This window comes from Paenibacillus sp. tmac-D7, from assembly GCF_006519665.1.
In the GTDB taxonomy this organism is placed as follows: domain Bacteria; phylum Bacillota; class Bacilli; order Paenibacillales; family NBRC-103111; genus Paenibacillus_G; species Paenibacillus_G validus.
On record NZ_VIDW01000007.1, the window covers coordinates 115344 to 170385 of the forward strand.

52 protein-coding genes are annotated in these 55042 nt (G+C 54.8%); 39 read left to right on the forward strand and 13 right to left on the reverse strand.

Translation table 11 applies throughout. The features are described from left to right. Positions 1-107 precede the first annotated feature (107 nt). From FKP33_RS07485 to FKP33_RS07515, 7 genes are all read left to right on the forward strand, one after another. Positions 108-1118, forward strand: a complete 1011-nt coding sequence (locus FKP33_RS07485; RefSeq protein WP_181410070.1) for a LacI family DNA-binding transcriptional regulator — start codon at positions 108-110, stop codon at positions 1116-1118. A 5-nt stretch (positions 1119-1123) separates the two neighbouring features. Next, positions 1124-1918, forward strand: coding sequence for an HAD family hydrolase (locus FKP33_RS07490; RefSeq protein WP_258313406.1), 795 nt, complete (start codon positions 1124-1126; stop codon positions 1916-1918). A 40-nt stretch (positions 1919-1958) separates the two neighbouring features. Beyond that, positions 1959-3062 (forward strand): ABC transporter substrate-binding protein, encoded by a 1104-nt coding sequence (locus FKP33_RS07495; protein ID WP_127608627.1) that lies wholly within the window; start codon positions 1959-1961, stop codon positions 3060-3062. A 45-nt stretch (positions 3063-3107) separates the two neighbouring features. Beyond that, positions 3108-4817: an ABC transporter permease gene (locus FKP33_RS07500; RefSeq protein ID WP_219996638.1), complete on the forward strand. Its 1710-nt coding sequence runs from the start codon at positions 3108-3110 to the stop codon at positions 4815-4817. 1 nt (position 4818) lies between these two features. Further along, a complete protein-coding gene (locus FKP33_RS07505; protein ID WP_054796533.1) occupies positions 4819-5931 on the forward strand; it encodes an ABC transporter ATP-binding protein in 1113 nt (370 codons plus the stop codon). 40 nt (positions 5932-5971) lie between these two features. After that, a complete protein-coding gene (locus FKP33_RS07510) occupies positions 5972-6784 on the forward strand; it encodes an inositol monophosphatase family protein (RefSeq protein ID WP_127608625.1) in 813 nt (270 codons plus the stop codon). A gap of 340 nt (positions 6785-7124) precedes the next feature. Continuing rightward, the gene (locus FKP33_RS07515) at positions 7125-8024 is read left to right on the forward strand and encodes an aldo/keto reductase (protein WP_373423842.1); all 900 of its coding nucleotides are present in this window, start codon (positions 7125-7127) and stop codon (positions 8022-8024) included. Positions 8025-8124: 100 nt separating this feature from the next. On the opposite strand, the gene FKP33_RS07520 is transcribed toward FKP33_RS07515, so the two are convergent. Continuing rightward, positions 8125-8835 carry a DUF2306 domain-containing protein gene (locus FKP33_RS07520; protein WP_127608623.1) on the reverse strand — a complete coding sequence of 237 codons (711 nt, stop codon included), beginning with the start codon at positions 8833-8835 and terminating at the stop codon, positions 8125-8127. Between the two features lie 62 nt (positions 8836-8897). On the opposite strand from FKP33_RS07520, the gene FKP33_RS07525 reads away from it, so the two are divergent. The 3 genes from FKP33_RS07525 to FKP33_RS07535 all read left to right on the forward strand — a co-directional run bounded on the left by FKP33_RS07525 (position 8898) and on the right by FKP33_RS07535 (position 11624). Then, positions 8898-9242: an aldehyde dehydrogenase family protein gene (locus tag FKP33_RS07525; protein ID WP_141334399.1), complete on the forward strand. Its 345-nt coding sequence runs from the start codon at positions 8898-8900 to the stop codon at positions 9240-9242. A gap of 384 nt (positions 9243-9626) precedes the next feature. Next, entirely contained in the window at positions 9627-10244 is a 618-nt protein-coding gene (locus FKP33_RS07530) for a TVP38/TMEM64 family protein (protein ID WP_127608621.1), read from the forward strand. Between the two features lie 72 nt (positions 10245-10316). Beyond that, entirely contained in the window at positions 10317-11624 is a 1308-nt protein-coding gene (locus FKP33_RS07535) for an MEDS domain-containing protein (RefSeq protein WP_141334400.1), read from the forward strand. Positions 11625-11875: 251 nt separating this feature from the next. Here FKP33_RS07535 and FKP33_RS07540 read toward each other — a convergent pair whose 3' ends face one another. Beyond that, positions 11876-13936, reverse strand: a complete 2061-nt coding sequence (locus FKP33_RS07540) for a methyl-accepting chemotaxis protein (RefSeq protein ID WP_181410071.1) — start codon at positions 13934-13936, stop codon at positions 11876-11878. 262 nt (positions 13937-14198) lie between these two features. Here FKP33_RS07540 and hprK point away from each other — a divergent pair, with 262 nt between their 5' ends. Next, complete coding sequence (gene hprK, locus FKP33_RS07545; protein WP_054796542.1) at positions 14199-15110, forward strand: HPr(Ser) kinase/phosphatase; 912 nt, start codon at positions 14199-14201, stop codon at positions 15108-15110. A 139-nt stretch (positions 15111-15249) separates the two neighbouring features. Here hprK and FKP33_RS07550 read toward each other — a convergent pair whose 3' ends face one another. Next, complete coding sequence (locus tag FKP33_RS07550; protein ID WP_141334402.1) at positions 15250-16548, reverse strand: glycoside hydrolase family 18 protein; 1299 nt, start codon at positions 16546-16548, stop codon at positions 15250-15252. Positions 16549-16791: 243 nt separating this feature from the next. Here FKP33_RS07550 and FKP33_RS07555 point away from each other — a divergent pair, with 243 nt between their 5' ends. After that, on the forward strand, positions 16792-19392 hold the full coding sequence (locus tag FKP33_RS07555; RefSeq protein ID WP_236595752.1) for an Ig-like domain-containing protein: 2601 nt from the start codon (positions 16792-16794) through the stop codon (positions 19390-19392). 22 nt (positions 19393-19414) lie between these two features. On the opposite strand, the gene FKP33_RS07560 is transcribed toward FKP33_RS07555, so the two are convergent. Then, a complete protein-coding gene (locus FKP33_RS07560; protein WP_054797654.1) occupies positions 19415-19885 on the reverse strand; it encodes a hypothetical protein in 471 nt (156 codons plus the stop codon). A 17-nt stretch (positions 19886-19902) separates the two neighbouring features. Next, on the reverse strand, positions 19903-20088 hold the full coding sequence (locus tag FKP33_RS07565) for a DUF3231 family protein (protein ID WP_054800043.1): 186 nt from the start codon (positions 20086-20088) through the stop codon (positions 19903-19905). A gap of 293 nt (positions 20089-20381) precedes the next feature. Between FKP33_RS07565 and FKP33_RS07570 the strand changes: the two genes are divergently transcribed. The 4 genes from FKP33_RS07570 (at position 20382) to FKP33_RS07585 (ending at position 25472) form a co-directional block, all read left to right on the forward strand. Continuing rightward, on the forward strand, positions 20382-20897 hold the full coding sequence (locus FKP33_RS07570) for a ferritin (protein ID WP_127608616.1): 516 nt from the start codon (positions 20382-20384) through the stop codon (positions 20895-20897). 208 nt (positions 20898-21105) lie between these two features. After that, entirely contained in the window at positions 21106-23586 is a 2481-nt protein-coding gene (locus FKP33_RS07575) for a S1C family serine protease (protein WP_141334403.1), read from the forward strand. 313 nt (positions 23587-23899) lie between these two features. Continuing rightward, positions 23900-24820 carry a CPBP family intramembrane glutamic endopeptidase gene (locus FKP33_RS07580; protein WP_181410073.1) on the forward strand — a complete coding sequence of 307 codons (921 nt, stop codon included), beginning with the start codon at positions 23900-23902 and terminating at the stop codon, positions 24818-24820. A 61-nt stretch (positions 24821-24881) separates the two neighbouring features. Continuing rightward, positions 24882-25472 (forward strand): TetR/AcrR family transcriptional regulator, encoded by a 591-nt coding sequence (locus FKP33_RS07585; protein WP_054797656.1) that lies wholly within the window; start codon positions 24882-24884, stop codon positions 25470-25472. 73 nt (positions 25473-25545) lie between these two features. Here FKP33_RS07585 and FKP33_RS07590 read toward each other — a convergent pair whose 3' ends face one another. Further along, a complete protein-coding gene (locus FKP33_RS07590) occupies positions 25546-26229 on the reverse strand; it encodes an ATP-binding protein (protein WP_141334405.1) in 684 nt (227 codons plus the stop codon). A gap of 276 nt (positions 26230-26505) precedes the next feature. On the opposite strand from FKP33_RS07590, the gene FKP33_RS07595 reads away from it, so the two are divergent. Further along, on the forward strand, positions 26506-27816 hold the full coding sequence (locus FKP33_RS07595; RefSeq protein WP_141334406.1) for an MEDS domain-containing protein: 1311 nt from the start codon (positions 26506-26508) through the stop codon (positions 27814-27816). 105 nt (positions 27817-27921) lie between these two features. Here the strand turns inward: FKP33_RS07595 and FKP33_RS07600 are convergent, their stop codons facing one another. After that, positions 27922-28809 (reverse strand): phosphatase PAP2 family protein, encoded by an 888-nt coding sequence (locus FKP33_RS07600; RefSeq protein WP_141334407.1) that lies wholly within the window; start codon positions 28807-28809, stop codon positions 27922-27924. Positions 28810-28989: 180 nt separating this feature from the next. On the opposite strand from FKP33_RS07600, the gene FKP33_RS27030 reads away from it, so the two are divergent. From FKP33_RS27030 to FKP33_RS07655, 12 genes are all read left to right on the forward strand, one after another. After that, entirely contained in the window at positions 28990-29163 is a 174-nt protein-coding gene (locus tag FKP33_RS27030) for a hypothetical protein (RefSeq protein ID WP_164751869.1), read from the forward strand. Positions 29164-29258: 95 nt separating this feature from the next. Then, positions 29259-30239, forward strand: a complete 981-nt coding sequence (locus FKP33_RS07605) for a TRM11 family SAM-dependent methyltransferase (RefSeq protein WP_258313404.1) — start codon at positions 29259-29261, stop codon at positions 30237-30239. A gap of 114 nt (positions 30240-30353) precedes the next feature. After that, the gene (locus FKP33_RS07610) at positions 30354-30539 is read left to right on the forward strand and encodes a hypothetical protein (protein WP_054797660.1); all 186 of its coding nucleotides are present in this window, start codon (positions 30354-30356) and stop codon (positions 30537-30539) included. 449 nt (positions 30540-30988) lie between these two features. Next, positions 30989-32317 carry an ABC transporter substrate-binding protein gene (locus FKP33_RS07615; protein ID WP_127608608.1) on the forward strand — a complete coding sequence of 443 codons (1329 nt, stop codon included), beginning with the start codon at positions 30989-30991 and terminating at the stop codon, positions 32315-32317. Positions 32318-32411: 94 nt separating this feature from the next. Beyond that, positions 32412-33293: a carbohydrate ABC transporter permease gene (locus FKP33_RS07620; protein WP_054797680.1), complete on the forward strand. Its 882-nt coding sequence runs from the start codon at positions 32412-32414 to the stop codon at positions 33291-33293. Next, a complete protein-coding gene (locus FKP33_RS07625) occupies positions 33290-34111 on the forward strand; it encodes a carbohydrate ABC transporter permease (protein ID WP_127608607.1) in 822 nt (273 codons plus the stop codon). The genes FKP33_RS07620 and FKP33_RS07625 overlap by 4 nt, the downstream gene beginning before the upstream one ends. A gap of 31 nt (positions 34112-34142) precedes the next feature. Beyond that, positions 34143-35672, forward strand: coding sequence for a gluconokinase (locus FKP33_RS07630; RefSeq protein WP_141334408.1), 1530 nt, complete (start codon positions 34143-34145; stop codon positions 35670-35672). Positions 35673-35689: 17 nt separating this feature from the next. Beyond that, positions 35690-36586 carry a phosphogluconate dehydrogenase (NAD(+)-dependent, decarboxylating) gene (gnd, locus tag FKP33_RS07635; RefSeq protein ID WP_127608605.1) on the forward strand — a complete coding sequence of 299 codons (897 nt, stop codon included), beginning with the start codon at positions 35690-35692 and terminating at the stop codon, positions 36584-36586. Between the two features lie 39 nt (positions 36587-36625). Beyond that, entirely contained in the window at positions 36626-38383 is a 1758-nt protein-coding gene (locus FKP33_RS07640) for a sensor histidine kinase (protein ID WP_141334409.1), read from the forward strand. Between the two features lie 3 nt (positions 38384-38386). After that, the gene (locus FKP33_RS07645; RefSeq protein WP_054800038.1) at positions 38387-40003 is read left to right on the forward strand and encodes a response regulator; all 1617 of its coding nucleotides are present in this window, start codon (positions 38387-38389) and stop codon (positions 40001-40003) included. Between the two features lie 57 nt (positions 40004-40060). Next, positions 40061-41209 (forward strand): galactonate dehydratase, encoded by a 1149-nt coding sequence (gene dgoD, locus FKP33_RS07650; protein WP_127608602.1) that lies wholly within the window; start codon positions 40061-40063, stop codon positions 41207-41209. A 185-nt stretch (positions 41210-41394) separates the two neighbouring features. After that, complete coding sequence (locus FKP33_RS07655) at positions 41395-42198, forward strand: serine/threonine protein kinase (protein WP_127608601.1); 804 nt, start codon at positions 41395-41397, stop codon at positions 42196-42198. A 282-nt stretch (positions 42199-42480) separates the two neighbouring features. On the opposite strand, the gene FKP33_RS07660 is transcribed toward FKP33_RS07655, so the two are convergent. Further along, positions 42481-42699, reverse strand: coding sequence for a hypothetical protein (locus tag FKP33_RS07660; RefSeq protein WP_127608600.1), 219 nt, complete (start codon positions 42697-42699; stop codon positions 42481-42483). Between the two features lie 253 nt (positions 42700-42952). On the opposite strand from FKP33_RS07660, the gene FKP33_RS07665 reads away from it, so the two are divergent. The 3 genes from FKP33_RS07665 (at position 42953) to FKP33_RS07675 (ending at position 47402) form a co-directional block, all read left to right on the forward strand. After that, positions 42953-44869: an LTA synthase family protein gene (locus FKP33_RS07665; protein WP_236595755.1), complete on the forward strand. Its 1917-nt coding sequence runs from the start codon at positions 42953-42955 to the stop codon at positions 44867-44869. Between the two features lie 156 nt (positions 44870-45025). Next, complete coding sequence (locus FKP33_RS07670; protein ID WP_054797669.1) at positions 45026-46345, forward strand: deoxyguanosinetriphosphate triphosphohydrolase family protein; 1320 nt, start codon at positions 45026-45028, stop codon at positions 46343-46345. A gap of 85 nt (positions 46346-46430) precedes the next feature. Next, complete coding sequence (locus tag FKP33_RS07675; RefSeq protein WP_181410074.1) at positions 46431-47402, forward strand: protein-glutamine gamma-glutamyltransferase; 972 nt, start codon at positions 46431-46433, stop codon at positions 47400-47402. A gap of 89 nt (positions 47403-47491) precedes the next feature. Here the strand turns inward: FKP33_RS07675 and FKP33_RS07680 are convergent, their stop codons facing one another. Continuing rightward, the gene (locus FKP33_RS07680) at positions 47492-48193 is read right to left on the reverse strand and encodes a DUF1361 domain-containing protein (RefSeq protein ID WP_181410075.1); all 702 of its coding nucleotides are present in this window, start codon (positions 48191-48193) and stop codon (positions 47492-47494) included. Positions 48194-48372: 179 nt separating this feature from the next. On the opposite strand from FKP33_RS07680, the gene FKP33_RS07685 reads away from it, so the two are divergent. Beyond that, entirely contained in the window at positions 48373-49590 is a 1218-nt protein-coding gene (locus FKP33_RS07685) for an MGDG synthase family glycosyltransferase (RefSeq protein ID WP_141334412.1), read from the forward strand. 106 nt (positions 49591-49696) lie between these two features. On the opposite strand, the gene FKP33_RS07690 is transcribed toward FKP33_RS07685, so the two are convergent. Next, positions 49697-49972, reverse strand: a complete 276-nt coding sequence (locus FKP33_RS07690; RefSeq protein ID WP_141334413.1) for a hypothetical protein — start codon at positions 49970-49972, stop codon at positions 49697-49699. A gap of 94 nt (positions 49973-50066) precedes the next feature. Here FKP33_RS07690 and FKP33_RS07695 point away from each other — a divergent pair, with 94 nt between their 5' ends. Next, positions 50067-50321, forward strand: coding sequence for an ATP-binding protein (locus FKP33_RS07695; protein WP_306439341.1), 255 nt, complete (start codon positions 50067-50069; stop codon positions 50319-50321). Between the two features lie 179 nt (positions 50322-50500). Beyond that, positions 50501-51115, forward strand: a complete 615-nt coding sequence (locus tag FKP33_RS07700) for a nitroreductase family protein (protein WP_141334423.1) — start codon at positions 50501-50503, stop codon at positions 51113-51115. A 79-nt stretch (positions 51116-51194) separates the two neighbouring features. Here FKP33_RS07700 and FKP33_RS07705 read toward each other — a convergent pair whose 3' ends face one another. After that, positions 51195-51644, reverse strand: a complete 450-nt coding sequence (locus FKP33_RS07705) for a DnaJ family domain-containing protein (RefSeq protein ID WP_164751867.1) — start codon at positions 51642-51644, stop codon at positions 51195-51197. Positions 51645-51862: 218 nt separating this feature from the next. On the opposite strand from FKP33_RS07705, the gene FKP33_RS07710 reads away from it, so the two are divergent. The 4 genes from FKP33_RS07710 (at position 51863) to FKP33_RS07725 (ending at position 54336) form a co-directional block, all read left to right on the forward strand. Continuing rightward, positions 51863-52333, forward strand: a complete 471-nt coding sequence (locus FKP33_RS07710; RefSeq protein WP_127608594.1) for a cytochrome c biogenesis protein CcdC — start codon at positions 51863-51865, stop codon at positions 52331-52333. Between the two features lie 99 nt (positions 52334-52432). Then, the gene (locus FKP33_RS07715; RefSeq protein WP_141334415.1) at positions 52433-52690 is read left to right on the forward strand and encodes a hypothetical protein; all 258 of its coding nucleotides are present in this window, start codon (positions 52433-52435) and stop codon (positions 52688-52690) included. An 86-nt stretch (positions 52691-52776) separates the two neighbouring features. Further along, positions 52777-53463, forward strand: a complete 687-nt coding sequence (locus tag FKP33_RS07720) for a YidC/Oxa1 family membrane protein insertase (protein WP_141334416.1) — start codon at positions 52777-52779, stop codon at positions 53461-53463. 198 nt (positions 53464-53661) lie between these two features. Continuing rightward, the gene (locus tag FKP33_RS07725) at positions 53662-54336 is read left to right on the forward strand and encodes a hypothetical protein (RefSeq protein WP_054797679.1); all 675 of its coding nucleotides are present in this window, start codon (positions 53662-53664) and stop codon (positions 54334-54336) included. Between the two features lie 172 nt (positions 54337-54508). On the opposite strand, the gene FKP33_RS07730 is transcribed toward FKP33_RS07725, so the two are convergent. Both FKP33_RS07730 and FKP33_RS27425 read right to left on the reverse strand, forming a co-directional pair. Beyond that, on the reverse strand, positions 54509-54886 hold the full coding sequence (locus tag FKP33_RS07730) for a hypothetical protein (protein WP_141334417.1): 378 nt from the start codon (positions 54884-54886) through the stop codon (positions 54509-54511). Continuing rightward, positions 54801-55042, reverse strand: a 242-nt coding sequence (locus FKP33_RS27425) for a hypothetical protein (RefSeq protein ID WP_373423844.1), incomplete at its 5' end; no start/stop codon positions are given. The genes FKP33_RS07730 and FKP33_RS27425, both read right to left, overlap by 86 nt.

Genomic DNA, 55042 nt, shown 5'->3' on the forward strand with positions numbered 1-55042 from the left:
TAATCCATATTGTAAACGCTTTAATAATGGTGTATGATAATAACAAACGTTACCGGAAACGTTTCCGGTAACGTTTGCAGGCTGGATTCATAGATGGAGGTACGATTTTGGCTAACATCAAGGATATAGCAAAACATTTGGGTGTTTCAGTTTCTACAGTTTCCAGAGCGATGAACAATCATCCCGATGTACGCCAAGAAACCAAGCTGCAGGTTATGGAGGCGATCCGTTATTTTAATTACCGGCCCAATGCGCTCGCCAAAGGCCTGATTCAGAAAAAAACGTTCACGATAGGGTTAATGGTCCCCGATCTGTCCGATCCGTTCCCTACGAGCCTGTCCAATGCCGTGGAAGGGACGTTGTTTGAACAGGGGTATCAGGTTGTATTCGGGAATGGGAACCGGAACTCGGAGAAGGAAAAACAATTTCTTCAAAGCGCCATCGAAAGACAATTCGACGGACTCATTCTGACCCCTGACTTCCTGGATGATGAATTTATTGAACTGTTGTCGAGTCTGGAAATACCGATTGTGTTCTTGAGAAGGAGACCTCCGGAAGGCCTGTCTATTCCGTATGTAGACGTAGACCATTACCAGGCGGCGACGGTTTCGATGAATTATTTGATTGAACTCGGACATCGGCAAATCGGCTTTATCGGAATGCCCCAGAGCTCTTTCATCGGTAATGAAAGACTGCGCGGATATACGGATGTCATGCGCAAGAACGGGCTGACGCCGGAAGCGGGCCATATGATCTTCGGAGGCCGCACGATTGAAAGCGGACGGGAAGCGATGGGCAAGCTGTTCGGGCACAATCCGGACTTGACCGCTGTCTTCGCAGCGAACGATTTGCTCGGGATTGGCGCTCTGGAATGGTTGGCGATGCATGATATTCCGGTTCCCGAGAAGGTGTCCGTCATCGGATTCGACAACCTGGAGTATGCCGGACTGTACTGGATTCAATTGACGACGATGGAACAGCCGCGCAGAGAGATGGGAAGAAGGGCGGCGCAGCTGCTGCTCCAAATGATAGCGGATAAAGAGTACACGCCCGAATCGGAATTGATGGAAGCCAGACTTGTTATTCGACGAACTTGCAAAGCGAGGCTGACCCCTTGAACAAAGTGTTGATCGTAACCGATATGGATGGCACATTGCTGGACCGTTCGCAGAACGTAAGCGAAGAAAATGCAAGGGCGATTAAGGAGTTCAAAGCCAGGGGAGGCTTGTTTACATTGGCCACCGGCCGAATGGAGTCGGCGGTCCTCCCCTATATTCGCCGGCTCGAGATTGACCTTCCCGTCATTCTCTACAATGGCGCCAAGATTTATTCGCCTGTCACCGGGAAGGTTCTTTATGAGAAGCGGCTCGTTATTCCCAAGGAAACTTGGAAGCGCTTTATTTCCGGTTTGTGCGACGAGTCGGCCATTCTTGTGTACCGCGAGAGCGACGTGTTTGCACCGGTGCGCAATGAGGTTCTGGAGATGCATGAACGCAAAGACGGCGTAAGATGCAAAGACATGAGGGAGGATTGGATCGATGATCCGATCACGAAGATCTTATTTATCGCACCGAGGGATAAACTGGAGCAATTCGAATCGCTGATCACGACAAGCGGAATCCGCTGCGAAATGGTTTATTCGGAAGCCAACTATTTAGAGCTGCTGCCGGAAGGCGCGACCAAAGGTGCCGCGCTTAGGGAACTGGTGCACATGCTGAGGATTGAAGGCTTGCATACGATTGCGGTTGGTGACAATGGCAACGACATCACGATGCTGCAACAAGCGGACCGCGGCATAGCGGTGGAGAATGCCAGCCAGCCGTTGAAAGAAGCGGCCGATGAACTGACGGTGCATCATGAGAATCACGCCATCCATGCGGTCATACACAAATTGATGCTTATGGAGAAAGAAGCTTAATAGCTTACAACATAAACCTAAATCAGGGGAGGCTTCACCTATGAAAAAAAGATTCAAGGCTGTCCAGCTTACCGCATTGACGCTTGCTGTACTCGGGATGACAGCTTGCGGTTCATCTACGGCGGATCAACCGGCCGCCGGCGGCAGCGGGCAGAAGGCGTCTGAGGAAGCGAAGCAGCCGGCAGCGAAATCGTCGAAGCAATTGACGATGTATACGGCTTATCCCGAAGAGGAAGCCATTAATTATGCCAATGAATTTGAGAAAGCGAGCGGAATTAAAGTCAAATTCGTCCGTTTGTCGGCAGGAGAGACGCTAGCCCGTTTGCAGGCGGAGAAAAATAACCCGCAGGCCAGCGTTTGGTATGGCGGCCCATCCGACACCTTCGTCGCGGCCTCCAAGGAAGGACTGCTCGATAAATACACACCGCAAGGCATCGATAAGCTGCCGAAGGAATACTTGGACAAAGACGGATTATGGACGCCGCTCTATGTCGGTCCTCTCGGGTTTGCAGTCAATACGGAATGGCTCAAGAAGAACAACGTGAAAGCGCCTGAATCGTGGGAGGATCTGCTGAAGCCGGAATTCAAGAAGAACATTTCCATTTCGCATCCCGGTTCCTCCGGCACGGCCTATACCGTAGTGGCCTCGCTGGTTCAGTTGATGGGCGAGGAGAAAGCCTTCGATTACTTGAAGAAGCTGGATGCGAATGTCCTGCAGTATACGAAGTCGGGATCGGCGCCGGCGAAGCAGGCGGGATTAGGCGAAGCGGCCGTGGGCATTTCCTTCTCGCATGACATTTTGAAACCCAAGTCGGAAGGTTACCCGATCACGCTTGTGTTCCCCAAAGAAGGAACCGGTTATGAAGTCGGGGCTGCGGCGTTGATCAAAGGCGGGCCGGCGGACGAGTTGGACAACGCGAAGAAGTTCATCGACTGGGCGATCAGCAAAGAAGCGCAAGGCTTGTACGAGACATACAAAACGTTCCGCCTGCCTGTAAATCCCGAAGCCAAAACTTCCGACGGCCTGACGACAATAAGCGAGCTGAAAGTGGTCAATTATGACGCTGTCTGGGCGGGACAACAACGGAAGGACCTTGTAACGAAGTTTAATGAAAAAATCAAAGGTGCGGATGCGGCAAAATAGAGGGAGGCTTGCAGCAGCCTCTCTTAAGGAAAGGGGGAAGGCCATTTGGCTAAGTTGGAACCAGCCGCAAACTTGAACAGGGCATCAACCACTTCGAAACTTACGTCAATCCTGCAGCAAATGTGGAAAGAGCCCTGGTTGCTGGGCCTCATCATTCTTATTTTCGTTTCCCTGTTTCTTTTTGCCGTGTATCCCATTTATCAGGTGTTCAAAATAACCTTGGTCAGCGATAAAGGGCTGGACTTTACGACCGTAGCGAAAACGCTGGGAAGCCATTCATTCCTGCGGTCCTTTTGGAACAGCATGCAATTGGGCGTCATCGCGGCGCTGACCAGCTCTGTCATCGGATTCGTATTCGCCTATGCCAACACCCGAACCAGCATGAAAGGCAAGTCTTTCTTTCATCTGGTCGCGCTGCTGCCGATCATTTCGCCGCCATTTGTCATTGCGCTGTCGGTGATCCTTTTGTTCGGGCGTAACGGCCTCATCACGAGCGGCTTGTTCGGGTGGCAGGGCTCGAACGTGTATGGCTTGACCAGCTTGATTGTCATCCAGACGTTGTCCTTCTTCCCGATTGCTTACTTGAATTTAAAGGGCATTCTGGAGTCCATCGATACGGCGGTGGAGAATGCTGCATTGAATCTGGGCGCTTCCCGCCTGAAAGTATTTACAACGATAACGCTGCCCTTGGCCATTCCCGGAATTTTCAGCTCGCTGCTGCTCGTATTCATCAAGTCCATCGAGGATTTCGGCAATCCGATGGTGATCGCGGGCGATTATTCCACCCTCGCGGTGGAAGCTTATCTGCAAATTACCGGGATGTACGATTTGCGCGGGGGGGCCATTATGGCGGTCGCCATTCTGTTTCCGGCCATGACGACGTATTTCCTCCAAAAATATTGGATCAGCAAAAAATCGTATGTAACCGTAACCGGCAAACCGTCCCATACGGAAATGCCGATTCGGGAGAACTATATTGTCTGGCCGCTGTTCGCTTTTTGCGGGCTGATCACCGGCGCAATCCTCGTCTTTTACGGGACCGTCGTCTGGGGCGCCTTTGTCAAGATATGGGGAATCAACCATTCGATGACGCTGGACAACTTCAAATACGTGCTCTCCCGCGGTTTTGATTCGATTACGAACTCGCTGCTGCTTTCGGTCATTTCCACGCCGATTACGGCCCTGCTTGGCATGATCATCGCTTTTCTAATCATCCGCAAAAAGTTTATCGGCAAAAAGTGGATGGAAATCAGCTCCATGCTCACCTTTGCCGTACCCGGCACCGTCGTTGGGATCGGGTATATCCTGGCATTCAATGAAAAGCCGCTGCTGCTGACCGGTACGGCCGCGATCATCATCATCTGCTTGACGTTCCGCAATATGCCGGTCGGCATAGAGGGAGGCACGAACAGTCTCCGCCAAGTGGACCCGTCGATCGAAGAGGCATCGGCCATCCTGGGCGCGAACAGTTACACGACGTTCCGGAGAATAGCGCTGCCGCTGATGCGTCCGGCCTTGTTTTCCGCCCTCGTTTATTCGTTCGTGAAATCGATGACTTCGATCAGCGCCATCATTTTTCTCGTCTCTGTCAATTGGAACCTGATGACGGTCACAATCCTCTCTCAAGTCGAAGGGAGCCGCTTGGGGGTGGCCGCCGCTTATTGCGTCATCCTGATCGTTATCGTCATGGCGGCTCTCGGTATCTTGCAACTGCTGGTCAATCAACTCGGGTCGAAGAAGAGGAGGGCCTTCTGATATGCGCGCAATCGTGGAAACCGTTCCATCATCCAAAGTAACATTTGCCGGGATCGTCAAGCAGTTTCCCGGCCATTCGGGCGAAGAACCGGTCTATGCCGTCAACAAGGTGTCGCTGGATATCGAACCGGGACAGCTCGTAACGCTGCTTGGCCCGTCAGGCTGCGGCAAGACGACGACGCTGCGGATGCTGGCCGGATTTGAGACGCCTACAGCGGGAGAGATTTCAATCAATGGGCAGACCATTACCCATTTGCCGCCGAATAAGCGCGATGTGGGCATGGTCTTCCAGAGCTACGCGTTGTTTCCCCACATGACCGTATATGACAATGTCGCATACGGCTTGAGCATTAAGCCGATTCCGAAGTCACAGGTCAAAGAACGGGTAGACAAGGTGCTGGCCTTGATGCACTTGGACAAAATGAAAGACCGCCTGCCTTCGCTGCTGTCCGGCGGACAGCAGCAGCGCGTGGCGCTGGCGCGGGCAGTCGTTACCGAACCGAAGGTGCTGTTATTCGACGAGCCGCTGTCCAATCTGGACGCCAAGCTCCGCGAATATATGCGCGATGAACTGCGCAAAATCCAGCAGCGCCTCGGCATCACGAGCCTCTACGTCACGCACGATCAGGCGGAAGCGATGGCCATCTCGGATAAAGTCGTGATCATGAACAAAGGCGAGATCCAGCAGATCGGATCGCCCCGGAAAATTTATATGAGACCCTGCAATCAATTCGTGGCCAACTTTATGGGCAAGGCGAATTTCCTCAAGGCGATCGTCGAGCAATCGGACTCCCGCCATATCGGGTTGAACTTGCTGGGTCAAAGACTGGTCATTCCGAAGGACCCGATCTTTGAGGTCAAAGCGGGGGAACGGGTCGATTGCGTCATCCGGCCTGAATTTTGGAGCATCGATCCCGAAGGCAAGTTCCAGGGCACGGTGGAACGGGCGATTTACCTTGGGCCTTACGTCGAATATGAAGTCGCGTTAGGCGGGCAAACCGTGGTTGTAGTCGATTACATGCATCATTTACATGAGCCGAAAAGCGCGGGAGATCTGATCCGACTCGGGCTGTCGGGCCAATCCATTACTCTGCTGCCGCCGGGTCAGGAGTAGGGAGGAGATCAATTTTGATCCAGAAAAGAGGAGGTTCTATTTGAACCATTTGGAGATCGCCAAGCGGATTGCCAGGGATGCCGGAGCCATGATCAAATCCCGTTTAGGGACTTCCTATGTGACGGATGAGAAAAGCTCAAGCTTTGACCTTGTCACGGAAATTGATCGGGCTTCCGAGCTGATGATCCGGCAGCGCATTGAGGAACAATATCCCGAGCATACCTTCTTGGGGGAGGAAGAGTCGTTCGGCAGCGGCGAGCGATTCGTTGGCAGGCTGGAGCAAGCGTCGGCTGAGCCGTTCCTATGGATTGTCGATCCGATCGACGGCACCAGCAACTTTGTCCATAACATGCCGGGGTTTACGGTGTCCATCGCTTTAGCTTGCCGGGGGGAGCTGACGGCAGGCGTCATCTATGACCCGTGCTCGGACGAAATGTATTGGGCCGCGAAGGGGCAGGGCGCATTCGTGAACGGGAAACGCATATCGGTGTCGAACGTGGACCGGTTGGAACAAACTTTACTTGGCACCGGCTTTCCGACGGATGAGCGGGCAAGAGCCGTGGGCGTGGAATGTCTGGGTGAATTGAGCGGGAAATGCAGGTCTATCCGGTCGTTAGGGTCAGCGGCCCTGCAATTGGCTTATGTCGCATCGGGCAAGCTCGGAGCCTACTGGGAATACGGGCTGAACGTGTGGGATACGGCAGCAGGGGTTATTCTCATTCAGGAGGCGGGAGGGACCGTGACGGATACGGCAGGTCGCCCCTTCGATTTATTCACGAAAAACATCGTCGCGAGCAATGGCTTCGTTCATCAGCCGATGCTGGCATGTATGCAGCCCACCATCCATGCTTAACCGGCTAGTGGAGCGTTGGCAAATCGATCAGACAAGGGGTTCGGCCGAAGGTACTCGGTTCGGGCTCCTTTTTTGCATGAATTCCGGTATTTCTGGATACCGGCCCGGCGTACATGGATCCACCAAGATTTACCGGCATCCTGGCCTTGGTTATTGTAAAATACGTTTAGGGCGATGGGTTCTGTTTACGAATCCGATGCTTACAACCAAGGGGAGTGAAGTCCGGGTGTCGATGGCTCGATTTGGTGAAATAAGATCGTGATTGGCTGGAGAGGGAAGGTTTAGGATGCCGCCTTAGGGGAAAAATACCGCAAATGAACAGATGAAGGAGATGGAGCCTGTGGCTAAAATCAGCCGGGAACAAATCGAAAATATAAAAAGTGCGAACGCCGGGCGTACCGTTACGCTTCCGGACGGAACCGTATTGCCCAGACTCGGTCAAGGCACTTGGTTTATCGGAGACGAGCCTTCCAAAAGGCAGGAAGAAATCAAAACCGTAAGACTCGGTGTGGAGCTTGGCATGAGCTTGATCGATACCGCGGAAATGTATGGTGACGGAAGATCCGAGTCGCTGGTCGGGGAAGCGATCGAAGGCATAAGGGATCGCGTATTTCTGGTTTCCAAGGTGTATCCGCATAATGCCGGACGGGGCCGAATAGCCAAAAGCTGTGAAGACAGCCTGAAACGATTAAAGACGGACCGCCTCGACCTGTACCTGCTTCACTGGAGAGGCAGCGTTCCTTTAAGCGAAACGATAGAAGGCATGGAAAGACTGGTTGAAGCGGGAAAAATACGGAGATGGGGCGTCTCGAACCTCGATACGGCCGATATGAAAGAGCTGTCCGCGTTGGCTAAAGGTTCGCATTGTGTAACGAATCAAGTACTCTATCACCTTGGTTCCCGCGGCATTGAATATGATTTGCTGCCTTGGCAAAGAGAACACCGTATGCCGATCATGGCCTACTGTCCTATGGCGCAGGCGGGATCTTTAAGAAAAGGGCTGGTGGAGAACGAAGTGGTCAAGGACATCGCCGATCGGCATCATATCAAGCCGCTGCAGCTTCTCTTGGCATGGTGTATCCGAAACGGAGATGCGATAGCCATACCTAAGGCATCGACGGAAGAGCATGTGCTTGAGAATGCGGCGGCAGGCCTCGTTCAGTTAACGGAAGAAGACTTGCAAAGACTGGATGCCGTCTTTCCCAAGCCCTCCAGAAAAGTTCCTCTCGATATTGTGTAAGGACAGCCATACAGCTTTAGGAGCGAGCGCGCTGACCGTTTGAGGTCAGCGCGCTTTCGCGTGGAACGGCCCGGAATGGTTATCCGTGACGGGGGCGTTGCTACCGTTCAAGGGTGGCCCGGTTCTTCGGCGGATTGTACTTCTTCTTATAGTAATTGGAGAACCCGATCAGTAAAGGAACGATAACGATCGTCGGTATAAACCACAGGATGGTGCTGACGGATTGGATTTGCAGCAGCTTGGGAGCGCCGAATACGGTGAAGGCCGTAATGGTCGCGATACAACAGGTGAGCATGCCGGCAATATGCTCCATGACCCAATGCATTTTTAATCGTGGCGCCTTTAACCAATACAGAAGATGGGTTACGCCGAGGAAAACCCCGAGGAGCGGGAAGTATTGCAGCAAGGGGAAAGCAATTGTAAACCCGTAAATACTGATGCCGGCTCCGGAGAGCAATAACAGGATAGGGAACATCAAATCCCATACGTTGCGGTGCTTCTCCTGCCGCCGTTTAAAGCGAAGCACCCGAATGCCGTACCAGGCGCTGGCTCCGCTCAGGATCGAGATAAAGATTAAGAACCATGAGAACGAGATGCGGTCCTGATCGCTGGCCGGATCCAGGAAAATACGAAAAATCCCCATATACAAAGCGCTAATGGAGACGATGGTCATCGCGTATACATAAATCCAGCCGATCCGATTATGCGTCTTTCCGCCCTTCTTCGTGACAATCGGGATCCAAAATACGAGTAACGCCAAAAAACCCGCAACAATATGTAGCCATCTGCTAAAGTGAAACGCTAGTTCCATCGAACCATCTCCTGTGAACGTATTGTGAGCACTTAAGAAATTATAACCAAAGTTATGGATATATGGGAAGAGAAAATTACCATGCTTACAATTGCAGGCAGCCCGGTCTGGAGGGGCTGAAATCCCCGATTGTCATCATTTCGGTGGAAAGCGAGCAGCAAGCTCTTGAGATCGCCAATTCGGTCGAATATGGATTGGCGGCAGCCATTTTTACTGAAAATCTATCCTCGGCTTACCGTTTTGCCGATCAGGTGGAAAGCGGCATGGTGCATATCAATCATGGCACGGCAAGCGCGGCCCATATGCCGTTTGGGGGCGTGAAGCAATCCGGCTTCGGCGCGTACTCGATCGGAAGCTCGAACAAAGAATTTTATACCGAGATGAAAGTGGTTTATTTCCAGTATTAAGCCGTTCATTTAACCTCGCTTATTGGCGTTGTTGATGATCGGGATTCCTGATTCGATGAGCTTATCCGGGCCGGCGGACTCGGGAGGGATACCGTGCTGACAGCGATGTTTATCCACAGGGTTATACACAAATCCCACAAGCGGCAATCGCTTGCTGTGCATAAGTTTTCGTGTCGATATCAACATATCCACAGACATACAGATTTTCGTGAAAATTGGGCGATGATCGCTTCCGGCTCCGTTCATAAAAGCTTTGACCGTTAACTGGGTCAGGCTTTTTTTTACTCGCCATCGTATGTTTTTTCCCGCTATTCAATTCGATCCGGTTCAACGTATAATAAAATAACGCATTTTTTAACGAGTTCTTGAAAAGGAGCCTGGGATATGATCTCTTATTTGACCGAGGATAACCTCAAAGATTTGCTGGAACGTTACCGTAGCCTGGGGCCTCTCCCCGGTATACTTTTGACCTTCCTGAAATCTTTCATCCCGCCCTTGCCTACGATCGTCATTGTTGGCGTGAACGCTGCGGTGTACGGATTATGGCTCGGCTTCTTCTATTCCTGGCTCGGCATGGTGAGCGGCTGCCTGGTGACTTTCCAGCTCGTGCGCCGAATCTCCGGACACCCATACCTGGAGAAGTGGGCCCGCCGCCCGAAGGTGGAGCGAAGCATGAGATGGGTTCGCCGGAACGCGTTCGGTTATGTGTTTCTGTTAAGTTTGTTTCCCGTAGGCCCCTTCGTGGTCGTTAATATGGCGGCCGGCCTTGCAGGAATGCGGCTGCGTTCGTTCTTGATCGCGATCCTGTTCGGCAAAGCCATTATGGTGTTCTACGTTTCCTATATCGGTTACGACCTGGAGCGGTATATCCGCAATCCGGCGCAAATCGTCTACGTGCTGCTGTTTATCGGCGCTTCGTTATGGGCCAGCAAGAAGATCGAGGCTTACTATACGCGGGAACGGGGACAAGCCCAGAATCAGTCCCATCCAGATAAAGGATAATTGTTTGTAACGTCGAATGTAAGAAATCAACACCATTAACTTGTGGACTAGCGGCAGGCGGGAGTGTGTAAGATGGCGATGGCATCGATTTCATTAACGGACCAAATTGACGTTTCGAATGGGGCGCACATCCTATATTTTTACGAATCTTATGAGGGCTACCTGAGCAATGCCGTGGCGTTTGTTCGTACCGGACTTCGGCAAGGGCAGGAAATCGTGCTTATCGATAGTCTCGACAACCAGCGGCTCATCTACGAGCGTTTAACCGGTGTGATCGAAGAGAAGGAGTTCGAGCATATCCATTTTTTCGATCACCGGGAGTTTTACGGCAAGTACGGGGCGTTTCATGTAAAGCTGATCTTGGAAAGCCTGGAAGAGTTGTTCCAGCCCTTTGTCAATCGCCTGCTTACGGTGCGGTCTTGGGGTCATGTCTATTGGCAGGACCAGGCGGACATCCTGGAGCAGCTGCGGAAGTATGAGTGTCATTGCGATACGTCCTTGAACGAGTGGGGGATTCTCGGAGTGTGCGTGTATGATGGGCGCCATGTGCCGGCCAACGTGCAGAACGAGATGCTGAAGAGCCATGAGTACGTCATGACCGATACCAGCTTGGCGAAATCGACCTTTTATAACCAAAAAGGAAAAACGGTGCTGTTCCCTTCGCTTGCCGTACATACCCAAATGCAATCGGAAGTCGATTTATACAAGCAGAAGCTGGAGTTTGCGCACGTCGTCTCGCACGAGGTTCGCAATCCCTTGACGGTGATTAAAGCTTACGCGACCTTGCTGCAGAACAGGGAAGAAGATCGGTCCGCCCAAGCGAAGCTGCAGGCGATCATCGATTATGTGGACGTTATCGATAATGAAATTACGCATATTATCAACACGGAACAGATGCTGTCGTCGGAATCGCTGTGGGTGAAATCGAAAATCGCGGTAGCGCCTATCGTTTGCGAGGTGCTGCCTATGATGGTAACGAAAGCCCGTACGCAAGCTATCGCGCTGCACAGCGAATGCAGTCTCGGCGGTGAGACGATACTCGGGAATGCGATCGGGTTGAAGCTTATCATCTCCAATCTGCTGAGCAATGCGATTAAATACAGTCATGAGGGCGGCACGGTTTGGTTCAAGGCCGGTGTTCAGGGGAAGCGAGTCGTGCTGGTCATACGCGACCAAGGCATCGGGATGAGCGAAGAACAGACCCATAAGCTGTTCCGCAAGTATGAGAAAATGAACCATGAAAAAAGCGGCCAAGGGATCGGTTTGTTCATGGCGAAGCAATTGATCGACCATTTCGCCGGCGAAATCGAGATCGCGAGCGTTCTGTATCAAGGCACCGAGGTGACGGTTAGATTGCCGTTAAGCGAGGCTGCCTCGTAGCCGGTTCAATCCGGATAAGGCGCCTCGCCAGTCTAGGAACAGACACCTTCAGCTTACAGAAGCCCCCGGCGATGTTACATGGCACCGATGATGATGCCGGCCACCGCGTAATGAATCTCCGTCATATCCGGCATGCGTGCGAATCCCCTTTGGACTAAACGATAAGTTTAGCTTGTATCTCCATTTACTGCGGCAGCAAAAAACCTTAACCCCGCGAAACATCAGCAGGGTTAAGGTTCTTCGTATGCAGCCTATATTCTAAACCGATCCAGCAAGCGCTGCAGTTCTTGAGAAGACGTTTGGAGCGTTTCGGCCGAGCGGAAAATGCGATGCATCGAAGCCAACTGCTCCTCATTGGCCGAGGCTACTTGCTGGAGGTGCCGGGTGGAATGACGGGAGATGCGGACCGTTTCCTCCATGGATGCGGATACTTGCTCGGTTCCGGCCGACATTTGCTCGGCGACGGCGGACACTTCCTGGATTTGCTCGGATACTTGACTGACAGCGCCTACGAGCATGGCGAAGATCGTCCCCACATTGCCCATCGCGACGGCGCCTTTGTCAACTTCCGAGGCATCCTGCTCGGTTCGGTCGACGGCGTTACGGCAGCTGCGCGTAATTTCCGCGACTAATCCGGCAATTTGCTTGGCTGCCTCGGTGGAGCCGTCCGCCAGCTTCTTCACCTCCAGGGCGACGACCTGAAAGCCACGGCCGTGCTCTCCGGCACGCGCCGCCTCAATGGAGGCGTTCAACGACAACAACCGGGTCTGTTCGGAGATGTCACGTATGACTTTGAGAATGCGGTCAATCTGAAGGGTTAATTCCGCCAGCTGCCGGATCGTCACCGACGTGCCGGCCACATTATCTTTAATCCGATTCATCTGCCGGATGGCGTCTTCGACAACAAGGCGGCCTATATCCGATTGTTCGGCGGCGTGAGCGGCCGTCTCCGCAACGACGAACGAGGATTCGGCGATTTTTTGCACGCCGGCGGACATTTCATTCATCGCAGTGGAAGTTTCTTGCGCGGCTTGTACTTGAACTTCGGCCCCCGCCACGACTTCCTTGAAGGCCTGGGAAGTCTTGTTCGTTAACTCCGTGCTTGACGTGCTGATCGCGTGTAACTGTTCGGAAGCGGACAAGGTCGTTCTGGAAACGTGCCTGCCCTCTTGTACAACCTGCAGGAACGAATCGGCGAGCGCATTGAAGGCGTTCATGACATATCTGAATTCGTCCTTCGTCTCCACGGGGACTCTGACCGTTAAGCGGCCTTCGCCCAATTGTTGCGAGACCTCGCCTAATTGCCGGATGCTTCGCTGCAAGGAAAGGGTAAAGGAGAAGAATAAATAAGCGATGAACAGGAGGACGATAACTACGGTCCAGAGCGAGAACGTCTTGGTCGCGTGATACTTCGCTATCCGCTGGTCCAGCTGCTGGACCAGCAGGCCCATCTCCTTCGCGTACAGGTTCTCGCTGGCGGTGACGGCCGCCTCATAGAGCGTTCGGACCTTCTCCGGCTCCACAATGATAAACGCATTGTTAATCAGCTGCACATGCAGCAGATCGTTAAACTGAACGACTGCATTCTCGCTTTCGCTCAATTCCTTCACGAGGGATTCGAGCAAAGCGGGCTCGGTTTTGGCTGCGGTTATGATGGATTTGGCAAGCGTCTTTTGATGCTTGTCGACTTCCCCGATCGCCAGGAGCAGCTCGTCTTTTTGCGCAGAGTTTGAGAAACGCGTCTTGCTGCTGACTTCCATGCCGATGGCCGCAGCTTGATTCAATTTGGCGAGCAGCGAAGGATAAGTGGAGGTTATGGAATCCATTAAGTAGTAGGAGCTGAGCTGTGGATCGAGAATCAGATTGGAGTTCACTTTGACCGTATCGATCAGCTGTACGAAGCGTTCATCCAGCTTCTTATGGGTTTCATCGGTTTTGGTCGGGCTGGAGCCGTCCGATACCGCTTTGAGCTCCCGCCAGCTTGCGGAGATGTCGGCGACGACTTCGGTCGCTTGCAGCTCGTCCTTGTATTGAAGCGCAAGCCGGTCCAGAGCTTCGAGGGAGCGCTCGATGCGGGCCTCCAGCTCTTGAAGTCTCTCCTTTGTCGGGGGTGTTCCGATGGTGTTCCCCAATGCCGCAAGGCGGTATTGTCCCAGATCGGTAAATAGACTCTCCAGCGGCTTGAGAAAAAGAGCCCCTTGTTTCTCCTGCTCCGCAAACCGGATATTCCGGTTCGCTTCGCCAGTCAACTGCAGCATCAAAATCACAATCGGAATGAAGAAGACGCTCCCGATCAAGATGAATTTATACAAATAACGCAGTCGGTTAAGGTGCTGGATTTGTAATTTTATACAAAGGGCGGAGTAAGCCCAGGTTATTAAGGTTGGGTAATATGACATATAAATACAAAAACGGCTCTTTCCTTCGCAGGGAACCGCCAGCTGCACCAGACGAATGGCGTGTAAGCGCGAAGCGGAGCCCAATTGTCATGGAAATGCTTTCTTTGCAGGGAGGAATCGGCTTGAAGCTGTAGAACTAGTACGTTGAATGACCTGGTTAAAGGAGAGAAGCTGTATGAAATCGGTAACGGTTCAGGATTTGGTCGAGCGCTTCTCCTTGGAAGTGCTGGCGGGAAGCCATAAATTAAACGCCGTCATCCCCAAAGGGAGGGTGCACCGGCCGGGCCTTGAGTTTGTCGGGTATTTCGATTTTTTCCCGCATGCGCATGTGCAGGTGCTCGGAAGCAAAGAAATTACTTACTTGCATACGCTTAGCGAAGAAGAACGCAACCTGCACATCGGCAATATCGTGAAATATCACCCGCCTTGCTTTGTGGTTACCCGCAATCAGGAAGGGTTGAAATATTTGAAGAAGTATTGCGAGGAAGAAGGTATTCCGCTGCTCCGCACGCCGCTTCCGTCGTCCAGATTCATCGAGCTTGTCGACGCTTATCTGACCAAAGCTTTGGCGCAGGAGATTGCCGTGCACGGCGTATGCGTCAACGTGTCGGGCATCGGTATACTGCTGCGCGGCAAGTCCGGCGTCGGCAAGAGTGAAACTGCGCATACGCTCATTCGGAGGGGACACCGGCTGGTGGCCGATGACATCGTCGTTCTGAAGAAAATCGGACCCGAGACGATTCTCGGCACGCATAACGGCAAGACGAAGGAGTTCCTTGCCCTGCGCAGCATCGGGCTTATTAACGTTTCGCGGCTGTACGGACGCAAGGCGTTCCAGGACGAGACGCGGATCGTGCTCGATATCGAGCTGACGAAATGGCAGGATCACGCGCTCAACAACGAGCTGGAGCTGGAGCCGAAGTTTACCGAGTACATGGATATCCGCATTCCGCATATCGAAATCCAACTGCAGCCCGGACGCGACGTGGCCGGATTGGTGGAGGCGGCAGCCAACAACTGGTACTTGCGTCAGCAGGGCTACAGCGCAGCCGAAGATTTCATGAAGCGGCTGCAAAGCGACGACTAGGCACGAACCGAGGAGGTTCGTGCCTTTTTTTTGCAGCTTGGCGGTGTACGTCTCCGTCACCGCCAAGCGTCAGCGCATGGCGGTGGCCCGCACCATCGCCACGCCGCAGGCGGGCGCATTGTAGTCGCCGGCAAGCCGCTTATGTGGACGACTGTTTTTTGACCACCGTAAAGTTATCCTCAAGCAGCAGCCAGTTTTGAGGAAAGCTCAAGCCCAGCTTCCAGTAGCTGACTCCCCGCAGCTCCAGCTCTTTCACTAAGTTGAATTTCGCCTGGATGGAACGCGCGTCCTCGAACCAGACGACGTGCTGTTTCCGGTTCGCATCCCAGTACGAAAAATGAGGCGCTTGTTCCTTCGCATCGTACTCGATCCGGGCCTTGTTAGCCCGGGCTAGACGGATGGCCTCCTGCGGGCTGACCGCTTTCGCATAGGCCCCGCCTGGAACGTAGGGCAGCGTCCAGTCGTAGCCGTATAGGTTTTGCCCCATCATAATTTTGGAGCCGGGCATTTCCGTGAGGGCGTATTCCAGGACCCGGCGCACCGGACCGATCGGGGAGACGGGCATCGGCGGGCCGCCGCTGTAGCCCCATTCGTACGTCATGATGATAACGAAATCGGCGATCTCGCCGTGGGCCTTGTAGTCATGGGCGGTGTACCACTCGCCGGTTTGGGCTGCGCTTGTTTTCGGGGCGAGGGCGGTCGAGATCAGGAACCCTTCGCGGTGAATCGCCTCGGCCGCCTTCCTCAGGAAGCGATTGTACGCCTCTTTGTCCTGCGGGCGCAGATGTTCGATGTCGAAATGAATGTCGCGGAAGTTCAGCCGTTTGGCGGTGGCGATGATGTTGGCGAGAAGCTTGCTCTGCAAGTCTTCGTTGTTCAGTACGGCTTCGCCGAGCTCGGCGCTGAACTGGTCTTTCTCGAGGTTCGTAACCACCATCATGAGCGTGACCTTCTGTTCGGCCGCGATTTGCGGCAGCTCGCCCAGCGGCGGCGCAAGGAGGGTGCCGTCCCGCTGAATGCGGAAGCTGAACGGGGCGAGGTACGTCAGATGCGGGGCGGTCTCGCGCGCCGCCTGGGTCAGGGCGGGGGAGACGCTGTCGCCCCGAGGCTCGATGTAGGCGTTGATTTCCGCCTGACGGCGAGGCGCCGGAGGAATATAGAGCCGCTGGCCGACGGTAAGCGGCTGGTTGACGCTGATCCCGTTGACGGCTGCGAGTCTTTCCGGCGTTATGCCGTACGTTCGGGCGATCTTAAACAGGCTGTCCCCTTGATGAACCCAATAATATTGGCCCACCATCGGGATGACGAGCGCCTGACCGACGACCAGCGTGCTGGCGGTGTCGATTTCGTTCGCTTCGGCGATCGTTTGCACGGGGACGCCATACGTTTGGGACAACTGATAGAGCGATTGTCCGGGTTGAATCACGTGAATTTGCATGCAACCTTCTCCTTTGAAGGAAAATCATCCTGCGGCGGCGCCGCAAAATGCGCTTGGTACAGCATATTCCACGCAGCAACCTTCCATGTCAACGTTAAACGTCCATAAGCATACGGGGTGTCGAAAACTGAAAGTTTGCTGAAATTTCGGAAGAAGTGAGGAAAAAGCTAAAGGTTCCTTCGGCGGCTGACGATAATAGATGAGGCGGGTTTACCAAATCGTGGAGAGGAGAAAACGCGAAAGATGAAGCAATTGCGTGTTCGCATGACCAGATTGTTAATGCTTCTGCTTGGATTTGTAGTGGCGACCAGCGCTTTTGGAAGCGTGAGCGTACGGGCGCAGGAACAAATATCGAGCCTGGTGCTGAATAAGAACGAGCTGTCCCTGGAAGTGGGGGCCACCGCGGCCTTAACGGCTACCGCCGTTTACGTTAGCGGCACGACGGAGAACGTTACTGTGAAGACGGAGTGGAATTCAGGAGATCCGGACGTGGCTTCGGTATACGCCGGTTCCGTGACCGCAAAGAAAGAAGGAAAGGCGGTTATCACCTCCACTTATATGGGCAAGACCGTCATTGTCAACGTGGACGTGACGAAGCGGGTCCGTTCTTTAATTAAAGATAAGCAGCTCATCGAGCTTCGGCAGGGACAATCGGAGCAGATCAAATTGACGGCTTATTACGACGACGGAACCTCCGAAGACGTAACGGCCAAATCCGATTGGAACATCGATAACGGTTCGATTGCGACGGTCGTCAATGGCAACGTGACGGGGCAAAGCTCCGGAAGCACGAGTATTACGGCCAAATATAACAATCAGCAGGTAACCGTGCCGGTCTATGTTGAGATCGTGAAACGGGTGGATCCGGAGAAAACGCAAGTCTCCTTGCTGTTGAACGAAACGGAATCCGTCAAGCTGTTCGCTACCTACCCGGACGGTTCGGTAGAGGATGTTTCGGATAAAGCGGACTGGGAGTCGGATGATGAGACGGTGGCCGACGTCATTAAAGGTAAAATCACCGGATACGGCCCGGGCCAAGCGACGATTAAAGCGGCTTACGGGACCAAGTCGACGACGATCAAGGTCGATGTCGATCAAGCCATGAAGATCGCCCTCGATCAGCAGAGCCTGTTCATGAAGAAGAATGCGACGGAGCAGCTGAAGCTGGTGGCGACTTATCCCGACGGGAGCTCGGAAGACATTACGGGCCGGGCGGAGTGGTCTTCGACCGACGAAGACGTCGTCTATGTCATCAAAGGGAAGCTTAGCGCCAATGAATCCGGGGAAGCGACCGTATCCGCGAAGTACGGGAACAAGACGGTGACGACGCGAGTTGATGTCGACGTACCGCGCAGACTGGAGCTGAGCAAGGAAGATCTTGCCTTGAAAACTGGAGAATCCGAGCAAGTCACCTTGCAAGCTACTTATGCGGACGGGACGGAAGAAGACGTCACCGGACAAGCCGAGTGGAAATCCGACAGCGCCGGGACCGCGGATGTTTCGGGAGGGAAAATAACCGCCTATAAAGCCGGTCGGGCGACCATTACGGCGAAGTATGGCGGCAAGAGCGTGTCCCTGGACCTCTCGGTCGATGTGCCGACCAAGCTGGTTCCAAGCGTGAAGGCGGTCAACTTTCAAGCGGGTTCGTCCGAACAGGTGACGCTGAAAGCCGTCTATGCCGACGGACGCGAGGAAGACGTCACGTCCAGGGCGGAATGGTCAACTGCAGCGGCCGACATCGCCGAGGTTAAACGCGGTCTCATTACCGGCGTCGGCACCGGCGCTACGACGATTAAGGCGCAATTCGGGACAAGATCGATTGCGATTCCCGTATCGGTCGGCGTCTTGAAGACGTTAACGGCCGATAAGACGCTGTTGATCTTGAAGAAGCATGAGGCTTACACGATCAAGCTGACGGCAACGTATACGGATGGGACGAGCCTCGACGTTGTGCAGGACGCGCAATGGAGCACCTCGAACGCGAATGCGGCGACGGTCGAACAAGGCGTCATTACGGCTGAGGGCGCAGGCGAAGCCAAGGTTACCGGCAGCTTTGGCGGTAAATCCGTTACGGTGACGGTTCAAGTGGATACGGCTAACAAGCTGACGGCTGCGCCTTCCATGCTCGCTTTCGATTTGGGCGAAACGAAGGTCATTGCGCTGACCGCGACGGACGGAAGCGGAGTGAGCAAGAATGTCACCGCCGAGGCGGAATGGAAGTCCGGCGATGAGAAGGTCGTTCAAGTCGTGAACGGCGTTGTCACGCCGGTATCCCGCGGCAAGACGACCATTACGGCGGCCTTCGGGGGCAAGACGGTGTCGATTCCGGTGGAAATCGGGGTCGTTCAGTCGCTGGAAGTCGACAGGAAGTTCATTTCGACCAAGAAGGGGCAGTCGGTTCAAATTACGTTAACCGCTCTGCTGTCTGACGGCACGAAGAAGGATGTAACCGATCAGGGCGTATGGAGATCCAGCAGTTATAAAATAGTCGATGTAGCGGGCGGATGGGTTACGGCGGTCGATTCGGGAACGGCGACGGTACTTGTTTCGTTCGGGGGCAAAACCGTGAGCATTCCTGTAGAAGTCGACAAGCTTAAATATTTGAAGACGAATGAAGTTGCCGTGGAGATGAAGAAGGGCGAAACGCTGCAAATGAAAGCCGTCGCTACCTTCTTTGACGGAACCGAAGAGGATGTCACGGTCGAAGGGCTCTGGTCTTCCACGAACATTCGAATAGCGGACGTGAAAGACGGTACCATCAAGGCGACGGGCAAAGGAAAAGCGACCGTTACGGTCACCTACGCGAAGAAGAAAACGACAATTGTGGTGAATGTCGTCAACTAAGCAGGAAGAGGATCCGTTTTGTCTAAGCGGATCCTTTTGCCTTGCCATCCAGCAGGCGCTTGATTCCCAGGCCGAAGAAGACGCCGATGAAGGCGAACAGCATAGGCAGCCATACCGGTCCGAGCAGCACGCCCGCAATTCGGAAGTTCGGGGAGTACACCACGCCTACCGTAGCGAAGAAGGCGCAAAAGACGAACGGAAATGTGGCATTCGGCGATTTTCCTCCTCCGGCATGTTTGTACGCGTCCCAAATGCCGAACATGTATACGCAAGGATAAAACATCAGCCACTGATAGTCCGTATGCTCGATTGATAGCTGAATTCGGCCCTGAAAGCTCTCGATGATCGTTGTGTTCAGATTCGCCCCCATATTGATGGCGAACTCAAGCGCGATGAGGATGATACCTTTGAAGTACTGTCCATTTAGAAATTGGCCGAAACCGGGGAAGGCAATACACCAAAATAAAGATTCGAGAGGGATTTTTTTTGGCATAGAGACGCGTCTCGTACTTACAAACGTGCTAAAGCTTTACGGTCAACAGCGCTGGGCGGCTTCTCCAGCCATCGGTTATTCATCATAATCTCGGCTCCATTTTCGGCAAATTTACTAACTTCAAGCATCAGGCGGTAATAATTGGTGTTGATGTCGCGACGCATGCCGACACCTAACGCCAGTCCGTCCATCATCAAAAACATCCGAGTATAAGCGCTTGCGCTTGGCTTCGGTGCGGACGTCCTGTTCCTGAACCCCGCAGGCAGCGGATACCTAGACTCCTTTCTAAATTACCCCAAATAAACTTTCTTATCCCCCGGCGCAGTGTCAGAGCACCTGATTAGGCGGTTGCCCGGTTGAGGAAGATCATGGAACATGATAAAATAGGACGCAATCCTGCGCGGTTCGAAGAGCCTGAATCGGCGTGTGCGGATAAACATTCGTTTGCCGTCGCACAATAACCCGCGCATAACTTTCGGATAAAGGGCGTGAACACATGCTAAAAGAACCGTTACTCGCGCAATTAAACGATCAAATGAACTTCGAGTTTTATTCATCTCAAGTTTACTTGGCCATGGCTGCCTACTGCTCGTCGGAAAGCTTCGACGGGTTTGCGAATTTTTTCATCGTTCAAGCGGAGGAAGAGAAGTTCCACGCAATGAAAATTTTCCATTTTATCAATACGCTCGGCAAACGCGCGTTGGTAACCGGCATGCCTGACGTGCCAAACGAGTACACGTCGATGCTTGATACATTCGAACATGCCTTCGCCCACGAGCAGGAGGTCACGAAGCGCATCTACGCTTTATCGGATTCGGCCTGGAACGACCGCGAGCATGCGACGATCAACTTCCTGAAATGGTTTATCGACGAGCAGGTGGAGGAAGAAGCAACGTTCGATAGCATCATTCAGAAGCTGCGCCGCATCGATAAGGACAGCAACGCGTTCTACATGCTGGACGCCGAACTCGCCCAGCGCACGTTCACACCGCCCGCGGCCGGCGAAGCTTAAACGGTTCAATCAAGAGGCTGTTCCTCCAGCTTTCACTGAGGGGGCAGCCTCTTCGTTTGGCGGCTTGCGTTAGACAAGCCATGACGGCAAGCATCGGCCTCCGTTCTTTCTTTATATTTATCTTGCAAACGATTTCGCGATTGTGATAGATTTTAGTATACATGGAAATAATTGGTCAATTTATATGGGCGTGGGGAGAAACCAACGAATGAAAAAGCTCAGAACCATCCGCAACAAAGTGGTAAAAGCGACCGCAACCGCGGTTATCCTGGCGACGTTGTCGGCGCCTGCCGCTTACGCCGGAGCTGCCGAGGATCGCGGCGTCATCCCGGCCGTCATCGACAAAACGACATCCTCGGTGGTTGCCATCATCGGCAAGCCGACGGACAGCAAGAAGGTATGGCAATCGAGCCGTTACAATCTGGCGCACGGCACCGGGGTAGTCGTTCGAAGCAACGGATATATTTTAACGAATGCGCACGTGGTCAAAGATATGCATAACATAACGGTCGTCACTTCCGACGGCAAGTCCTATACGGGCAAGACGACCCATTACGACGAGGAGAGCGACTTGGCGCTCGTCAAGATCGAAGCGACCGGATTGTCCGCCGCCACGTTTGCCAGCCCGACCGACATTAAGGTCGGCGAGCCGGTCATGGCGATCGGCACGCCGCTGTCCTTCACGCTGCGCAATTCGGTTACGTATGGAATTGTCAGCGGCATGGAGCGTTCCGTGCAATCGAAATATCAGCTCATTCAAACCGATGCGGCGATCAACCCGGGCAACAGCGGCGGGGCGCTCGTCAACCTGAAGGGCGAAGTGATCGGCATTAATACGCTGAAGTACGTAGAGTACGGCGTCGACAGTCTGGGCTTCGCCATCCCGATCGATACGGTGCAGCACGTGCTCGACCACTTCTTTAAATACGGCAAGGTGAAACGTCCGTATCTTGGCGTCGAGCTTGGCGAGAGCTGGGAGGCGGTCGTCGGCATTCCGTCCGGCAACGGGCTGGAAGTGACGTATGTGGAGCCGGATTCACCGGCGGCGAAAGCGGGCGTGAAGCAGGGCGACGTCTTGATGGCGATCGAAGAAGCCAAGACAAGAACGCTTGTGGAATATAATGAGGCATTAAAGAAATTTTTGCCGGAGCAGAAGGTGAAGCTGAAGCTGCAGAACGCCGCCGGGCAGAAGGTCGCCGAATTGACGCTTGGCGAGGACGAGTCCAGCGCGACTTCGCCGGAGCAAGAGGCGGACGGCTCTTATATCGATGCGGACCAAGGCAAGACGCATATCGGCGACAGCCACTACGGCTGGTCAATGAAGTATCCGGCGGGACTGATCAAGGTTGATCAATCCTCCGACGGCGAAAGCGTATCGTTCGCCGATTCCAAGGGAGAGTTCGCGATCAACATCAACATCCAGGAGAAGCAAAGCGTCGATCTGTCGCCTCTTGGCCTGCTGCGCAAGCTGAGTGACAACCAATACGGCAACACCGTACTGGAGAAGCAATATGTCGAGCAGGAGCCGGACAACTATGCGAAATTAATCGGCAAACGCGAGTTCGGCGACCAGTTTTATCAGGTTCGGGCTTATCAGAAGGCTGATAAAATTTTCTACATCACACTGGCTGTCAAGAGCGGGGAACTGTACAACAACAGCTTCAAGCGCAACAGCTATAACGATTTGCTCGATTCGTTCGTGCTTTCGTATGACGCTGACAATGGCGGGCTCAAAGACATCTCCGTCTATCAGACCCAAGACACGGTTACGACGCCGTATGGTCTCATGTTCGACGTACCGGCGGAGTGGAGCGGCAGCGAATGGGGCGGGGGACTGACCTACCGAAGCGAGGACGAGGAGAAATCGTTATCGGTTCAAGTGACGTCAGCCGCTTCCGGCGATACGTTGAAGGCATGGGCTAACCGCGAGGAAAGCCGGTTTACGGATCGATATGTGGCCGACTACCGGAAGGTGAAGGGCGCTGAAGAGACCGAAATCGCCGACGTCGCCGCCATCGAGAACCGCTACTCCTATACGATGGGCGATAAATGGGAGCATATGCACGTCATTTACTTGATCAAAGACAAATACAAGTACGAATTGATAACGACCTACCCGGAGGACGCGAATCAAGAGGAAATGAATGAAGTGATAGCCGATTTGAAGAAATCGATCCATTTCCCGAAAGAAGCGACCAACCCTTCGCTCGGTTTTATCCAAGACGAAGACGATCTGCTCGACCTGAACAGAACATCGACATACACCAACGAAAAATACCGGTACTCCGTGAAAGCGCCGGAAGATTGGACCGGCGGTTACGACGACGAGAGCGGCTCGGATAGGAAGACGTTCCATTTCGAGGGCGGCAGCTTCACGATTACCGCCGACGATTCCAGCGACCTCCAGGACGAGGTGAACAGCTTGGAGCAGGACTACAAGAAAAGCGCCGAAACGGACGCCAACTACAAATACACGGTAACGGATGAGAAGCTGTTTGATACCGATGTGAAGAAATACGCGACGCAATACAAGAGCCGCAACGTGCCTTACACGCAGAACGAGTACGTGTTCGAGAAGCACGGCATTGTGTACACGGTCCGCTTGCGTCTGAATGATGCGGTCAAGACCGACGAACAGTGGAAGCGTCTGAACAATGCTTTTTTCACGATGCACTTCAAGGATAAATAAGCTTGGCATCTCTTTAATCGCACCTCGCTTGCCGGATGTCATCCGTTAAGCGAGGTGCGATTGTTTGATTTGAGGAGTGAAGCGGGCTGTACGGCTTGTACCCGATCGTTGCCCAGCGGCAACGCCGTGCGGCAAAATGACGGCGCTTGACGGAGGGCGGTTATTGTGCCCCTTGACAGACCGTCGGTCGGTATGTATACTGAACTTATTAACAAACCGACCGACGGTCTGTATCTGGGGCGGAAAAGACAAGTTTGTACGGTCAATCGGCGGCGCCCTGCGCGAACTTCACTTTAAAGGAGAGTATAAACCTATGTCCCCACGCTTCAACCCGTTTGCACGGATCAGTATGGCCATTGTCGCCTACTTCGTCTCGATGTTTGCGTTTCTCGGCGTATTGGCCGTTATGGACCAGCTTGAAAGGGTGCGAACGGAATACGCTTTTCTCGCTTCTATGAACGTTCTCGTCGGTCTCTGGCTCACTGCGGCTGTATTCGCCGCATACAAGCTGCTCGACCGCGGCCGGCCGTTCCGGCTCGGCTTCGCCGTACGCCGCAAGGATCTGGCCTTCGCCGCTGCGGCGGTAACGGCGTCGATGACGACCGCCATCGTCTTCGCCTTCGCGGCGGCAAGCCGGGAGCCCGGGCTAGGCACCGTGTTCCGGCTCGAGAAGCTGGGCGACACGGCCTTCCTGGGTGCCGCGGCGTACGGCTTCCTGGGCTGGCTCATCGCCTCCATGCAGGAAGAGGTGCTGAATCGCGGCTACATGTTCGCCAATCTGCACCGGCTGCGCCCGCTCGGGATGCTGCTCGCCGCCTCGTTCCTGTTCGCGCTGACGCATATCCCGACGAAAGGGCTGCACATGTACCCGCTGCTCATCCATTTCATCGGAGGCCTGTGTTACGGCTACGTCTACTTGAAGAGCGGCTCGCTCTGGATATCCTCCGCCGTGCATGCGGCGCATAACTGGGCGCTCGATCTATGGTTCAACGACGATTACGGCGTATCGCTCGTCTCGTTCGCCGTACCGCTGACGGATGGGACTAAGCTGTTGCAGCAAGCGCTGCTCGTGCTTCTCATCCTCGTGCTGACCTACGGGTTTTACGGCCGGAACGGCATCTGGACGCCGGCGGACAACTTGAACGCGCTATGGACGGCGGATCGTCATCGCCCCCACCCTCATCGGGGCGGGATTCGACAAGGTTCAGCGGCATCGGCCGACACGGCATTGTGAAAAACCGACCGTCGGTATATACTGGCTTTATATGTACTTCAGGCAGGAGGTCATTAACGTTATGGTTCAACCCTCGCCCGTAAGCGCGAGCTTTCAGCTCATTTTAGACACCGCTGAACAACTGATCCGGGAGAAAGGCTGCCGGCAAACGACGCTGCAGGACATCATCGACCGCTCCGGACTATCGAAGGGCGCCATCTACCATTACGTCTCCGGCAAAGACGAACTGTTCGGGTTAATTTTGAAATCGCGAATGGAAGAAGTGAACGTGAAGTTTTTCGAAACGGTAGCCGATCAACAGACGGCGAGCGTCAACCGGCCGCTGCAGACGATTGCCGAAGGAATGGCTCGCAGTGCCGAGCATCTGGACGTGTCCAACAAAATTTTCATCTATTTGCTCGGGCAAATGGACAACCCGAAGGTAGCCGGGCTCGTACGCGGCATTTACGAGCATACGTTAGCCACCTCCAGCAGGTGGATCGGCGTCGGTCAGGAGAACGGCGTCATTCCGCCGTCAGTAGATGCGCAGAAAATGGCTATGATGTTCGTCACTTTCTTATATGGCATGCGGGTGCAGAGCGTGATCGATCCGGAGCGCGATGCGCTGGCGCTTGGCGATATTTATCAGATGATGTTCCGTTCGCTTCAATAAAGGGATGGAACGATGAACCCAAAACCCCCTCCATCGTAACGTGAACGATAGAGGGGGTTTTTTTGGCGTTGCGCTATCCCGTCAACAGCGGCTCCGCCGCCAATGTCTTCTTCTCAAAGGGCAGACGAATCGTGAACGTCGTACCTTGACCTACGATGCTGTTCACTTGGATGCGGCCGCCGTGATTTTCGATGATATTGTAGCTGACCGTCAAGCCGAGGCCGGTCCCGTTTTCCTTCGTCGTAAAAAACGGCTCTCCCGGCTTCCGCAGCTTATCCTCCGGAATCCCCGGACCTTCGTCCCGTATCGCAATGGCGACGCCATCCGCGTCAGAATCGATGTCGATGGCGACGCGGCCGTCGACAGGCGTGACTTCGAGCGCATTTTGGATCAGGTTGATGAAGACCTGCTTGATTTGGTTCTCGTCGCAGTATATTTCCGTTTCGGCCGCCCGGCGCTGGAACTCGATCTCGATATTGTTCATGATCGCCCGAGTTTGCAAGAGGGCGACGATCTGCTCAATCGTATCGACCAGATTATATTTGCGGAATTGAACGTTGGGCGGCTTGGCCAACAGGAGCAGCTCGCCTACGATTTGCTCGATCCGGCGCAGCTCCTCTTCCATAATCGACAAGTAGTAATTTTTCTTCCTTACTTTGATCCATGCGCCCTGAACGTCAACGATCGATTTTCCTACGAAATCATAGAAGAAAGCATTTTTGTATAGTTGCAGTTCCTTTTCTGCGGTGGTTGACATGCAGGATCTCCCGACAGTTTTTACTTATATTATCCATAATAGGGATAAAAAGGGGCAAGTGGAATTTGTGGAGGAAGTGCGTCTCAATTTGGCAAGGATCAACAGAAGATGGAAAAACTTGACGATTTTTCATTGTCTTTTCGATCGGGACGGCTATAATGAAAGTAGATCCTAAAGCAGCGAAACAACTCTGAAATCGCAGTCGGCAAGAGCTTGATTCGCGACGAATCGGCGCATGCGCGATGACAGGAAACGACTTTTTGGAGGAACAAACGGATGACCCGACAAAGCAGCATACCTCTTACGAGCAAGTTCCATGTGCAGAACGGTTCGCATATTTTGTACTTTTACAACGATACGGAGAAATATATCAGCAATGCCGTTTCGTTTATTATTATGGGGATCAATCTGGATCAACGGGTTATTATCATCGATACGTCCGACCATTTTGAGAGGATGACAGAGTCGCTGCGGAAAGAAGTGACGGATGAACGTATCCGCCAGTACGTCCATTACATCAATCAAACCGAATTTTATGACATGCACGAGGATTTTCATTTCTCCCGGATCTTGTTGAATTTGAACCAAATTATCGCCCCCTACTTAGAAGATCAGGTCGATATGCGGCTGTGGGGGCAGGTGGGCTGGAAAGAGCAGCCGGACATGCCGGAGAAGATTCATGCTTATGAACATGGCTGTGACATTTCACTGAGCGGGCTTGGGTTTGTGACCGTTTGTGGGTATGATGCTTCGAACGTAAACGCGGCTGTTCTTTTGGAAGCTATGAAAACGCATCCATACTTGATGACCGATGACAAGTTGGTGTTGTCGAGTCTTTATAACCATAAATCGAATCATGCCGTGACTTATCCGGCGCTGGCCGTACAGAAGGAAATGGAATCGGAGATGGATTTGTACAGGCAGAAGCTTGATTTTGTCCATGTTGTCTCCCATGAGGTTCGTAATCCGCTGACGGTTATCAAGGCCTATTCCTCGCTGCTGATGAGCAAGGTTCAGGATCAGGAGGACCGCGACAAGCTGAAGGCGATTCGCGACTACGTTGCGTTGATCGATAATGAAATTTCCCATATCATCAGCACGGAGCAAATGCTGACCACCGACGCGCTTTGGCGGCGCAGGCTGACCGTCCCGAAGGAGCTGCTGCTGGACGTGATGGAGATTATGGAGGTCAAGGCGAGGACGCAAAATATCGCGCTGCACCACGAGATCCGGTTGAATGGGAGGGAGACGCTGCTGAGCAATGCGACGGGCTTTAAACTGATCGTGTCGAACATTATCAGCAATGCGATCAAATACAGCGACGAGGGCAAGCCGGTTGATTTCAAGGCGTATAGGGAGACCGGGCAGCTGGTGCTCGTCACGCAGGATTATGGCGTCGGCATGACGGATAACCAGCTCAGCCGATTGTTTCAAAAGTATGAGAAAACGAACGAGCAGCGAGGCGGACAGGGCATCGGACTGTTCATGGTCAAGCAGCTGGTGGAGCACCACCACGGCGATATTACCGTAGAGAGCCGTCTAGATGAGGGCACGAAGGTGACGGTCCGGCTGCCGATGCAAGGGTAGGCCAAGGTGCTCCGGGGGGCGTCGTTGTCGCGATCCGCTTGCGCAAGCTATTCCCGCCTATAGCTGAACGATGATGCGTAATATCTTTCGTAGCGAGCCTGGACATTACTTAGGCAGTCCGCTTCGCTGCGTAAAGGGCCGGAGACGAACAGACGCCGTATCCGCTTCCAAGGTTCGGTGCAGCACCCAGTATAGCGAGATCGTGATGCAGGCGCCGAACAAGATGTCCGTTGCATAATGCGCGCCCATGACGATGCGGCTCAACGAGGTGCACGACGCCCACACAATGGCGCAGCCCCATGCCGCATAACGCCAATAGGCGCGGACGCCTGCGGCGGCGACATAGCCGGGCAGCAGCAGCATCGTCCAACTGTTGGCGGCATGGGCGGACGGGAAGGAGCGGTTGCCGTTCGGTCCTTGCGGCAAGTACCAGACGGTGAAATTGGAATGATCGGGCAGCAGATCCCGGAAGCGGATGCGGCCCCACCCCCACTTCAACGCATGCACGGCGGCAAGCTCGGCCGCTACGAGCAGCAGCGAGAGCAGGGCGGCCCGTTCGAAGCGGGCAAGATACTCCGCCGACAAGCGGGCGAGCAGTCGCTGCACGAGCAGGGCAGCAGCCGCCACGGCCAGCAGCGAGAGCAGGGCGTGCAGGCCGGTCGGCTTCACATGAAAGGCCCGTTCTGCGGTCATGTGCAAGATGGCGTAGCCGGCCGTCACATTCGCCGCGAGCAGGAGCAGCCGAAGCGTAAACGACAAGCCGTCTTTACGCAGGCGCGAACTAGCGAGCAGGAGGTGAGAACCGGCCCAAGCGAACAGAACGGCCGGATGCTCGCCGTAAACTTCAAAGAACCTGGCCCATTGCGAGCTTGTGTCCGCCAGCATCCGTGATAGATACAGGTCGTTCGGCCCCAGCAGTAAGGCCAGTCCTCCCCATAATGCCAGGAAAGCAAGCGGAAGCGGGGCGCTCCAGGATCGATTTCGATTGAACATGAGGTTATGGTCTCCTCGGGCGGATTTGGCTGGGCAACGATCGGGTATTTGTTATTTAGTATAAACGATGACCTTCGGGTAAAGTAAGTCCTTCTTGTATACGATTACCGGAAACGGTGCATAGTAAAAGTCAGCTGTACACCCGGCAAGCCGGCATCTACATGTACGGAGGTGATACGAATGACTTCGAGCCGAAACCATCAAGGCGCCCACGGCATCGGGCAGACGGAAGAGCAGTTGAACCGGCAAGCGCAGGCGGCAGAAGCGATCCAAGGCAAGAATGAAACGGATCAGAGCATTATCGCGGAAGCGAACCGCAGCGATTCGGAATTGGATGAAATCATCGAAAGCTAACCGGTCTCTCGGTAAGGGCACGGAAGGAAGGACCTTGAACGCAAGGTCCTTTTTGGCTTGGCAGGAACGGGCTTTTTCGGCTGCTTTCGTATACAATGGAAGCATTCCCGGCCGGTACGGCCGGCCAGAAGGAGCCGATGATGTTGGAGCCGCAAGCTCGTTATGTATATACATTCGCTTATCACGAGGACGAGGCCTCGTTATGCGCGCTGGAGCAGCGCGTTTGGTTCGGTGTGCAGGACGCCTCGCTCTGGATTGAAAGCGAACTCGGTTTGGACCCCAGCCGGAGTCCGTTCATGAAGCAGCGCCTCGACGTCATGTTCGAAGGAGCTGCGGTCGAAGAGGTCGCGGAGCGGGCGAGCGGGATCGATCTGAACGGCGATACGTTCAAGGTGATCTATGTGCCCGCAGATGAGCCGGCGGCTTACGAGGAGCGCCGCGCTCTGGAGCGACAGGTCGGGGCCCGGCTGCGCGGGAAGGCGGAGATGCGAACGCCGAAGCGGACGTTCGGCTTAGCCAAGCTGAAGCATCGCTGGGTCTTCGGCGAGCTGTCGGAGAACGCGGCGGTATGGCTGCGCCACAAGGATAGGCCGCGTCCGTACTCGACGGCGCTGAGCACTCGCGTGGCCCGGGCGATCGTGAATATCGCCGTTCCGCAGCCGGCGGGAGTCCGCGCCGTGGATCCGTGCTGCGGCATCGGTACGGTGCTGATCGAGGCGCTGTCGATGGGAATGGACATCGAAGGCTTCGATGTCAATCCGCTGGCGGTGCGGGGCGCACGCGAGAACCTTCGCCATTTCGGCTATCCGGACGTCGTCAAGCTGCGGGATATGCGCGAAGTGGAGGGCGGCTACGATACGGCGATTCTCGACCTGCCGTACAATTTGTGCTCGAAGCTGTCCGAGGACGAGCAGCTTGACCTGCTCCGCAGCGCCCGGCGAATGGCGCAGCGCGTAGTCGTAATCGCTATCGATCCGATCGAGCCGTCGATCCGGCTGGCCGGCTTAACGATTACGGACGGCTGCATCGTCAAGAAAGGCTCGTTCGCCCGCTATGTCACGGTATGCGAGCGATAACTAGTCGTCAGAAAACAGATAAGCCCGGGGATGAGCGCCCGCCCGTCCAAACGAATCCCGACCAAGTCACATATCCTGCACTATCGTGACCAGAGCTGAACGGGAGGGAAGTCTATGTGGATAGAGGTAGTAGCGGGCTGGCTCGCTGCGGGGCTTGCCGCTCTTGCCGTCTTGCTCCGGCTGTTGGAAGCAGGGTCAGACCAAGCGAAGCCATCGCCTGGCGAGATCGAGCTGCGCGGGGGAGACGGCGGCGATTCCGGGCAGGAGCGGCCGATGGCCAGCGGGCAGGAGGCCGACTAAAAGCTGAGCCGGTTCAGCCGGCCTGGCGCTCTAGTGGTGATAGCCGGACAGACCGATGCAGGTCTGTCCGGCTTTGGCATGCGCCTGAAGGAGAGGATGCCATAGCCGCTAGTAAAGGTCGTATAGAGATGCAGGATTTGGAAGGAAGGTCATGTAGAAGGACGGGGGGCCTAATGAGCCCGACGACAGACGAATGAGAACCAAGCAGAGAGAAATGATAAGAAGATCCTCTCATTAACGGGAGGCTCAATGAACAAATCGGAGATGGTTCCTGGACGTTTCAGGAATGTCTCCTCTTTTTTCTTGGGTTCGAAAGGTCTCCCTTGCAAAGATGTTTAAGCGTAGTTATTGATGTTTAGTTTTCGTTATTTCGGATCAGAAGGCGATCAGGTATGCTGAATCTTGTAAGAAAGCCTTTTCAAAACAGAGATGAAATAGGAGGTCTATTCATGAGAAAATCTTGGAGTCGTTGGATGGGCGTTAGCGCGTCCGTACTTGTAGCGGCAAGCTTGGCAGCAGGCTGCGGACAGCAGCAAGCAAGCGAAGCGCCAGAAGCTGCCAAGCCGGCCGCCAAACCTTTTGAAGGTAAAAATATTACACTGGTTACCGCGAACCATCCTTGGAACGATGCGATTAAGCCGCTCATTCCGGAGTTTGAAGCCGCAACCGGGATGAAAGTTAATGTACAGAGCTTCTTCGAAGACCAATTGACGCAAAAGCTGACCGTTCAGTTTACTTCCGGATCGGCTACCCCGGATGTGTTCATGTACCGTCCGCTTCAGGAAGGCAAGCTGTTCTATAAGAACGGCTGGGTTTCTCCGCTGGATGAATACCCGCAGAAGGATGCCAGTTATGATTTTGCCGATTTCTCCAAATCGGCCGTCGGCAGTGTGACGGTGGACGGGAAGCTGGCGGGTATTCCGATCATTACGGAGCAAGAGATTTTGTATTACCGCAAGGATCTGCTGCAAAAAGCGGGAATCGCCGTGCCGAAAACGATTGATGAGCTGGTGGCGGCCGTGAAGCAGCTGCACGATCCGAAGAACGAAATGTACGGCTTCGTTGCCCGCGGACAGCGCTCGCCGCTCGTCACGCAAGTGTCTTCCTTCCTGTACTCGGAAGGTGCGGACTTCTCGCAAGGGGACAAAGCGACGATCAATACGCCGGAAGCCATTAAGGCATTCACGACTTACGGAACGCTGCTTAAGGATTACGGTCCTCCGGGCGTACTGAATATGTCTTGGCCGCAAGCCTTCGGTATATTCGCACAAGGTAAAGTGGCGTTCCTCACGGATGCGAACTCGCTTTACAAGAACCTCACGGACGCGGAGAAATCGAAAGTGGCCGATCAAGTAGGCTTCGCGGTATTCCCGGGCGGCAAAGCCGGTTCCAAGCCGTATAACATCACTTCCTGGGGACTGGCAATGAATTCGAAGTCGGCTAACAAGGATGCCGCATGGGAGTTCATGAAATGGGCGACCAGCAAGGAAATCGTGTTGAAAACGCAGCAAAAAGGCAACCCTGGCGCACGCGCATCCGTTTGGGATAACCCTGAAGGCACGACCGGATTCCCGGCGGAACTGGTTACGGTCATCAAGGAAAGCGTGAAGGGCGGCGTAGACCATGACCGTCCGACGGTCATCAGCGTAGGAGAAGCCCGCGACGCTGTAGGTGAAATCGTACAGCGGGTTATGGCTGGCGAGACCAACCTTCAGGATACTGCGGATAAAGCAAACGCGGCGCTGCAAGCGATTATGGATAAAGACAAAAGCAAGTAATTTCCGCTCGGCTGTACATGAAGGGGGCCTCTATTGGCCCTCTTGATGTTACCGGCCATTGTGCAACAAAACGAAGGAAGGGTGGATTTTCATTATGCAGTACAGCTGGTTTGATCGACACTTGAAATGGATTTACACGCTTCCGGCCGTGTTGTTCGTCCTGCTTATGATGTTGTTCCCCATTATCTATACGGTGCGGATCAGCTTCTTCGAATGGAGCATGTCCGCTACGACGCCTCCGAAATGGGTCGGACTGGCCAATTATTACGCCTTGCTTCAGGATGAACGCTTCTGGCATGCCGTTGGCTCGACATTTTATTTTACCTTGGTGGCACTTGCTGCCGAAGTTATTCTCGGCGTTGCTATTGCTATGCTGCTTTCCCGCAATTTCATTGGTAAAAATCTGGTAAAAACCGTATTCCTGCTGCCTATGGTTGCGACGCCGGTCGCGATGGGTTTGGTTTGGATGCTGATCTACGAGCCGACGATCGGCGTCGCCAATATGATGCTGAAATCGCTTGGCTTCGAGCCTCTGCTGTGGCTCGCTTCACCGAGCCAGGTCATCCCTTCCCTCATTATCATCGACGTATGGGAGTGGACGCCGATGATCGCGCTGATCGTGATGGCGGGGATCGCGACACTGCCGAGCGATCCGTATGAAGCGGCAGATGTGGACGGAGCCAGCGCCTGGAGGAAATTCGTCTCCATTACGCTGCCGCTGCTGCGGCCGACGATCTTGGTTGCCACGATGCTGCGCTTGATCGATGTGCTGAAAACGTTCGATATTATCTACGCAACGACGCAGGGGGGACCTAACTTTGCCTCCGAAACGCTGAACCTGTACGGCTACGTACTGGGCTTCCAGTACTTTAAGCTGGGTATGGCTTCCGCGCTGCTTGTCCTGTTCTTCCTGCTGGTGATGGGCTTGACGTTATTGATGATCTGGATGCGTAAACGATTGGAGGGAGCGAAATGAGGAAAAAACGGCGGTTGGGAGTGAACCTGCTTCTCTCGGCATTAACGTTTCTTGTATTGGTCGTGTTTGCCTTCCCGTTTCTGTGGATGCTGCTCGCCTCCTTCAAGACGCAGGCCCAGATAATGTCCAGCGATCATTTTTTTGCATTCACGGCGAGCGCTAAGAACTATGCCAGCGTGTTTAAGGAATATGACTTCTTGAAGTTTATCGTCAACAGCTTAATCGTGGCGCTCGGGTCCACGCTGCTCTCGCTGCTTCTCGGCTTGCCCGCGGCTTATGCGATTGCCAGACATCATCTGCATAAATTGGGGATGGTGATCCTGGTGGCGAGAATTATTCCGGGTATCACGTTCCTCATTCCGTGGTTTATTTTGTTCTCCAGCATCGGCATGGTCGATAGCTACACAGCGCTTATTTTGAGCCATATGCTGGTCGGCTTGCCTTTCATTATCTGGATTATGATTTCGTTCTTTGAAGCGCTCCCTACGGAAATTGAGGAAGCGGGCTTGATCGACGGATGTACGCACCACCAAGTATTTATGCGCATTATTTTACCGATCTCCGGCGCCGGCGTCATTACTTCGTCGCTGCTGTCGTTCATTTTCTCGTGGAATAACTTTATGTTCTCGATCATTCTGGCGGGCGACAAAACGAAGACGCTGCCGATTGCGGTATTTAACTTTATGTCCTATTCGGAAATCAACTGGGGCGCTCTCATGGCGGCCGCCTGCATCATCACGCTGCCTGTGCTGATTATCGCACTGCTCGCGCAGCGCTACATCGTAAGCGGTATGGCTGCCGGCGCAGTTAAGGGATAAAAGCCCTGGAAAGGCTTAAGGAGACGGGTCCATGAGAGTGTTTGTCGGTTTAGATATAGGCACAACAAGTACGAAGGCGGTTGCTTTCGGAGTGGACGGCGCCGTGGCGAGCGTCCACTCCGTTCCCTACCCGCTTATATGCGAAAGTCCGGGCTATGCGGAACAGGATCCCGGGCTCATCGTGGAGGCGGCAGCCGAAGCCGTCAGCCGTGTGACGGCGGACGTGCGCCTGTCTCATGGGGAGGTGGCGGCCGTATCTCTAAGCTCCGCGATGCACTCGCTGCTGGTCGTGGACGATTCGGGGCGTCCGCTTACCCGGCTCATGACCTGGGCCGACAATCGGAGCGCAGAGCAAGCGAAACGGATCGCCGCTTCAGGCGGGCTGGATATTTACAAGCGCACCGGTACTCCGATTCACGCGATGTCGCCGCTCTCCAAGCTGTTCTGGTTGAGGGAAAACCGGCCCGACCTTTACGAAAAAGCTGGCAAATTCGTTTCCATCAAGGAATATTTGCTGTACCGCCTGTTTGGACAGTTTGTCATCGATCATTCCTTGGCCTCTGCCACAGGACTTTACCGTCTCGGGGAAAGGGATTGGGACAAGGAGCTGCTTCGCGATGCAGGCATCCGCCGGGATCAGCTTTCGGAGCTGCATCCGGTTACCTGCGTGATGACCGGACTGAATCCGGGCTACGCCAAGCGTATGGGTCTGTCCACGGATGTGCCGTTCGTGCTGGGAGCCAGTGACGGTGTGCTCGCGAATCTTGGAGTAGGGGCTATCGATCCGGGGGATTTGGCCGTGACGGTCGGAACAAGCGGTGCCGTACGAACCGTGGTCGACCGGCCGTTAACGAGCGATCGGCAGCAAACGTTCTGTTATGTGTTTGACGACCGCCATTGGGTGATTGGCGGAGGCACGAACAACGGCGGAATCGTTCTGGATTGGGTACAAACGGTGCTTCATTCGATACAGGCGCCGGACTCGGGGAAGTCTTCGCTCGAAGGGATGCTGCGCCAAGCGGAGAGGATTCCTCCTGGAGCCGAAGGGCTGCTCTTTCTTCCGTATTTATCCGGAGAACGCGCGCCGATCTGGAACCCGAATGCGCGCGGCGTATTCCTTGGCTTAAACTTGACCCATTCGGCCCCGCATCTGGCGCGGTCGGCGATGGAAGGGATGATGATGAGCCTCCTGTCGGTCGCTCTAGCGATGCATGATTTAACGGGCTTGAAGAACAAGGTGCTCGCCTCGGGCGGCTTCGCCCGCTCGCCGTTCCTGCTCCAGCTGCTTTCCGACGTATTCGGCTGTGAGGTGGAGGTTCCGGCTTGTGCGGAAGCTTCAGCCTACGGAGCCGCTTTTCTTGGAATGATGGCTTTAGGGGAATACGGCGATATCCGCGACATCAAGTCCACGATTAATATGCGCGAAACGTATGTCCCGTGCTTGAAGCATCATCAAGTGTATACGGAACTGTATCGAATCTATGAACAAGCCTACGCCGGTCTGGGCGAAACGTTCGAGGCGATCACCGCCTTGCAGCATTCGCTTCGGGGCGCAGGATAAGGAGTGGGAAGGCAGACATGAAAGTCGGGCTGATTGGGCTTGGCAAGATGGGAAGCAACCTGGCGATGCAGCTGCTGGATAAAGGGCATCAGGTAGTCGGCTATGATCGCGACGCTTCGAACGCCGGCAAGCTGTTCGGGCATGCCGGGCTTGCGGTGGATTCGTTAGAGCAGCTGGTTTCTGCTTTAACGCCGCCGCGGCTCGTTTGGGTGATGGTGCCGCCGGGCGATCCGGTCAACGCCACGGTAACCCGGTTAACGGAGCTGCTTAGCGAGGGAGATACAATCGTCGATGGCGGCAATTCGCATTACAAAGACTCGATGCGGCTTGCTGAATTTTGTTGCGGGAAGGGCGTCCGTTTCCTGGATGCAGGGACCTCCGGGGGTATGGAAGGAGCTCGTCATGGCGCCTGCGTGATGGTTGGAGGCGACCGGCAGGCCTTTGAGGCGATAGAGCCATTGCTGGCCGATGTGTGCGTCCCGCATGGTTACCTGTATGCGGGGGCAAGCGGCAGCGGACATTTTCTAAAGATGGTGCATAACGGCATTGAGTATGGGATGATGCAGGCGATAGCCGAAGGGTTCGAGGTCTTGCACAAAAGCAGCTTTGATTTGAACCTGGCGGAAGTGGCGGGGCTCTGGTCGCATGGCTCGGTCATTCGGGGCTGGCTCATGGAATTGACGGCAAGAGCTTTGGACAAGGACGCCAAATTGGATCAAATCCAAGGGATTATGCATTCCTCGGGCGAAGGGAAATGGACCGTGGAGACGGCGCTGGAGCTTCAAGCCAGCACCCCGGTCATTGCTTTATCTTTGTTGATGCGATATCGTTCCTTGGAGACGGATGCTTTTCACGGCAAGGTCGTGGCTGCACTCCGCAATGAATTCGGCGGTCACGAGGTCGTTAAGCAGTAGAGTCGGAAGTGGCTAAGTTACTCCGCAGGAGGGGATCAGATGCCTTACAAATTGAATATTTTCAGCAAGATCCTGCTCCTGATCGCGCTGTTGCTTATTCCGATCCTGGTGCTTTACGGCATTTCCAACCGAACCGCAAACCGTGTCGTACAGGAACAAATCGAGTCTACGAATGTGAATCAGCTTTCATTTTTCCTGCATCAGCTTGATTCGCAAATTTCCAACCTGTCCATGTTCCCCGTCATTATGGGCAACGATCCCTACATTCGTGAATTTATCGATATGCAGGGAGCCCCGATCATGGACGTTCTGAAGGCGCAATCCCGCATTACGGCGAAGCTTGGCCTGCAAAGCGTGTCAAGCGGCTGGTATAACGATTTAACGATACTCCTTCCGGCTAATCAACAAACGGTTTCTTCGAGTATCTTTCTCGGAGGGGGCGACCGTTTGCAATGGAACCGGCCGATTCTTAAGCAATGGACTTATGTTGAGGACCGCCCGGGAGATCAGGCAACCGCCATGTTCGTCCGGGAGGTTAGCGAGCCGGCCAGAGCGGGGCGGATTGAAGAAGCGGGGGCCGTGTATCAAGTCCGCTTCACCATTCGGAACATCACCGATATGCTCGATGTGTACAAGCTGGATAAGCATAGCGATCCGTTTCTCTTTCATCCGGCCTATCAAACGATATGGAACAGCGGCTCGAACAGGTCTCTTTCGGAGACGATCCGTACACGGTTAGGCGAGGCTCCCATGAACGCCGTCGGTCAAGTCAGACAAGAGATCGATGGGCAGGAGTACCTGGTCAGTTATGTGCAATCCGAGCAGATCGGCTGGTATCTGGTCGACTACGTGCCGGTTCAGCAGATGCTGGCACCGATTACGCAAACGAGCCGGTTGTTTTATGTATCCGTCGGGCTTCTTCTGGTGATGAGTGTGCTGGCCGTCTTCCTGCTATACCGGAATGTGCAGATTCCGATCGTCCAGATGATTCGCAGCATGCAGCGCATGAAGCGGGGCGATTTAGCGGCAAGGATCGAGTACCGGTCCAAGAATGAATTCGATTATTTAATCCAGCGGTTCAATGAAATGGCGGAGCGGATCCAGCTGCTGGTGGAGGATGTGTACGTCGAGAAGATCCGGTCCAGGGAGGCGTCGCTGAAGCAGCTGCAATCGCAGATTAATCCGCATTTTCTCTATAATTCTTTATTTTTTATTATCAATTCGGCCGTCATGGAAGACCGCGATTCGGTTGTGAGGATGGCCCAAAATTTGGCAGACTATTGCCGCTACGCCACACGCGTGGAGAACCAGTCGGTCAAGCTCAGGGATGAGCTCGAATTGGTTAAGCATTATTTGAACATCCAAAATTTACGCATGCAGCGCCTCGACTATCATATCGAGGTTCCTGAGGAGATGTGGGATGAAGCCGTCCCGAGGCTGATTCTGCAGCCGCTCGTTGAGAATGCGATTGTCCACGGCATCGAGCATCGCATGGGCGGCGGGCGAATCACGATCACCGGCGAACAGGATGAGCTGCGCAATTATGTCGTGATTGAAGATAACGGAGCGGGCTTGACCGACCGGCAGCTGCAGCATCTTCACGCGCAGCTGCAGAAGCCGATGAGCGAGGACATCGGCTGCGGGACCTGGAATGTGCACCACCGGCTGTTTTATAAGTTCGGAGCGGGCTCCGGTTTGACGTTCCAGCACGGGACGGGCTGCGGGCTGCGAGTTACGGTTACTTGGAACAGGCAAGGCGCTTTGCCTGAAACGGCTCCGGTCTCTGAAGGAGGGTAAACGGTGGTTCAGCTCTTGCTTGTTGATGATGAAATTCACGTGGTGGAACGGTTTTCAAGCACGATCGACTGGATGTCCCTGGGGATCGAGCACGTATACAAAGCCTATTCGGGTCTTGAGGCGCTTGCGCTGCTTGAGCAATTCTCCATCGATATCGTGATTACCGATATCCGGATGCCGGGAATGTCGGGGCTGGAGCTGGTTGGGGAAATTCGCAATCGTTGGCCGAAAACCAAGTGCATCCTGCTGTCCGGGTACTCGGATTTTAATTACGCCAAAGAAGCGATCGTGCATCAAACGGAAGATTATTTGTTGAAGCCGGTCACCGAAGCCAATCTTGTCGAAACGGTTCAACGGGTGATGGGGAAGCTGCAAAGGGAGTGGGAAGAGATTACTTCCAAGCAGCGCTTGGCTTATGCCCTTAAAGAAAACCTGCCGCTGCTTCGGGGCAATCTGCTCCATGACCTGCTGCAAGGGCGCAAGCTGTCCCATGCGGCGCTGCTGGAAAAGATGCAAATGCTGGAGCTGTCCCATTATCTCGATCAATGCTTCACGCTTATGCTCGTTCGGCTCGAGGAATATTTCCTGCAATACGATGCTCACAGCTTGTCGCTGCTGGAATACGCGATCGGCAATATGGTCGAGGAGCTGTTCGGGGATAAATTCGACATTTGGTACACCAAGGATGCTCACGATTATTTGGCGTTCCTGCTGAAGCCCAAGCAGACATCCGATGAGGCGGACGACTCGACGTGGGTGGAACGAACCGCGGCGCTGCTTCAGTCTGCCGTCAGCACCTATTTGAAGGGCAAAGTGTCCATTCTGGTGAGCGGGCAGGGGCGCTTCCCTGAAGATTTGGCCGGCTTGTATACCCGGTCGGTGGGGGCTTTCCGCAGGCGAATCGGCAGCGAGCATGAGCTGTTCATGCGCCTCGGGGACGCTCAGGCGCTGCCGGAAACGCAATCGCCGCAAAGCTTGTACGAGCCGCCTACGCTCATTCATTTGCTGGAAGCGGCCCGCTGGGACCGGATCGAAGAGAAGCTTCATCTGATTTTCGATGAATTGGAAACCGGCTACGGCGGCTCCCAGGAGCATGTGCTGGAGGCTTATTTCTCCATCGCATCCGCTTATGCCTACATCGCGCACAAGAACGGCAAGCAGCTGTTCGATTTAATCGGGAGCGATTATGACAAGATGACCGAAGGCCTTCCTTTTCGTTCCGTGAATCAATTGAAGGATTGGTCGCTTCGGACGCTGAAGCAGATCCGGCAGGATATGGATCAGGAGACGAAGGATTCCCGGTCGGTGCTGATCAAGCAAATTCAATGGTTTATCGATCAGCATATAGGCCAGGACGTTTCTCTCCAGACGATTGCCGATCATGTGTACTTGCATCCTGTCTATGTTTCAAAAATATATAAGCTGGAAACCGGCGACAACCTTAGCGATTATGTTCACCGGGTCCGGATGGATAAAGCGGAATTTCTGCTCAAGAACAGTCAGGAGAAAATTTACGAAATTGCCGCACGGCTGGGCTATCAGCGGCCGCACTCGTTTAATCATGCGTTTAAGAAGCAGTTCGGCATTACGCCGCAGGAGTACCGGGATCAATTTAGCTAAAGGCTCCGGGCATGCCGCGCAGCCGATATTCCCCATATAGAGAAGAGGAGAGTCACAATGAAAATTACAAAATTAGAGCTGTTCAAGGTTCCGCCGAGATGGCTGTTTCTTAAGGTTGAGACCGATGAAGGCATTACCGGCTGGGGCGAGCCCGTCGTGGAAGGCAAGGCGGACACCGTCGCTGCGGCTGTAACGGAAATGAGCGAGTATTTGATCGGTCAAGATCCGATGCGGATCGAGGATTTGTTTCAGGTGCTTTATCGCGGAGGATTTTACCGGGGAGGACCGATTCTTTCCAGCGCGATCTCGGGGATCGAGCAAGCGTTGTGGGATATCAAAGGGAAATTCTACAATGCCCCCATCTACGATCTGCTGGGAGGGGCTTGCCGCGACCGGACGCGCGTTTATTCCTGGATCGGCGGAGACCGCCCGAGCGACGTGGGTGCAGCGGCTAAACAGCAGGTTGAAGCGGGCTTTACGGCTGTGAAGATGAATGCCACCGAAGAGATGCACTACATCGATTCGATTGGTAAAGTGGAAGCGGCGATCGCCCGTATCGCCGCCGTGCGCGAAGCGGTCGGGAAGGAAGTCGGCATCGGAATCGATTTCCACGGGCGCGTTCATAAGTCGATGGCCAAAATTATCGCCAAGGAGCTGGAGCCGTATCGTCCGATGTTCATTGAGGAGCCGGTACTGCCGGAAAATAACGAGGCGCTGAAGGAAATCGCCCGCTACACCTCCTGCCCGATCGCTACGGGCGAGAGAATGTATACGCGGTGGGGCTTTAAGGAACTGCTGGCACAAGGAATCGTCGACATTATTCAGCCGGACCTGTCGCATGCCGGAGGCATTCTGGAAACGCGGAAAATCGCTGCGATGGCAGAAGCTTACGACATTGCCGTAGCTCCTCACTGTCCGCTCGGTCCGATCGCGCTTGCCGCTTGCCTGCAGCTCGATACGTGCTCGCCTAACGCCTTTATTCAAGAGCAAAGCCTGGGCATTCATTATAATCAAGGCAGCGATTTGTTGGATTATTTGAAGGATCCTTCCGTCTTCGCCTACCAGGACGGCTTTGTCCGAAATTTAACCGGACCGGGCTTAGGCATTGAGGTCAATGAAGAGAAAGTAAGAGAAATGGCGGCCATCGGCCACCAGTGGCGGAATCCGGTCTGGAGGCAGGAGGACGGAACGGTCGCTGAATGGTAATAGAAGCAAGGCCAATACGATAAAAGAGAACCGCTTGGCGATGATGAAGCCAAGCGGTTTTTTGGCGAACCGGGGGAGGTGTGGCTACAGGTAGGTATACGCTGCAGCGGTTTTGAGGGATTCGCCGTTTTGGTGTACGCTAGGAATAGGAATTATTTCGATATCGGGCGACCGGAGGAAGACCCATGATCCGTTATTTACGCCAGGTGTACCAGGCTTGGATTGATTATCCGCTGCGTGCGGGACATCGACTGCAAGGACGCTATGAAATTGTCCGGTTTCTCGGCGAGGGAAGCTACGGGCTCGCTTATTTATCCACGGATCGGCAGACGGGGGAGCGGGTCGTCGTCAAGCAGTCGAAGCCGAGCAAGCGGGGGCTCGGCCGGAAGCTGCTGCGCCGGGAGCAGGAGGCGCTTCTCGCGCTGACGCACCCGAGCATTCCGAAGTGCCGCGGTCTGTTTGAGGACGGTAAGCGGTTATTTCTCGTCACCGATTGGATCGACGGCGCGACAGTGGAGGATCTCATTTTCGAACAGCAGCGGGGCTTCTCGGAATTAGAGAGCTTGGCGTTCATTGCGCGGCTGCTGCCGGTCGTCAGGTTCGTGCACGAGCGTGGCTGGGTTCATCTCGACCTTCGCATTCCGAACGTGATGGTGCGGGACGGGACTTACGTGCTGATCGACTTTGGACTGGCGCGGCGGATCGGAGATACGGAGGGGCTGGAACCATTCTCAAGCGAGGAGGAGGAGCGTCGGCGCCTGCCGGACGTGAAGAGCGATTGGTATGCGGTCGGTCATTTTCTGTTATTCCTCTTGTACTCCGGTTATGAAGCGCAAGAAGGACAGCCTCCGGGCGAATGGCACGAAGAGCTGTCCTTATCGATGGCAACCGGGCGATTGCTCCGGCGGTTGCTGCGGCTGGATGAGGCTTATGAGAGCGACGCGGCGCTCATGCAGGATGTCGAAGCGGCGATAGCCGCCTTAACGTAACGGTCGAAACGTCAGGAACTGGAATGAAATTTCTTCTTGTAGTATTGGTGTCCGTAAGAATTGCCGCGACCGGAAGAGTACGACGACGAATGTTTGAGAGGGCCTGGACGATGGTAACGATTCGAGCTGCCGCCGCGGTAATGAGGACGTTTCGAATGCAGCACACTGTTTGCGATTTTGCGTAAAATATGCTTAAACATTACGTTTCCTCCTTTAGCTAATGATACCTGTAACTACGGAGCGGACGGTTGAAAGTTTCAGGAACGGTTCGATCTCCACCGTTTATTTGAGTCCGGGAAATCGCTTCTCCATCACTTGAAGCAGCTCCAGATAGCTGTCGCGGAGCTCCGTTATGGTAATCAGTTCAGGGGTGTTTCGAACTTCGTGTTCGGAATGCCCCTTTATGATGCCGTCAAGGCCGTTGTAATTAAATTGTAAATCTTTATAGGTCTGATCGAGCTTCTCCAGGATGACGCCGATTAACGGTTGGTATTGCTCCATAGCCTTGTCACTCCGTTCTTCTTAGACATTCGCTTGCATACTTGAACGTAACATATCCACACGCAGTGGCGCAAATAGGCTGTGGACCGGACGAAATATTTGTCGATTATACGCGAAAGCCTATGCGTCCCGAGAACCATTTTTTAACTTTCAGCATATTTTCAGCTGGTTTTAAGATTTCATGTTTACAATGTCTTAACATGAACTGCAAATATGTCCGCCGCGTGAGCGGGCCGATAGGAGAGTGATCTGGGTGCGTCCAACCGTGATACAAGGACGAACGAAGTCACCCCGTCCCGCCAAACGGCGAATGGTGAACCCCGTTATTGTAGCCGCGGCGCTGCTGATCGTGCCGGTGCTGCTGGTTGTCGGGATGGAAGTGCTTCACAGGGGTTCTCTGCATGAAACAGGGACCTGGATGGCGTCTCATCCGAAACTGGCGCTATTGAACGGGCTGCTGGCCATGCTTGTTTTCTTATTCCTGTACGGCTTGGTCGGGCGGCTGTTTATGGCCGCGGGCTTAAGCGTGCTACTGCTTTCTATGGTCGCCTTAATCAGTTATTTCAAGAAAAAGCTGATCGGCGAGCCGTTTTTTCCATGGGATATTTTTTTGAATAAAGAAAGTATGAATATACTGCCGCTTGTGACGAGCAGGGAAGCCGTTCTGCGGCTTGCCCTCGTGTTCGGCACCGCTATCGCCTTGTTCGCGATCGGCAAGGCCATGCCGCGAATGTCGCCGCGATGGCTGACGCGTCTGACGTTAGTGGCGGTTTGCGGCTTCGGGCTTTACGCTTTCGGTACGCGGGCGGCATGGCTTAATGCGCTGGTGGATCGTGCCGGCATGAACGAGATCGTCTGGAATCAGCAGGAAAATTACGGGGAGAACGGGCTGGCGCTCGCGTTTACAATGAATGTCAAAAACACGATCGTGCCGCGGCCGCCTGGCTACAGTGAATCGGCCATGGCCGGCTTGGCCGACAGCTTGAATGAGCTGGTCGGCGCGCCTAAGGCAAAGGCCGCATCGCAAACGCAGAAGCCGAATGTGATCTTCATCATGAACGAAGCGTTCTGGGATCCGACGCTGCTCAAGAACGTAAAGTTCAGCGAAGACCCGCTGCCGACCGTTCATCGTCTGCAGAAGGAGATGACAAGCGGCTTCCTGCTGTCGCCGCAATTCGGAGGCGGCACCAGCAACGTGGAGTTCGAGATCCTGAGCGGCCAGTCGATGAGCTTCATGCCCGCGGGATCGGTTCCGTATCAGCAATATATCAGCAGGCCGCTGCCGAGCCTCGCGAGCTACTTCAAATCGCAAGGCTACGCCAGCACGGCCATCCATTCGTACGAGCGCTGGTTCTGGAACCGGGAGAACGTGTACCGGTACATGGGCTTCGATGAATTTATCAGCAAGGAGGGATTCGACAATCCTGTCAACAAAGGCGCTTTTATAGCCGATGACGAGGTGTCCCGCCGGATCATACAAGAAGTTGAAGAGAACGAAGAGCCGACGTTTATTTACGCGGTAACCATGCAAAATCACGGTCCTTACGACGATAACCGATACGGCGACAATCCGATCAAGACGGAAGGCTTGCAGACCGCCGAGGCCAAAAATACGTTGGAAACTTACGTGCAGGGCGCAAGCGATGCCGACCGCAGCCTGCAACTGCTGATCGATCACTTCGAGCAGTCGGATGAGCCGACGGTCATCGTGTTTTACGGTGACCATCTGCCGATGCTGGGGTACGATTACGACGTGTACGCGCAAGCGGGGTTCGTCTCGACCGGACGTTCCGAGCAGTGGTCGCTTGAAGAGTTGAAAAGCATGCATAGCGTTCCGTTCGTCATGTGGACGAACGAAGGGCTGCCGAAGGAGCACGTGCCGACGCTCAGCACCTCGTTCCTCGGCGCCTATGTGCTGAATCGCATCGGGCTGGAGCTGCCGGCCGCGTGGGCATACAACGCCGAACTGGCGCAAAAAACGCCGGGGCTGCTGCGCAATCTGGTCGTCGATTCGAGCGGTCAGCTGTATGCCGAGGTGCCGCCTTCCGTGCAGGAGGACGTCGAGATTTACCGCGAGCTTCAGTATGACGAGATGTTCGGCCACCAGTATGTGGCCAAATATTTGAGCGAACTGATGGCGGCGCGAGCCGCTCCTTCCTCGGGGGGCTGACCGGTAACTTTCAAGCAGCGGACAGCCGCCTTCCCGCCGGGGCGGGTCCGTCCTTTCTCTCCATGGTGCAAATGTGATACAATTTGCAAAAATCGGTCCGGTTCCAGACGAAGAGAATATCGGGAGCGAATCGGCAGGCAACTTGGGGGGAAGACCATGGATTTGCGTAAGTTCCGACTGGATGAACCGGCTCAGGGCACGTTTAGCGAAGAACGGGATGAATATGAGCGAGATTATGCGCGGCTGATCCAATCGCCGGCTTTTCGCCGGCTGCAGGGAAAGTCTCAAGTGTTCGGCGCCGGAACGGGAGACTATTACCGGACGCGGCTGACGCATTCGATCGAAGTTTCGCAAATTGCGCGGGAGACCGCGCGGCGCATGAACAAGCAGTATCCGTTCCTGGAGCGGAAGGAGCATCCGGGTTTGATTTTGGACCCGGCGGTCGTAGAATGCGCTTCGCTGGCCCATGATTTGGGTCATCCGCCGTTCGGGCATAAGGGCGAAGAGGTGCTCAACCATCTGCTCAAGGAGTCTTATGGGCTCGCTTACGAGGGGAACGCGCAAAACTACCGCATCCTGATGTTTCTGGAGAAGCGGGCGGGCAGCGGCAGCGGTCTGGATTTGACGGCGGCCGTGCTGCTCGGCATCAACAAATATCCGTACAGCCTCGAAGAACCCGGCCGTCTGAAGGGCGTGTACGGGATGGAATGGACGGACGGTATTCGCTATATTCGCGACCGCTGGAACATGCCTGTCGGCTGCTCGACGCTGGAGGCGCAGCTGATGGATTTGTGCGACGATATCGCCTACTCGACGCATGACATCGAAGATGGGATTCGCGCCGGTAAAATCCAGATGAACCGCACGTTCTTCGAGGACGACCGGTTGGTCGAGCATTTGGTCCAGGAGATTGTGAACGACCGGGGCAACTATGAGGTCGGCTGGGATCAGGTGGACATTCCGGACATGGTGAAACGGGTCTTGACCGACTATTTGGCCCAGTGGGAGACGATCTACGCGGCCTGCGACCGCGAAGCGTCGCGCACCCGGCGGGAGATGAAGGCGCGGTGGGTCAGCACGTTCGTCGGCAAGGTGGGGATCATCGACGATCCGGTCAAAGGCTGGAAGAAAGTGACGTTCGTGCATGAAGGCAGGCAGGATCTGGAACTCCACCGCACGATGGAGATTCTGAAGAAGCTGGCTTGGGTTACCCTGATTAAGGACTTCCGGGTACAGCGGCTGCAGAAGCGCAGCGAAATCATGATTCGCAGGCTGTGGGACAGCTTCATCGTTCCGGAGAACGGCCGGTTGATTTTGCCTCCGGACTGGTTGGAAAACTATGAGCGACACCAATCGAATTGGTCGTGGCCCCGGCTCGTCGCCGATTATATATCCGGCATGACGGATGCATACGCCGAGAAGGTGTACGCAGAGCTGTTCGCCAGCAAGTCGGGGTCCATCTACGAGATGGATTAATTCGGGGGCGTGAGGCCTTTTCGCCGCCTCTTCCGCATAGAATGTACAAGATGCATTCGCCGTAAGGGCGGAGGGGGGGATGGTGTTGATTTACATTCAGGGAGAACCGATATCGCCGTTTCATATCGTGTCGAGTGAGTTGGAGCAGAGTATTCTTCAGCAGAAGCAGCTGAGCCGGACGCCGTATTATTATGCGTCGTTCGAAGAGCTCCGCTTTGAGCTGCACGTGCGCGCAGCGATCGTGCATGCAGCGCTTATGCTGGGGGAAAGCGGAGCCGCGTTCGATACGTTTGAGAATTCGCGCTGCAACGAACGTTTCTGGACCCTTGATATGAAAGGCGGCTTTAGGTTGAAGCCTACGGTTCATCCGTCGGATGCGATCGAAGATATTTATATTCACGGTCACTTCTACGCATTCGAGTGTGCGATGGGGATCGTAGTCGTGCTGTACAAGGCGGTGCTCGATATTATCGGTCGTGAGCAGTTCGATCGATTTTTCGACCGCCTTTATCTATATTCATGGCATCACGATGCGGACTTGAAGCTGATCACGGTGCACGCCGAGGGGGAAGGGATTCCCGGGGACGTTCAGTATTTCAAGAATCCCGAGGTAGATCCCGAGTCGATGCAGTGGCAAGGCGTGAACGTCATCGTGATGCCGGGCGGCAGATACTTCGGGCATGGAACCGGCGTATCCAGTGCGTGGTTCATCATCCGCCTGCTCAACCGTTACCGGATTCCGGGAGCGCAGATCAGTGCTTATCTGATGGACGAAACGACGTTCCCCAATTTTAAATATTTGCACCAGCTGGCGAACGGTAACGCAGCCGGCTTAAGGGAACCGTTGTCAGCTGGACCGGGCACCATCATGGGGCCCGGGGGCTTGGCGCCGCCGGACGGTGGCGCCGGCGCTGGCTTCGGCGCTGCCAGAATCGGTCAGGGCTTTGGCGGCGAGGCCGCAATGGGCATGGGGCCAGCCTCGGACGGGGCCGGCACGTTCACGCATACGTATCGGCTGGAAGCCCGGATTGGTTCGCGGACGCATTTATACGGATAAGCGGCGGGGCGGGCGAAGCTTGCTCCCGGATTCGAAGCGGGAAGCGTCCGCCTTTTTCCTCCGCGAGTACGAAGAGGCCGCGCGGGCCTTCACAACCGTGAACTTGCATGCTTCGCGCTGCTCATCAGAAGGTAAACCATGGCGTACACCGCGAAGATGAACAAGCCGAACATACCGCAAAACAACAGCGCCTCCGGATGGAGGCTGTCGACCACGGACCGCCCGATCGAAGCGGGGTTCGTGAGCAAGTCCCAACTGTTCAACCGGTATTCGCGTCCCAGCAAGATGCCGTAAGCGCTCAAGAACGAGACGAGCGCGGCGCAAACCCAGGAGACCTGCGATGATGTCCGAACCCGAAGGATCGCGTGCCATTGGTGCATCGAAACGGCGCCCAGCAGCAGGCCGTTCCAAGCGAACAGCATGATGACCATAAAGTCGTTCCAATACGAAAAACCGAGGCCGAGATGGCCTTCCGCTGTGTAATTGCTTTTCAAAATGGTTAAATGAATCATATCGGTTACGATATAAGGAGCATTTGGCAAAAACAGTATCCACACGATGCCGATAACGGTCAAGGCGAGCCGAGGGACGGATGTGGACCGCTCGTGCAGGATGGCGGCGACCGACGACAATACATAAGGAATCCAGGCCAAAAATAAGTTCCAGATCAAGAAATCGTAATACGTGTTCTGATTGAATAGGCGGAGCAGCGCGTACACGACGACGCAGACGACAGACAGCAGCGCCAAGCCCGCAAATCGTTTGCCGGATGCGAGTAGTTTCATTCTCATCGAATTCCTTTCCGTGTAGAAGTGACCTAAGCATACCATACCCGGAAACAGAGATACCAGAATTTACCTTCAAGATGCCAGGACGTGAGATATCTGGTATTGTAGGGGTAAGAACTTTTAACCTGTAGTCAGTGAAAGTCAGTGAATCCAAACAATGGGAACATGCAGGAGGCGTAACCATGTATACGAAAAATCAGCTTCCAGCTCCGGTACGCGCGTTAATTTTGGCAGGCGACCTGGGCGACGGACACCGGCAAGCCGCCCGTGCGCTGGCGCAAGGCTGCGGCAGGCCCGATTCTCCCGTGCAGGCCGAGGTTATCGATTATATGCAAGAGATCTACGCCCTCCTGCACCCAGTCATTCGATACTGCTTCTTGAAAGGTGTAGAGAAGGCTCCTTCGCTCTATGGCTACTTTTATCGCAAGTCCCGCATGAACGAAGAGATGTCGCTGTTCTCCAAATCGTTCTTGAAGCTGGGAATGTCTAAGCTTCTTGGGCTGCTGCGCGACCGTAAGCCGGATGTGGTGATCTGCACGTTCCCGCTGGCGTCGGCCGCCGTGTCGCTGCTAAAGGCGCAAGGACTTTCGTCCGTACCGCTCGTGACGGTAATTACGGACTATGCCGACCACGCGTTATGGGTGCAGCCGCATACCGACCTGTATTTGGTCGGCTCGGAGCATGTGGCCCAGGCGCTGTATCGCCGCGGCATTTCCAGCTCTTGCGTCAGCGTGACGGGCATTCCGATTCGGAAGAGCTTCTTCGAGCCCGGAGATAGGGAGACGTTCCGGCGGCAGCTCGGTCTGGACCCGCTCAAGCCGGTCGTCTTGGTCATGGGCGGCGGCTGCGGGCTGATGGGCAAGGATATGCGCGCCTTGCTGCGTTCGGAGGCGCTGCGGCTGCGGGCTCAGCTTGTGTTCGTCTGCGGCAGCAACGCGGCTGCCAAGCAGTCGCTCGAGGAGGAACTGGCGCTCAAGCCGACGCCCTCCGTTCGGATCGTGGGTTTCGTAGAGGATATTCACCGCTGGATGGGAGCGGCGGATATGCTGCTGACGAAGCCGGGCGGTTTGACGACGTCCGAGGCGGTGGCGATGAAGCTGCCGATGCTGCTGTATAAGCCCATTCCCGGCCAAGAGGAAGAAAATGCGGCGGTGCTCGAGGGGGCTGGCGTTGCGATTCGCGCGTCCAAGGAGCGTAAGCTGCTCGATCAGGTGCTCGAGCTTATCGATTCGCCCGGGCTGCTTGCGACCATGCGCCAGCAGGCGGAACGGTTTCGCTGCGAGCAGCCGACGCAGCGGGCGTGGGATGCGATGTTCCGGCTGCAGGCGGGACCGTATGAGGGCTCGCCCGCTTGGCCGGCGGTGGCATCCGTGCGGGAGTCTGTCCGGGAAGCTTGGTAGCCGTGCGGGCGTGAAGCGGTTAGGTCCCGCGCGGCGGACCCTGGAAGAAGGAGCCGATGGAAGTTCAGAAGGCCTGAATGTTGTTTCATCAACATCGGCGTGCTGATTACATTGGCGTTTCTGTTGAAACTGGACTATACATACATATTCCGCCGGTTCCGCGGGTTTGAACGTATTTCAGCAAGAGGGAGGTCTGCCGCTTTGGCAGGCTTGTTTGTATTTGGCGGCTGGTTTCACCGTCATCAAGTCCTTCCGCAAAAAATTGCCGATAACCCTGCTGGTAGTCAATTTGATTAACGCGATTCATCTTTCGATCTTCGGGTCGCTTTTCGATTTGGACATACACGACTAAGATATTCCCGTTCACCTTGCCGCTTGGCATCGTGTTGAGAAGACGCCCCTAACAGCATCATTCTGCTGTCGCAGCTGATCAGGGAACAGCACGAAGGACGTCTGAACGCAGAGGAGCTGCAATATTGGGCCGAAGAGGATCGGCCGGAACCGGATCGGAGGTGGATCGCTTTCCAGGTCCGGGAATTGGCATTGCCGAGGGCAAGCAGCGGTTAATCTTCGAGGCGTTCCGCCAAGCGGACGGCTCCATCAGCCGGAAATACAGCTGCACCGGGCTCGGGCAGTCCATCAGCTTGGAGCTGGCGAAGCTGCTCGGCGGATACTTGTCCGTATTCAGCCGGGAGGGGCAAGGCAGTACGTTCATGCTATACTTGCCCTGATCAGCCTAGTGGAGCAACCCATGACTTCGTTTGAAGGCATGGGTTTTTTATGTCTTTTTACCAAGATATAAGGGAAGATGTAATATATATTAACTTTACTAAAGTAAGATGATGATGATAATATAGTTAAACAGATAAATATCAAAGGAGTGGATTCAGATATGAGTCAGCAAGTGGAAGTGAATACGGAAAACCGATTCTCCGCCGAGCAGTTTTTGACCTCGCGACGTTCGGTGCGTCAATACCAGAAAGGATTGGTGCTGTCCGACGCCGAGCTGAACGAAATTCTGGAGCTCGCTTCGCGCGCTCCGTCATCGTGGAACTTACAGCACTGGCGTTACCTCGTAGTGCGCGAGCAAGCCAATAAAGAGAAGCTGCTGAAAATCGCGTTCGGTCAACAACAAGTGGCTGATGCCGCGGCTGTTATTATCGTGTTAGGCGATCTGGAAGCGAATAAGGTGACCTCGAAGGTGTACGAGAAAGCGGCGCAGGAAATTCGCGATTTGATGGTGAAGCAAGTCGACGGCGCTTATGCGAACAATCCGGGATTGGCCAGAGACGAGGCGATTCGTAACGCTTCGTTGGCCGCCATGCAGCTGATGCTGGCTGCCAAAGCGAAAGGGTATGATACGGTGCCAATGGGCGGATACAATAAGGATGCCCTAATCTCCGAATTCCAAATTCCCGACCGTTATGTGCCGGTTGTCATGATTCCGATCGGGAAAGCCGAGAAGGAAGGCCGGGCAACGGATCGATTGCCGCTCGAGCATCAAGTTATTCACGAGCGTTTCTAACTCTCCCCGTATCCCGACGAAAAAGCGAAGCCCCGCCGGCTCGCGTGGTTCGATATCCGAATCACGCGGCCGGTGGGGCTTATTTGACGTACCATCGCTGATACTGCTCCCTAACGTTATGCCGGCTAATCAGATGGCGGTGCAGCGAGCGGCTGGGAGCAAGCGCGTTCAACTCGATAATCTGCTTGTTCAGCTCGGACAAAAGCGCATCGATTTCCGGAGCCGCCGGGGTTTTATCCAAGAGCTGGATCACTTTAGCCATATTCGAACCGATTTCCTTCCTCAGCATGATCCACGGTGGATCTACATTCGCATTGCGCAGAATCGTATCCAGAACGTCGTCGGTAGGAACGACAAGAGGCTTCCCTATTCCCGCGAGGCGCTCCAAGCCCCCGTTCTGAACGAATTGCTCGTATGCGTCGTTGGCCCAGCCTTCCTTCTGCCGCTCGATCGAATCCATGGCGTCGCGGTTCTCGAGCACGTCTCTCGGCTGCCGTGCGGAGCGCGCTGCGTGTTCCTCTTTGTCCATGTCCATACCTCCCGTCCCTTGGTATCTCTAGCGTAATGATACCTGGGCTCCGGGTCAAGTGACAGGTTTTCAAACAACCTGCGGAACGGCGGAACTGGAATCGGGCAAGGGAGGGAGATCTTGGGAGAGTCGTCGCCTATTCATTTTTGTGCTAAAATATTAGATGGTAAAGCAATGATCCGTGACGGTATATTTACTTGGCGAAGAGGAGGCTCACGATGGAGCTGAATACGGTGTTTATTATGGTGATTGCAGCCGGGCTCATTCTATGGCGAAGAATGCGCGCAACCTCCCGTCCGGTTAAGGGCAAAGGCTATCGCTTGCTGCTGCCGCTTCTCTTCTTGGCGCTAGGCCTTACAGGGCTTCTGAATCCGGAGCTGCACCTTACCGTGAAGGAAGTCGTGCTATCGCTGCTGTGCGGGGCCGTTTTGTCCATTCCCATGATTCTAACCACGAACTACGAAAGGCGGGAGGACGGACTCATCTATCCGAAAAAAAGCGCCGCTTTCGTTGTTGCCCTCATCGGCTTGATCGCGCTCCGCCTGGGTTTGCGAAGCTATTTGTCCGGACTTGACCCGACGGAGCTGGCGATGCTGTTCTATTTAATCGCGGTTGCTTATGTCGTGCCTTGGCGGGTCGCCAGTTTTGTGAAGTTCCGCAAGCTGTATGCCCTGCGGCAAGCGGAATAGCGCCTTACGTGGGGCTGGAGGCAGGGACGGTCACCGTGCGAAACCTGAATCCGGCTTGCACGTAAATTCATGTTGCCTATAAGAAAGGGGGGATGAACGATGGAATGGTCTATAGATCTTTCGGTGCTCATGCTGGTTCTCGGCTTGTCCGCGCTGCTCGTGCTGCCGCGTCCGGAATTGGCCCAAGTCCGGTTGCCTTACGGCTTGGTGCAGCCGGTCGATTGTGCGCTTGTGCTGAAGTCGCATAACCGCTCGTTGAAAAGTTTGCGTACCGTATTCGTTCGTCGCAAAAGACCGCCCCGTTCCTCCGAATGCTCGGACTCTCCGCGCTCCCGGTCTGAATCGGTTAACGATTGACACGTTGAGCCTGTACGTCTCAGGACGGCCGGACAACGTTATTCCGTGCACCCTGAGGGTGCCGATTCATAGGGAGCGATGGGCTTATGTATACTTGGTTTCAACCGATCATCGCCGTGCTTGCACAGGCGTTATCTTATTTGCACACGTTTACTCACGATTGGGGAGTATCCATCATATTGCTGACGCTGGTTGTCAAAATGGCGCTGTTCCGTTTCAATCTCACCGCGGCACGTCAGCATATCCGCACGGCGGCCATGGGTCCGCATTTGAAAAAGCTGCAGCAAACGCATGCCGCCGACCCGAACCGGCTCATGCAGGAGTCCGGCAAGCTTTACCGCGAGCATGAGGTCAACCCGTTTGCGCAGATGGGCGGTGTCCTGCTGCAGCTCCCGGTTTTAAGCGCGATGTACGGATTGTTCCTGACGCACGGAAGCGCGATGAGTTCGCTGCTTGTTCCATGGGTGTCCCATTTGGCACTGGCGGACCCGCTGCACGTCCTGCCCGTCCTTACCGGTCTGATGACGTTCGTGGTCAGCCTGATTCCTTTGACGGAGGCGGCCGGTCCTGCGCCGGGCAGCGGGAAACGCGCGATGCTCGGAATCGTGCTCATGCTGATTCCGCTGCTGGTAACGTGGAGAGCGCCGATCGCCCTCGGCCTGTACTGGATGGCCGGCTCTGCCTTCGGCTTGCTGGAGCGGCTGCTGTACCGCACGGCCTTCGGCAAGCGGCTACTGCGTAAAGGGACGCCCGAGCCGGCTCAGGCGTCGTAACCCCCGCCCTGAACCGATGAGCGGCCGGGCTTGTACGGCATCGCTCATCGGTTCTAACGGGCAACCCGCCTTGGCGGCTTTTAACGGCTTGTTTGTGATTCCCTTCGCCGAGGGCATGCTAGGATGGGGACGCAGCCCCGACGGCGTTGACGAAGGGGACGCAAACAGGTAAGCTGTAGCTAAAAAGGAGGGATCGCCTTGGATTACCATCGCATTACAAATATCGCCGACCCGTATTTTCGGCAAATGCACGAACTGATGCAAACCGTGTTTCCACCGGAGGAAGTGCTGGCCTACGATCTGTGGGCGGAGCCGCTGCAGGATCCCGGAATCCGCGTGTTTGTAGCCATCTTGGACGGTCAGGTCGTCGGAGCGACCGAGTACCGCTACTATGCCGACATGCAGGTGGCGATGACGGACTTTACGATTATCGGTCGCGACGGTCTTGGCATCGGGCCGTTCTTGGCGCGCCGCCGGATGGCCGATCTTCGTCAGGTGGCAGCCGAGGCCGGAGGGAAGCTGAAGGGGATGTTCGCCGAAATTTATAACCCGGCGTTGTCCGAAGGGCTGGAGTTCGGCGGCGTGAAATCGATGAATGCTTACGTGCGCCGTGAAGTGCTGGCACATCTCGGCTACCTGAAGCTGGATCTCGATTATGTGCACCCTTCTTGGCAAATTGACGGCGAAGCCGTACACGGCCTGGACTTGTGCTTTATGCCGATCGACGACGCGGACGCGGATGCAGTTCCGGCTTCGCTGGTGGCCACGTTCCTGGAAACGTACTACGCAGTCTTGACCGAGAAGCCGGACGCTTGGTACCGTATGGTAAAAGGCCTGCACGAGCGCGACTCCGTTCGCTTGCTGCCGATCTAGAAGGGCGCTGCCCAAAGAAATGGAAATAGCGGAACAGGGGTATCTTATTTACGTCGAATCCGTGCTTGTAGCACGGCATTTCGAGGAATAAGGCATCCCTGTTCCGCTATTTTTGTACGGTTGCGGCGAAATGCCGAAATAGCGAATCGCTGTTCCGCTATTTCGGCGTCGGTCAAAGCTGCTCGCCTTGGCGCAGCGCGGCATCGGCTTGCTCAAGCTCGTCGAGCGCTTTCTCCAAGCCGTAGTTCAGAAGCAGCGTGCGGAACCCTTTGCCGTGGTTCGCCGCGAGCTTGGCGAGCCGCTCTTTGAGATCCTTGCGGATATATACGCTATCCTTCTCGTGCGTTTCGTTGCGTTTCTTTTTCTTCAAGCGTCTGCCTAGCAGGCGCTGCAGCCCGTCGTCCTTGCCCAAGGCCTGCGTACCCGCACCGGATTCATCAGCCGGCGAAGACGACGCGCTCATATTAGCGGGTGCCGCGTCGTTTGCCGGCTCCGCCGCCGGCAGGACCGCTTCCGCTTCGGTCTGCGCTTCGCTTGCGACCGGCGGCATAACCGCCGCTTCCTTGGTCAGCGCAGCGGTCTCCGGCGCACCGGCATCGGCCGACGGCGTCTCCGGTGCCTGAGCAGCCGCGTTCGCGGCCGGCTTGCGCGGTGAGGCCGCGCGGGTTCCGCGCCCCGCCCTGAACCGATGAGCGGCCGGGCTTGT

What these genes read in the sequence shown, in the direction of transcription:
- FKP33_RS07495 (WP_127608627.1), top strand. Translation starts at nt 1,959, where the DNA reads ATGAAAAAAAGATTCAAGGCTGTCCAGCTTACCGCATTGACGCTTGCT.
- FKP33_RS07505 (WP_054796533.1), top strand. Translation starts at nt 4,819, where the DNA reads ATGCGCGCAATCGTGGAAACCGTTCCATCATCCAAAGTAACATTTGCC.
- FKP33_RS07520 (WP_127608623.1), bottom strand. Translation starts at nt 8,835, where the DNA reads ATGGAACTAGCGTTTCACTTTAGCAGATGGCTACATATTGTTGCGGGT.
- FKP33_RS07525 (WP_141334399.1), top strand. Translation starts at nt 8,898, where the DNA reads ATGGGAAGAGAAAATTACCATGCTTACAATTGCAGGCAGCCCGGTCTG.
- FKP33_RS07530 (WP_127608621.1), top strand. Translation starts at nt 9,627, where the DNA reads ATGATCTCTTATTTGACCGAGGATAACCTCAAAGATTTGCTGGAACGT.
- FKP33_RS07535 (WP_141334400.1), top strand. Translation starts at nt 10,317, where the DNA reads ATGGCGATGGCATCGATTTCATTAACGGACCAAATTGACGTTTCGAAT.
- hprK (WP_054796542.1), top strand. Translation starts at nt 14,199, where the DNA reads ATGAAATCGGTAACGGTTCAGGATTTGGTCGAGCGCTTCTCCTTGGAA.
- FKP33_RS07550 (WP_141334402.1), bottom strand. Translation starts at nt 16,548, where the DNA reads ATGCAAATTCACGTGATTCAACCCGGACAATCGCTCTATCAGTTGTCC.
- FKP33_RS07555 (WP_236595752.1), top strand. Translation starts at nt 16,792, where the DNA reads ATGAAGCAATTGCGTGTTCGCATGACCAGATTGTTAATGCTTCTGCTT.
- FKP33_RS07560 (WP_054797654.1), bottom strand. Translation starts at nt 19,885, where the DNA reads ATGCCAAAAAAAATCCCTCTCGAATCTTTATTTTGGTGTATTGCCTTC.
- FKP33_RS07565 (WP_054800043.1), bottom strand. Translation starts at nt 20,088, where the DNA reads ATGTTTTTGATGATGGACGGACTGGCGTTAGGTGTCGGCATGCGTCGC.
- FKP33_RS07570 (WP_127608616.1), top strand. Translation starts at nt 20,382, where the DNA reads ATGCTAAAAGAACCGTTACTCGCGCAATTAAACGATCAAATGAACTTC.
- FKP33_RS07575 (WP_141334403.1), top strand. Translation starts at nt 21,106, where the DNA reads ATGAAAAAGCTCAGAACCATCCGCAACAAAGTGGTAAAAGCGACCGCA.
- FKP33_RS07580 (WP_181410073.1), top strand. Translation starts at nt 23,900, where the DNA reads ATGTCCCCACGCTTCAACCCGTTTGCACGGATCAGTATGGCCATTGTC.
- FKP33_RS07585 (WP_054797656.1), top strand. Translation starts at nt 24,882, where the DNA reads ATGGTTCAACCCTCGCCCGTAAGCGCGAGCTTTCAGCTCATTTTAGAC.
- FKP33_RS07590 (WP_141334405.1), bottom strand. Translation starts at nt 26,229, where the DNA reads ATGTCAACCACCGCAGAAAAGGAACTGCAACTATACAAAAATGCTTTC.
- FKP33_RS07595 (WP_141334406.1), top strand. Translation starts at nt 26,506, where the DNA reads ATGACCCGACAAAGCAGCATACCTCTTACGAGCAAGTTCCATGTGCAG.
- FKP33_RS07600 (WP_141334407.1), bottom strand. Translation starts at nt 28,809, where the DNA reads ATGTTCAATCGAAATCGATCCTGGAGCGCCCCGCTTCCGCTTGCTTTC.
- FKP33_RS27030 (WP_164751869.1), top strand. Translation starts at nt 28,990, where the DNA reads ATGACTTCGAGCCGAAACCATCAAGGCGCCCACGGCATCGGGCAGACG.
- FKP33_RS07605 (WP_258313404.1), top strand. Translation starts at nt 29,259, where the DNA reads ATGGAAGCATTCCCGGCCGGTACGGCCGGCCAGAAGGAGCCGATGATG.
- FKP33_RS07610 (WP_054797660.1), top strand. Translation starts at nt 30,354, where the DNA reads ATGTGGATAGAGGTAGTAGCGGGCTGGCTCGCTGCGGGGCTTGCCGCT.
- FKP33_RS07615 (WP_127608608.1), top strand. Translation starts at nt 30,989, where the DNA reads ATGAGAAAATCTTGGAGTCGTTGGATGGGCGTTAGCGCGTCCGTACTT.
- FKP33_RS07620 (WP_054797680.1), top strand. Translation starts at nt 32,412, where the DNA reads ATGCAGTACAGCTGGTTTGATCGACACTTGAAATGGATTTACACGCTT.
- FKP33_RS07625 (WP_127608607.1), top strand. Translation starts at nt 33,290, where the DNA reads ATGAGGAAAAAACGGCGGTTGGGAGTGAACCTGCTTCTCTCGGCATTA.
- FKP33_RS07630 (WP_141334408.1), top strand. Translation starts at nt 34,143, where the DNA reads ATGAGAGTGTTTGTCGGTTTAGATATAGGCACAACAAGTACGAAGGCG.
- gnd (WP_127608605.1), top strand. Translation starts at nt 35,690, where the DNA reads ATGAAAGTCGGGCTGATTGGGCTTGGCAAGATGGGAAGCAACCTGGCG.
- FKP33_RS07640 (WP_141334409.1), top strand. Translation starts at nt 36,626, where the DNA reads ATGCCTTACAAATTGAATATTTTCAGCAAGATCCTGCTCCTGATCGCG.
- dgoD (WP_127608602.1), top strand. Translation starts at nt 40,061, where the DNA reads ATGAAAATTACAAAATTAGAGCTGTTCAAGGTTCCGCCGAGATGGCTG.
- FKP33_RS07655 (WP_127608601.1), top strand. Translation starts at nt 41,395, where the DNA reads ATGATCCGTTATTTACGCCAGGTGTACCAGGCTTGGATTGATTATCCG.
- FKP33_RS07660 (WP_127608600.1), bottom strand. Translation starts at nt 42,699, where the DNA reads ATGGAGCAATACCAACCGTTAATCGGCGTCATCCTGGAGAAGCTCGAT.
- FKP33_RS07670 (WP_054797669.1), top strand. Translation starts at nt 45,026, where the DNA reads ATGGATTTGCGTAAGTTCCGACTGGATGAACCGGCTCAGGGCACGTTT.
- FKP33_RS07680 (WP_181410075.1), bottom strand. Translation starts at nt 48,193, where the DNA reads ATGAGAATGAAACTACTCGCATCCGGCAAACGATTTGCGGGCTTGGCG.
- FKP33_RS07685 (WP_141334412.1), top strand. Translation starts at nt 48,373, where the DNA reads ATGTATACGAAAAATCAGCTTCCAGCTCCGGTACGCGCGTTAATTTTG.
- FKP33_RS07690 (WP_141334413.1), bottom strand. Translation starts at nt 49,972, where the DNA reads ATGCCAAGCGGCAAGGTGAACGGGAATATCTTAGTCGTGTATGTCCAA.
- FKP33_RS07705 (WP_164751867.1), bottom strand. Translation starts at nt 51,644, where the DNA reads ATGGACAAAGAGGAACACGCAGCGCGCTCCGCACGGCAGCCGAGAGAC.
- FKP33_RS07710 (WP_127608594.1), top strand. Translation starts at nt 51,863, where the DNA reads ATGGAGCTGAATACGGTGTTTATTATGGTGATTGCAGCCGGGCTCATT.
- FKP33_RS07715 (WP_141334415.1), top strand. Translation starts at nt 52,433, where the DNA reads ATGGAATGGTCTATAGATCTTTCGGTGCTCATGCTGGTTCTCGGCTTG.
- FKP33_RS07720 (WP_141334416.1), top strand. Translation starts at nt 52,777, where the DNA reads ATGTATACTTGGTTTCAACCGATCATCGCCGTGCTTGCACAGGCGTTA.
- FKP33_RS07730 (WP_141334417.1), bottom strand. Translation starts at nt 54,886, where the DNA reads ATGCCGCCGGTCGCAAGCGAAGCGCAGACCGAAGCGGAAGCGGTCCTG.